General features: G+C 30.1%; 54 protein-coding genes and 1 riboswitch. Of the genes, 34 read left to right on the forward strand and 20 right to left on the reverse strand.

Translation table 11 applies throughout. The annotated features are described in order from the left end of the window. Positions 1–46: 46 nt before the first annotated feature. From pilM to AMN80_RS00350, 6 genes are read left to right on the forward strand one after another with little or no spacing between them, the layout of a single operon-like run. Positions 47–1,789, forward strand: a complete 1,743-nt coding sequence (gene pilM, locus AMN80_RS00325; protein ID WP_075520041.1) for a pilus assembly protein PilM — start codon at positions 47–49, stop codon at positions 1,787–1,789. Then, positions 1,789–2,442 carry a pilus assembly protein PilO gene (locus tag AMN80_RS00330; RefSeq protein WP_075520042.1) on the forward strand — a complete coding sequence of 218 codons (654 nt, stop codon included), beginning with the start codon at positions 1,789–1,791 and terminating at the stop codon, positions 2,440–2,442. The genes pilM and AMN80_RS00330 overlap by 1 nt, the downstream gene beginning before the upstream one ends. Next, the gene (locus tag AMN80_RS00335) at positions 2,429–2,920 is read left to right on the forward strand and encodes a hypothetical protein (RefSeq protein ID WP_075520043.1); all 492 of its coding nucleotides are present in this window, start codon (positions 2,429–2,431) and stop codon (positions 2,918–2,920) included. Before AMN80_RS00330 ends, AMN80_RS00335 begins: the two co-directional genes overlap by 14 nt. Then, the gene (gene pilQ / locus AMN80_RS00340) at positions 2,910–4,454 is read left to right on the forward strand and encodes a type IV pilus secretin PilQ (RefSeq protein ID WP_075520044.1); all 1,545 of its coding nucleotides are present in this window, start codon (positions 2,910–2,912) and stop codon (positions 4,452–4,454) included. Before AMN80_RS00335 ends, pilQ begins: the two co-directional genes overlap by 11 nt. A 1-nt stretch (position 4,455) precedes the next feature. After that, entirely contained in the window at positions 4,456–6,213 is a 1,758-nt protein-coding gene (locus tag AMN80_RS00345) for a GspE/PulE family protein (RefSeq protein WP_075520045.1), read from the forward strand. Then, the gene (locus tag AMN80_RS00350) at positions 6,213–7,451 is read left to right on the forward strand and encodes a type II secretion system F family protein (RefSeq protein WP_075520046.1); all 1,239 of its coding nucleotides are present in this window, start codon (positions 6,213–6,215) and stop codon (positions 7,449–7,451) included. Before AMN80_RS00345 ends, AMN80_RS00350 begins: the two co-directional genes overlap by 1 nt. Position 7,452: 1 nt before the next feature. Here AMN80_RS00350 and AMN80_RS00355 read toward each other — a convergent pair whose 3' ends face one another. Together AMN80_RS00355 and AMN80_RS00360 are read right to left on the reverse strand one after the other, a co-directional pair. After that, positions 7,453–7,893: an ATP-binding protein gene (locus tag AMN80_RS00355; RefSeq protein ID WP_075520047.1), complete on the reverse strand. Its 441-nt coding sequence runs from the start codon at positions 7,891–7,893 to the stop codon at positions 7,453–7,455. Positions 7,894–7,902: 9 nt separating this feature from the next. Continuing rightward, positions 7,903–8,202, reverse strand: a complete 300-nt coding sequence (locus AMN80_RS00360) for an STAS domain-containing protein (protein ID WP_075520048.1) — start codon at positions 8,200–8,202, stop codon at positions 7,903–7,905. Positions 8,203–8,384: 182 nt separating this feature from the next. On the opposite strand from AMN80_RS00360, the gene AMN80_RS05720 reads away from it, so the two are divergent. From AMN80_RS05720 to AMN80_RS00375, 3 genes are read left to right on the forward strand one after another with little or no spacing between them, the layout of a single operon-like run. After that, positions 8,385–8,852 (forward strand): pilin, encoded by a 468-nt coding sequence (locus tag AMN80_RS05720; RefSeq protein WP_075520049.1) that lies wholly within the window; start codon positions 8,385–8,387, stop codon positions 8,850–8,852. A gap of 15 nt (positions 8,853–8,867) precedes the next feature. Then, on the forward strand, positions 8,868–9,299 hold the full coding sequence (locus AMN80_RS00370; protein WP_075520050.1) for a type IV pilin protein: 432 nt from the start codon (positions 8,868–8,870) through the stop codon (positions 9,297–9,299). A 6-nt stretch (positions 9,300–9,305) separates the two neighbouring features. Beyond that, positions 9,306–9,557, forward strand: a complete 252-nt coding sequence (locus tag AMN80_RS00375; protein ID WP_075520051.1) for a hypothetical protein — start codon at positions 9,306–9,308, stop codon at positions 9,555–9,557. Here the strand turns inward: AMN80_RS00375 and AMN80_RS00380 are convergent, their stop codons facing one another. Continuing rightward, on the reverse strand, positions 9,558–10,772 hold the full coding sequence (locus tag AMN80_RS00380) for an NADP-dependent isocitrate dehydrogenase (RefSeq protein ID WP_075520052.1): 1,215 nt from the start codon (positions 10,770–10,772) through the stop codon (positions 9,558–9,560). Positions 10,773–10,847: 75 nt separating this feature from the next. Here AMN80_RS00380 and AMN80_RS00385 point away from each other — a divergent pair, with 75 nt between their 5' ends. From AMN80_RS00385 to AMN80_RS00460, 16 genes are all read left to right on the forward strand, one after another. Then, positions 10,848–11,495 (forward strand): phosphatidylserine decarboxylase, encoded by a 648-nt coding sequence (locus tag AMN80_RS00385; RefSeq protein WP_075520053.1) that lies wholly within the window; start codon positions 10,848–10,850, stop codon positions 11,493–11,495. Between the two features lie 2 nt (positions 11,496–11,497). Next, positions 11,498–12,295 carry a CDP-diacylglycerol--serine O-phosphatidyltransferase gene (gene pssA / locus AMN80_RS00390; protein WP_075520054.1) on the forward strand — a complete coding sequence of 266 codons (798 nt, stop codon included), beginning with the start codon at positions 11,498–11,500 and terminating at the stop codon, positions 12,293–12,295. After that, complete coding sequence (locus AMN80_RS00395; protein ID WP_075520055.1) at positions 12,295–13,209, forward strand: glycosyltransferase; 915 nt, start codon at positions 12,295–12,297, stop codon at positions 13,207–13,209. The genes pssA and AMN80_RS00395 overlap by 1 nt, the downstream gene beginning before the upstream one ends. Beyond that, positions 13,206–13,817, forward strand: coding sequence for an RlmE family RNA methyltransferase (locus tag AMN80_RS00400; RefSeq protein WP_075520056.1), 612 nt, complete (start codon positions 13,206–13,208; stop codon positions 13,815–13,817). The genes AMN80_RS00395 and AMN80_RS00400 overlap by 4 nt, the downstream gene beginning before the upstream one ends. Positions 13,818–13,854: 37 nt before the next feature. Then, a complete protein-coding gene (gene guaB, locus AMN80_RS00405) occupies positions 13,855–14,931 on the forward strand; it encodes an IMP dehydrogenase (RefSeq protein WP_075520057.1) in 1,077 nt (358 codons plus the stop codon). Further along, positions 14,928–15,371 carry a hypothetical protein gene (locus AMN80_RS00410; RefSeq protein WP_075520058.1) on the forward strand — a complete coding sequence of 148 codons (444 nt, stop codon included), beginning with the start codon at positions 14,928–14,930 and terminating at the stop codon, positions 15,369–15,371. Before guaB ends, AMN80_RS00410 begins: the two co-directional genes overlap by 4 nt. Next, positions 15,355–16,914 carry a glutamine-hydrolyzing GMP synthase gene (guaA, locus tag AMN80_RS00415; RefSeq protein ID WP_075520059.1) on the forward strand — a complete coding sequence of 520 codons (1,560 nt, stop codon included), beginning with the start codon at positions 15,355–15,357 and terminating at the stop codon, positions 16,912–16,914. The genes AMN80_RS00410 and guaA overlap by 17 nt, the downstream gene beginning before the upstream one ends. A 2-nt stretch (positions 16,915–16,916) precedes the next feature. Further along, positions 16,917–17,792, forward strand: a complete 876-nt coding sequence (locus tag AMN80_RS00420) for a DMT family transporter (protein WP_075520060.1) — start codon at positions 16,917–16,919, stop codon at positions 17,790–17,792. 37 nt (positions 17,793–17,829) lie between these two features. Beyond that, the gene (locus tag AMN80_RS00425) at positions 17,830–18,324 is read left to right on the forward strand and encodes a DUF6445 family protein (RefSeq protein WP_082256514.1); all 495 of its coding nucleotides are present in this window, start codon (positions 17,830–17,832) and stop codon (positions 18,322–18,324) included. A gap of 95 nt (positions 18,325–18,419) precedes the next feature. After that, positions 18,420–18,507, forward strand: a riboswitch (glycine riboswitch). Positions 18,508–18,586: 79 nt separating this feature from the next. Beyond that, a complete protein-coding gene (gene gcvT, locus AMN80_RS00430) occupies positions 18,587–19,690 on the forward strand; it encodes a glycine cleavage system aminomethyltransferase GcvT (protein ID WP_075520062.1) in 1,104 nt (367 codons plus the stop codon). Further along, the gene (gene gcvH / locus AMN80_RS00435; protein WP_075520063.1) at positions 19,683–20,063 is read left to right on the forward strand and encodes a glycine cleavage system protein GcvH; all 381 of its coding nucleotides are present in this window, start codon (positions 19,683–19,685) and stop codon (positions 20,061–20,063) included. The genes gcvT and gcvH overlap by 8 nt, the downstream gene beginning before the upstream one ends. Beyond that, complete coding sequence (gcvP, locus tag AMN80_RS00440; protein WP_075520064.1) at positions 20,063–22,933, forward strand: aminomethyl-transferring glycine dehydrogenase; 2,871 nt, start codon at positions 20,063–20,065, stop codon at positions 22,931–22,933. The genes gcvH and gcvP overlap by 1 nt, the downstream gene beginning before the upstream one ends. Before the next feature lie 5 nt (positions 22,934–22,938). Then, complete coding sequence (locus AMN80_RS00445) at positions 22,939–24,174, forward strand: NAD(P)/FAD-dependent oxidoreductase (protein ID WP_075520065.1); 1,236 nt, start codon at positions 22,939–22,941, stop codon at positions 24,172–24,174. Then, a complete protein-coding gene (locus tag AMN80_RS00450) occupies positions 24,167–24,934 on the forward strand; it encodes a DUF1365 domain-containing protein (RefSeq protein WP_075520066.1) in 768 nt (255 codons plus the stop codon). The genes AMN80_RS00445 and AMN80_RS00450 overlap by 8 nt, the downstream gene beginning before the upstream one ends. Continuing rightward, complete coding sequence (locus tag AMN80_RS00455; RefSeq protein ID WP_075520067.1) at positions 24,934–26,109, forward strand: SAM-dependent methyltransferase; 1,176 nt, start codon at positions 24,934–24,936, stop codon at positions 26,107–26,109. Before AMN80_RS00450 ends, AMN80_RS00455 begins: the two co-directional genes overlap by 1 nt. 1 nt (position 26,110) lies before the next feature. Then, positions 26,111–26,644 (forward strand): DUF3833 domain-containing protein, encoded by a 534-nt coding sequence (locus tag AMN80_RS00460; protein WP_256997966.1) that lies wholly within the window; start codon positions 26,111–26,113, stop codon positions 26,642–26,644. Here AMN80_RS00460 and AMN80_RS00465 read toward each other — a convergent pair. After that, complete coding sequence (locus tag AMN80_RS00465) at positions 26,641–27,399, reverse strand: SDR family NAD(P)-dependent oxidoreductase (protein WP_075520069.1); 759 nt, start codon at positions 27,397–27,399, stop codon at positions 26,641–26,643. The genes AMN80_RS00460 and AMN80_RS00465 overlap by 4 nt on opposite strands. Positions 27,400–27,423: 24 nt before the next feature. On the opposite strand from AMN80_RS00465, the gene AMN80_RS00470 reads away from it, so the two are divergent. Together AMN80_RS00470 and AMN80_RS00475 are read left to right on the forward strand one after the other, a co-directional pair. Continuing rightward, positions 27,424–27,888, forward strand: a complete 465-nt coding sequence (locus tag AMN80_RS00470) for a TspO/MBR family protein (protein WP_075520070.1) — start codon at positions 27,424–27,426, stop codon at positions 27,886–27,888. Position 27,889: 1 nt separating this feature from the next. Further along, positions 27,890–28,993 carry an NAD(P)/FAD-dependent oxidoreductase gene (locus tag AMN80_RS00475; RefSeq protein WP_075520071.1) on the forward strand — a complete coding sequence of 368 codons (1,104 nt, stop codon included), beginning with the start codon at positions 27,890–27,892 and terminating at the stop codon, positions 28,991–28,993. Positions 28,994–28,997: 4 nt separating this feature from the next. On the opposite strand, the gene AMN80_RS05505 is transcribed toward AMN80_RS00475, so the two are convergent. Then, a complete protein-coding gene (locus AMN80_RS05505; protein WP_179850258.1) occupies positions 28,998–29,171 on the reverse strand; it encodes a hypothetical protein in 174 nt (57 codons plus the stop codon). A gap of 2 nt (positions 29,172–29,173) precedes the next feature. Further along, positions 29,174–30,373: an NAD-dependent formate dehydrogenase gene (locus AMN80_RS00480; RefSeq protein ID WP_075520072.1), complete on the reverse strand. Its 1,200-nt coding sequence runs from the start codon at positions 30,371–30,373 to the stop codon at positions 29,174–29,176. A gap of 234 nt (positions 30,374–30,607) precedes the next feature. On the opposite strand from AMN80_RS00480, the gene AMN80_RS00485 reads away from it, so the two are divergent. The 5 genes from AMN80_RS00485 (at position 30,608) to AMN80_RS00505 (ending at position 35,647) form a co-directional block, all read left to right on the forward strand. Beyond that, positions 30,608–31,948: an ABC transporter substrate-binding protein gene (locus tag AMN80_RS00485; protein WP_075520073.1), complete on the forward strand. Its 1,341-nt coding sequence runs from the start codon at positions 30,608–30,610 to the stop codon at positions 31,946–31,948. Between the two features lie 97 nt (positions 31,949–32,045). Further along, positions 32,046–32,861, forward strand: a complete 816-nt coding sequence (locus AMN80_RS00490; protein ID WP_075520074.1) for an ABC transporter ATP-binding protein — start codon at positions 32,046–32,048, stop codon at positions 32,859–32,861. 2 nt (positions 32,862–32,863) lie between these two features. Then, positions 32,864–33,658 carry an ABC transporter ATP-binding protein gene (locus AMN80_RS00495; protein ID WP_075520075.1) on the forward strand — a complete coding sequence of 265 codons (795 nt, stop codon included), beginning with the start codon at positions 32,864–32,866 and terminating at the stop codon, positions 33,656–33,658. A 9-nt stretch (positions 33,659–33,667) separates the two neighbouring features. Next, complete coding sequence (locus AMN80_RS00500) at positions 33,668–34,576, forward strand: branched-chain amino acid ABC transporter permease (protein WP_075520076.1); 909 nt, start codon at positions 33,668–33,670, stop codon at positions 34,574–34,576. Between the two features lie 3 nt (positions 34,577–34,579). Next, a complete protein-coding gene (locus AMN80_RS00505) occupies positions 34,580–35,647 on the forward strand; it encodes a branched-chain amino acid ABC transporter permease (RefSeq protein ID WP_075520077.1) in 1,068 nt (355 codons plus the stop codon). A gap of 84 nt (positions 35,648–35,731) precedes the next feature. Here the strand turns inward: AMN80_RS00505 and AMN80_RS00510 are convergent, their stop codons facing one another. Together AMN80_RS00510 and AMN80_RS00515 are read right to left on the reverse strand one after the other, a co-directional pair. Continuing rightward, on the reverse strand, positions 35,732–36,196 hold the full coding sequence (locus AMN80_RS00510; protein WP_075520078.1) for an HPP family protein: 465 nt from the start codon (positions 36,194–36,196) through the stop codon (positions 35,732–35,734). Then, positions 36,183–36,596, reverse strand: coding sequence for an iron-sulfur cluster assembly scaffold protein (locus AMN80_RS00515; protein ID WP_075520079.1), 414 nt, complete (start codon positions 36,594–36,596; stop codon positions 36,183–36,185). The genes AMN80_RS00510 and AMN80_RS00515 overlap by 14 nt, the downstream gene beginning before the upstream one ends. A gap of 140 nt (positions 36,597–36,736) precedes the next feature. Between AMN80_RS00515 and AMN80_RS00520 the strand changes: the two genes are divergently transcribed. Next, on the forward strand, positions 36,737–37,642 hold the full coding sequence (locus tag AMN80_RS00520) for a DMT family transporter (protein WP_075520080.1): 906 nt from the start codon (positions 36,737–36,739) through the stop codon (positions 37,640–37,642). 6 nt (positions 37,643–37,648) lie between these two features. Next, a complete protein-coding gene (locus tag AMN80_RS00525) occupies positions 37,649–38,761 on the forward strand; it encodes a serine/threonine protein kinase (RefSeq protein WP_075520081.1) in 1,113 nt (370 codons plus the stop codon). 2 nt (positions 38,762–38,763) lie between these two features. Here AMN80_RS00525 and AMN80_RS00530 read toward each other — a convergent pair whose 3' ends face one another. From AMN80_RS00530 to rpsF, 12 genes are all read right to left on the reverse strand, one after another. Continuing rightward, positions 38,764–39,498: a hypothetical protein gene (locus AMN80_RS00530; RefSeq protein WP_075520082.1), complete on the reverse strand. Its 735-nt coding sequence runs from the start codon at positions 39,496–39,498 to the stop codon at positions 38,764–38,766. 86 nt (positions 39,499–39,584) lie between these two features. Next, a complete protein-coding gene (locus tag AMN80_RS00535) occupies positions 39,585–40,952 on the reverse strand; it encodes an MFS transporter (RefSeq protein WP_075520083.1) in 1,368 nt (455 codons plus the stop codon). A 59-nt stretch (positions 40,953–41,011) separates the two neighbouring features. Continuing rightward, positions 41,012–41,872, reverse strand: a complete 861-nt coding sequence (locus AMN80_RS00540) for a DMT family transporter (protein WP_075520084.1) — start codon at positions 41,870–41,872, stop codon at positions 41,012–41,014. After that, positions 41,856–43,805 carry a thioredoxin domain-containing protein gene (locus AMN80_RS00545; RefSeq protein ID WP_179850259.1) on the reverse strand — a complete coding sequence of 650 codons (1,950 nt, stop codon included), beginning with the start codon at positions 43,803–43,805 and terminating at the stop codon, positions 41,856–41,858. Before AMN80_RS00545 ends, AMN80_RS00540 begins: the two co-directional genes overlap by 17 nt. 1 nt (position 43,806) lies before the next feature. Continuing rightward, entirely contained in the window at positions 43,807–44,364 is a 558-nt protein-coding gene (locus tag AMN80_RS00550) for an HD domain-containing protein (protein ID WP_075520086.1), read from the reverse strand. A gap of 3 nt (positions 44,365–44,367) precedes the next feature. Further along, complete coding sequence (gene purF / locus AMN80_RS00555) at positions 44,368–45,849, reverse strand: amidophosphoribosyltransferase (RefSeq protein WP_075520087.1); 1,482 nt, start codon at positions 45,847–45,849, stop codon at positions 44,368–44,370. Further along, positions 45,803–46,348: a CvpA family protein gene (locus tag AMN80_RS00560; RefSeq protein ID WP_075520088.1), complete on the reverse strand. Its 546-nt coding sequence runs from the start codon at positions 46,346–46,348 to the stop codon at positions 45,803–45,805. Before AMN80_RS00560 ends, purF begins: the two co-directional genes overlap by 47 nt. Then, positions 46,341–48,746, reverse strand: a complete 2,406-nt coding sequence (locus AMN80_RS00565) for an efflux RND transporter permease subunit (RefSeq protein WP_075520089.1) — start codon at positions 48,744–48,746, stop codon at positions 46,341–46,343. Before AMN80_RS00565 ends, AMN80_RS00560 begins: the two co-directional genes overlap by 8 nt. Positions 48,747–48,772: 26 nt before the next feature. Beyond that, entirely contained in the window at positions 48,773–50,191 is a 1,419-nt protein-coding gene (locus tag AMN80_RS00570; protein ID WP_075520090.1) for a replicative DNA helicase, read from the reverse strand. 76 nt (positions 50,192–50,267) lie between these two features. Beyond that, positions 50,268–50,726: a 50S ribosomal protein L9 gene (gene rplI, locus AMN80_RS00575; protein WP_075520091.1), complete on the reverse strand. Its 459-nt coding sequence runs from the start codon at positions 50,724–50,726 to the stop codon at positions 50,268–50,270. A 2-nt stretch (positions 50,727–50,728) separates the two neighbouring features. Continuing rightward, entirely contained in the window at positions 50,729–51,001 is a 273-nt protein-coding gene (rpsR, locus tag AMN80_RS00580) for a 30S ribosomal protein S18 (RefSeq protein ID WP_075520092.1), read from the reverse strand. After that, positions 50,991–51,329, reverse strand: a complete 339-nt coding sequence (rpsF, locus tag AMN80_RS00585; protein ID WP_075520093.1) for a 30S ribosomal protein S6 — start codon at positions 51,327–51,329, stop codon at positions 50,991–50,993. Before rpsF ends, rpsR begins: the two co-directional genes overlap by 11 nt. Positions 51,330–51,530 lie beyond the last annotated feature (201 nt).

Consider the following 51,530-nt stretch of genomic DNA (forward strand, 5'->3'; position numbering starts at 1 on the left):
TGATTAATATAAACGAATAAGTTAAGTATACCAATAGACGTTAAATATGAAAAATTTCTTACAAAATATTTTAAAAAAAAAAGAAAATAGTTCAGATGCTACTCCAAAAAAAGATGAAGGGGAAAAAGGCAATAAAAAAATCAATTCTTTAATAGAAAAAATAAAATCTAAATTTAGTTCTGGTATAAAAAATAAATTAGGAAAACAAGCTATACAAGGTGAAGAAATCGTAGGTGTAGAATTAACGCCATACGAAATAAGACTAGCCCAATTAAATAATAATAAGAATAATGAGTGGGTTTTAGAAAAATTTTTTGTACATACCATTGAAGGATTACCAGAAAATGCATCAGTTTTAGAACATCCAGATAAAATTGGAGATGAGCTTAAAATAGCTCTTCAAAAATCTAAAATAGAAACAACAAATGCTGCAATTGCAATACCAGTGACTAGTGCAATCATAAGAGTTGTAACCGCTCCATTAATGACCGATGAAGAGTTGGGCAAGGCAATTGATACAGATTCTTTGTGGGAAAATCTTGTTCAATTAACTGATAATTTAAATGATTATTCTATATTTCACCAAGTAATAAATAGAGACAAAGAGAGGAATACGATGGATATTCTTTTCGTAGCCTCAAAATTATCAGATATAAATGGTTACACATCAATTATTAAAAAAGGTGGATTAAATGCAGTCATAATTGATGTTAAATGTTTTGCTTTAAAATCTGCTGTTGACCAAATGAATCAAATTAAGGGTTCAATTGAAGAAAGTAATTTAACTGCAGTTTTAGAATTTGGTTTAGATGAAAATTATGTAATGATTCTTTACGAAAACAATCCAATTATTACAGACATTTTCATAAGAAGTCAGGATAGAACCACTTTGCAGAAATCTGACAATCAAGAGGAAATGGATGGTTTGGTAAGAAGATATATGACCCAAGTAAAACAAGCTATCCAAGACTTTGAAACAAAATATGAAAAAAGAATAAGAAATTTAAAAGTAGTTTCAAATTTACCAAATGTAGATTCGTATTTAGGAAGTTTTAGAAAAAATTTAGCTAATACTGGTTTTAATTTATTTGATCCAATTTCTGAAGTTAAAGTTCCAGCTCAATTGTCAGAAGGTGTTAAACTTGCAAATAGATCTTATCTTTCGACAGTAATTGGGCTAGCTTTTAGAAAATTAGATGTGTTTGGTTATTATAAATTTGTAACAGCTGTAAAAAATATCAACTTGTTACCAAACAGAGACAGCATGATTGCTCAGAAAAAAGCAAAAATATTTTCAAATTTTGCTTTTAAGGGAGTAGTTGGTGTTGTTGGGGCAATATACATAATTCTTTTTGGATTATCGTTTTGGCAAATAAGTTCTCTCAACAAAAAATTAACTGACTATGATCAAATTGTTTCCGAACATCAGTTAAAGACTTTAGAAAAAGCTAAATTTGCAAAAGAATTAGGAATTATTAACAAATCTTTAGAATTAAGTGGATCAATAGAATCAAATAAAAAAATAAGTTTTAGAATTTTAGCTCAAATAGCATCCTCAGTTCCAAAAAGAGTTAAATTTAATTCAATAGACTTTGATGGACAAAACCAAGTTATTATAAACGGAGTTGCATCAACAGACCAAGATATATTAAAACTAATTGGTAACTTAAATGAAAAAAAACTTATATCTCAGGCATCTTTAGCTAGTATGACTTTACCAGAGAGTAATGACCCAACTAAACCTAAAATGAAAGGTTTCAAAGTTGCTTGTACCGTGGAGAGTATATAATGGATTTAAAAAATATTGATTTAAAAAATATAAACATAGAAGATCTTAAAGCAAAGTTACAAAATATTGATAAAAAAACTTTAATTAAGTTTGGTTCAGGTTTTGCAGCAATATTGATTTTTTTGATAGGTTATTACGCTATCTTAAGCCCAATAGTTAATGAAAAGAAAGAAAAGTATAACGATAAAGTCCTTAAACAAGATGAAATTATGCAAATGAGCAATGAAATCACTCAATTTAAAGCAGAGATTAAAAACAAAACTCCAGAATTCGAGCAAAGTTCATCACTCTTTCATACAAAAGCTGAAGTAGAAGGATTATACGATAGTTTGAGTAAATATGCTGGCGTAAACGGATTAGTAATTTCTAAAATAGAGAAACAGAAACCAAAACCTGTTCTTGTAGAGGGAGCAACCGAGCAGGCTGACCAAAATCTAGAAATACAAAGTGTTAAATATTTCAAAATTCCAGTAGCCTATGAAATAAAAGGAAACTTTCTTGGCTATATAAAATTTAAAAGAGCTTTAGCAAGATCAAATAAAATGTTGAACTTTGATAAAGAAATTATAAGTTTAGTGCAAAACGACCCAAACGGTGCAATAGTTGCAAAAGGAGAATTAACAATAGTAGGTTTACCTAATGAATTTTTTTAAAATATTTTTTATTACTCTGATCTTAATCTATTCCCAAGCATCATTTGCTGATCAACATGAAAGTGTTGAAGAGCAAACAACTGAACAAGTGACAGAACAAGAAACAGATCAAACAATTGAACAAACACCAACAGAACAAGCAACATTACCCGAAGATGAGGAAGATGAAGTTCCTTTGAATGATCCATTTGCAGGAAACGAGTCAGGCTCTAGCATTTCCAATATTCCAGACGGTGAAGAGGAAAATGAAATGAGTTTATATAATTTTAAATTGGTTGGTATAATTTCTGGTGAAGAAACTAGCTATATTTCTTTAGTAGATGCATCTGGAGAAGTTATCACACTATCATTATCACAGTATTTAGGAGAAATTAAATTAGTAGATATGAGAATAAACGAGGCAATATTTGAAAAAAATGATAAAACTTATATGATCATAGACTTTAATAATCAAATTCGGGAAGTAAATGAATATTAAAAAAATTTTATACCCAACTACTATTCTATTAATCTTACTAATAGTTTCAGGATGTGTAAAAAAGCCACAAAAAATAAAAACTTTTAAACACAACACCCCACTTATAAAAAAAGATATTAAAGCTGCAGGTAAAGCAGAGATAGAAAAAACTTTGGAGATGGGACCAAAACCGGTTGAAGGAGACATTATAAAACTAGAAAAAAGAAAAAAAATATCTTCTGAAGCGCAAAGAAACTATCTTTTAATTCCCGATGACTTTCCATTGCTTAAACAAAGAGTAACCCTAAACTTCAAAAACTTAGATTTTAAAGAGACCATGACTCTTATGGGCAAAATTGGAGAAATTAACGTGCTTGTTGGAGATGAAGTTGCAGGCGCTATAAGTGCAGAGTTGATTAACGTGCCATGGGATAAAGCATTCCAAGCACTTTTAGATATGAAAAATTATGCATCTGATATTGATGTAAACAGTAATTTGATAAGAGTTCACTCTCCAGAGACATTAACAGCACAAGAAACTTATAAATCTGAAAGAGCCTCTGCAGTTAGAAAAAAAGTTGAACTAGAAGATAGTGTTGAACCAATTTACTCAGAAATTTTCAGGCTGTATTACATTTCACCAGCTGAAGCAAAGGCAACATTAACTGAATTATTTTCTTCAGGTGAGGGCGAAAATTCTTTCTCAACCTTACAAATAACAGAGGAGCAAGTAACTCGATCAATTATTATTAGAGGTAAAGAGAAAGATTTAGATGTAGTTGATAAAGTAATTAAGGAGATTGATGTTAGAACGAAACAAGTATTAATTGAAGCGTATGTTGTGACAGCTAACTCTGAGTTTGAAAGACAACTTGGAGTAAGAATGGGAGCATATCGTACAAAAGCCGGTGAGCCAACAATTTCGGGATTAGGTACAGGTAGTGCCCCCACTGACTTTGGTGCAACTTCACAGGATGCTGGTGGATTTGGTGCTGCAGCAGGCGATATTCTTGATACAGGAGTTGTAGGCTCCAGTGGACTTGGAGTGCTAAAAAGAACAACGACTAGCGTTTTAAAAGCAGAAATTAATGCATTGGAGAATTTAGGTTTAGGACAAGTTATCTCAAATCCAAAAATTTTCACTTTAGATAATCAGACAGCTACAGTCTCACAAGGTTTAGAAATACCATATACAACCATATCAGACGGAGCTGCATCTACATCTTTTAAAGAAGCAGTATTGAAATTAGAAGTTACCCCAAGTATAGTAGGTGATGGAAATGTGCTTATGACTATTAAGGTAAATAATGACAGTGTTGAAGGAGATGGCACTGGTGAACCTCCAGTAAGAAAAATGGAGATAGACACAAGACTTTTAGTTGCAGATGGTGATATAGTAGTGATTGGTGGGATTAAAGAAAGTAAGTTGGAACAGAACACCAACAGAGTTCCTGGGCTTGGTGAAATGCCTGTAATTGGCAATCTATTTAAAGGCAATGTCAACCAAGATGACTTAAGTGAGCTACTAGTATTCATAGCACCAAGGGTATTATAAAATGATAAAAATCAGCAGAGAGTCTGAGGTTAACTTGATCAACGTTTTAATAGATCAAGATGTCATATCAGGAAAAGATTTACCAAACATTAAAAAACTATCCTCTGAGGGAGAGAAAACACAACTTGAAGCAGTGTTTGATTTAAATTTAACTGATGAGGACAAAATTTTAGATTTATTAGTAAAAGATCAAAATTTAGATGTTGTTGAATTAGATAATATGGAAATTACGGATGAAGTAAAAACTGTGCTTCCTGCAAATTATATCAATATGAATTTTATTGCACCCTTTAAGATTGAAGGCAAGGTTCTTCATATAGCTATTTCAGATATATCTAAACTAAGTTTAATGAGAAATTTAAAAACTATAACTAAAAAAGATATAGAATTACATGCAGCAAAAATTACTCAAATATCAAGACATATAGAAAAAATTCTAGAGGGCAATGAAACAACACTTAAAAGTATTAAAAAAGAAAACGCTAGAAAAGATAGAACTAAAACATTTGACTCTGATTTAGCTGAAGCAGGCGAAGTATTAGAAAATAAGCCCGAAGAAGATATTGAAGCTATAGAAAATGAATCAGAGGTTATTAAATTTTCAACTGCAGTTGTTGCAGAGGCAATTAAAATGGGTGTATCAGATATTCATATTGAGCCATATAGATTTTCATCAAGAGTAAGATATCGACTTGATGGAATTTTAGCTTCCCAAGACAAATTCGCGAAGTTTTTACATGATAATTACGGTGCTGTAGTAACTAGATTTAAAATTATGGGTAAACTAGACATTGCAGAGAGAAGACTTCCTCAAGACGGAGCAATTCCTTTTAAGATTGATGGTAAGGTTGTTGACTTACGTTTATCAATTTTACCTACTGCAAATAATGAGAGAATTGTAATGAGGATTTTGAATAAAGATGCAGGAGATATTAGTCTTGAGCAATTAAATTTTGAAGAAACAGATTTAAAAAATCTCAGAAAAGCAATTCATGGAACTCAAGGATTAGTTTTAGTTACAGGTCCAACAGGATCAGGAAAAACCACTACTCTTTATTCAATTTTAAAAGAAGTTTCAAAACCTCATCTAAATATTTTAACAGCAGAAGACCCTGTTGAGTATGAATTAGATGGAGTTGGACAAGTTCAAGTTAAAGAAGACATTGGTTTTAGTTTTGCGACAGCACTTAGATCCTTTTTAAGACAAGACCCTGAAATCATTTTAGTTGGAGAGATGAGAGATAAAGAAACAGTGGACATAGGTTTGAAAGCTGCTCTTACTGGTCACTTAGTTTTTAGCACACTTCACACAAATGATGCTCCAAGCACTATTACAAGGTTACAAAATATGGGGACACCAGATTATTTAATTAGTGCAGCAGTTACTCTTGTGTTAGCGCAAAGACTTGCAAGAAAAACTTGTATGGATTGTAGAGAAGCTGACCCTGACATTACTCCAAAAGCTTTAGCGGATTTTGGTTTTACAGTAGAGCAAGCCTCAAGAGCAAAAGTTCAAAGAGGAAAAGGGTGCCCGAAATGTAAAGACACAGGTTACAAAGGAAGAATGGGTATTTATGAAATTCTAAATGTCACTAAACCTATTAAAGAAGCTATTTTAAGAAAAGCAACAACACCAGAACTCAAAAAAATTGCTACAGACGAGGGTTTTAGAACTATGCAAGACATGGGAAGAGAATTAATTTTAACTGGTGATTTAAATTTTAGAGAATATGATAGAGTTATATCTGGAGATCAATAATGTCATCAGAAACATTTACATATAAAGGTATATCTGCAGGAAAATACGTCGAGGGAGATATTGAGGCTCTTAATCAAGAAGAAGCTTCGTTTAAGCTTAAAGAGCAGAAAATAATAATAACCAATTTAGTTAAAACTAAGAAGAAAAAAGCTGAAAAAGAGAAGAAAAAAGGCTCTGGATTTTCATTTGGTAAGAAAAAAATTACACCTGCAGACGTAGTAATCTTTTCAAAACAATTTGCAACAATGGTTAAAGCAGGACTTCCAATTTTGAACGTACTTACTATGTTAAGAGATCAAATTGAACATCCAACAATGAAAGAGATTATTGAAGACATAAGAAAAAGTCTTGAAGGTGGTATAACTCTTTCAAAATGCTTTGAAAAATATCCAAAAGTTTTTGATAATATCTATATCAACTTAATTAAAGCAGGAGAGGCCAGCGGTAAATTAGATATTTTCTTACTTAAATTGGTAGACTCATTAGAAAAAAGAGAAAAAGTTAAAAAGAAGATAAAAGGTGCTTTAACATATCCAACAGTTATGTTCACCGTAGCCATAACAGTTATGGTATTCATGTTAATCAAAGTTGTTCCAGTATTTGCTAAAATGTATGAGGGAATGGGAGTTGCCTTACCAACTCCTACAGCAGTAATTATGAATGCTAGTAATTTTATGAGAGGCGCTGGTGGTTTAACACTTTTTATCATATTAGTGATCGGTTTTGCTGTATTTAAATATACGACAACAAAAATTCCTGCAATAAGATATAAGTGGCATCAACAGGTTTTAAAAATGCCAGTATTTGGAGATATGATACTAAAATCTCTTATTGCAAGAATATCATTAATTATGGGAAATCTAAGTGCAGCAGGTGTTAACCTTTTAGAGAGTATAGAAATTGCAAAACAAGTTAGCAATAATGATGTTGTTACACAAGCTTTAGAAAATGTTAAAAAAGGAGTTTTCTCCGGAGACACTTTAACCAAACTATTTTTGAAAGAGCCAGTGTTTCCACCTACATTCAGTCAATTAATTTCTGTTGGTGAACAAACTGGTAATTTAGATGAAATGTTTACTTCTGTTTCAAGTTATTACGAGGAAGAATTTGATACCGCAGTAGATAATATGTCAAGTTTAATTGAACCGATTATGATTGTTTTTATGGGTACGATGATCGGCGGATTAATGATTGCGATGTACTCACCAATATTTAATGTTGGTTCTATAGTTGGATAATTTATAATTGTTTAGTAAGAATTAAATGGTTGATCCAAGGTTTTTCACCTTCTCTAAAAACAACTGCATCCATAATTTGTTGAATAAAAAAAGTTCCTAAACCACCTGGTTTAACATCATCAATATTTCTGTGTCTTACTTTTGCGCCATCCACTGGTTTTCCTTTATCAAAAAAACCAATTTCTAATTCATCATTTTTTCCTAATGAAATTTTAATTTCCATTTTATCATCATTAGTTTCAATATCTTTATAGGCATGTTTAACAATATTTTGAGCCGCTTCAGCAATAGCTAAAACTAGCTCATCTTTTAAGTCTTGATCAATTTTAATTTTTTCAAAAACCTCTCTTGAAAAAGATCTTACTTCTTTTAAACTTGCAGAATTAACGATGAATTCTCTTGTCTCGGAAATTTTATTTTCACTTTTGTTTGTCTCGTTCATCTAATTTGTTTAATCTAAATTTAAAATCTGCTCTAGCTTAGCCATCATAATTACTTTCAAAACTGATTTACTGATTTCTTTTAAGATAACCTTAGTTCCAACCTCTAATGCTTTTTGGTGACTTTCAATTAGAACAGATATTCCAGATGAGTCCATGTACTGAACGTCTTTTAAATTTATATGAACTTCTTTCTTAGCTTCGATCAAAGGCATAATTAACTCTTTAGCCTTATCAACAACGTCCATATCTATCTCTCCATTTAAAAAAACGGTAGATATGTTTCCTTCCTCTGAGACTTTATATGTCATAAAAAATTAATATTCCCTCATAGGTATATATGCCTTATAAATCTTAAATTAAGAAAAAAAAAGGTGTTTTGGCCTAATTTTAACACGAAATTTGTTGAAAATATCAATAAATTGATTAAAAAAAAGGCTTTGAAATACGTTTTAATGGAGATACAGTTAAACAATAATTGAGGAGTTATTAAATGAAAAAAAATTCAAAAGGTTTCACACTTATAGAACTACTTGTTGTTGTAGCTATCATCGGTATTTTAGCTGCAGTTGGCGTAGTTGCATATAATGGTTATACAGCTTCAGCAAAGAAAAATGCTGTTAAAACTATGCATGCACAAACACTAAAATATGTTTCAGCAGAGATACAAAAATGTACTCTTGAAGGAGCTAGTGGTAAAGCGTTTGGATCAAATAGCGCAAACTGTGGACAAATTAATGGTAACAATGGAGCGACAACAGCAGTTTCTGCTTTAGTTGCAAATGCTACTGATAAAAACCCATACGACTCATCTAAAAAAGCAATAGAGAATACAACTGGCTATGCAGAAGGTCGAATTAGTGTAAACGGAAGTGGTAAAGTTATAACTATTAAATCTTGCTATGTAACACCATGTTCTGGTGACAATATTACAGGCGAAACTAAAGTTACTATAGAATAATATTTCAATTTTTTAATGAATACTAATAAGCTCGGTTTTTCTTTAATCGAGCTTTTAGTAGTTGTTGCGATATTAGGCATTATAGCAACAATTGGTATAAATGCATATTCAGGATACATCTCTGGTACAAAAAAACAATCTGCGAGAAATGTAATGCAGCAAGTGTCACTAGGTCAGTCTGAATATATGTCCCAAAACGGACAATATTATTACACCAGTCAATCAACTGGAGAATGCAGCCCTAATACCAATTCTTCAAATTCTATAGAACAAAATCTTTTAGGAAGATCAGACTCTATAAATGAAGAAATGGGTTACGAGCTTTGTACTCACCAAGATAATACAAAGACAAAGTTTAAAGTTGTTGCAAAAGAAGTTGGTGGTAAATGCATATTATTGATGAATGAATTTGGAGCAATATCTGAAAAAAAAGCAAGTGATTGTTAAAACTTAATGCTTAAAGAAATTATTAAAGATTTTTTTATAAAAATTAAATCAGGTGATTTAGAGAAAAAACAAAAGATCTGCTTGTCTGCGAGTATTGGCTGGGTTTTATTAATAGGTTATTTAACTTGGTGGAATGGAATTAAAGCAGTAGGCTTAGATAAAAGCTTTAAGTGGGATGAGTGGTTTTGGTTTGGAATTATACCAGCAACCATGCCTTACGTTTTTTATTTAATTTGGCGAAAAAAAAAATCAGATTAATCAATTCAATTTCTTCTTAAGATTACCATCTATTGTATCTAAAAATTCATTAGTAGTTAGAAATTTTTGGTCTTTATCAATTAAGATTGCTAAATCTTTAGTCATGGAACCTGTTTCAACACACTCAATACAAACTAATTCAAGAGTTTTTGAAAATTTTATTAATTCTTCATTGTTATCTAATTTACCTCTGTGAGCTAATCCTCTAGTCCAAGCAAAAATAGATGCAATTGGATTGGTAGAGGTTTCTTTACCTTGCTGGTGCATTCTGTAATGACGTGTAACTGTTCCGTGAGCAGCCTCTGCTTCCATAGTTTTTCCATCAGGAGCAAGTAACACACTAGTCATTAATCCAAGCGAGCCATAACCTTGAGCAACCGTATCAGACTGCACATCACCATCATAATTTTTGCATGCCCAGATATACTTTCCGCTCCATTTCATTGCGCAAGCTACCATGTCATCAATTAGCCTGTGTTCATATGTTAAATTATGTTTGTCGAAATCAGATTTAAACTCTTTTTCAAAAACTGCTTGGAAAATATCTTTAAATCTGCCATCGTATGTTTTTAATATCGTATTTTTAGTGGATAAAAATACAGGCCATTTTTTTATTAATCCATAGTTGAAACACGATCTTGCAAAATCTTCGATAGATTTATCTAAATTATACATCGATAAAGCGACCCCAGATCCAGGAAAATTAAATACTTCATAATTTTTGCTGTCTTTCCCATCTTCTGATGTCCATTTAATTTCTAATTTTCCTTTTCCTGGTACTTTAAAGTCAGTAGCCCTGTACTGATCACCAAAAGCATGTCTACCAATAATGACTGGATCTGTCCAAGATGGCACAAGTCTTGGAACATTCTTACAAATAATTGGTTCTCTAAAAACAGTTCCTCCAATTATATTTCTTATTGTTCCATTAGGTGATCTCCACATTTTTTTTAAATTAAACTCTTTTACCCTTGCTTCATCTGGTGTGATTGTTGCACATTTTATTCCAACACCATTTTTTTTTATAGCGTTTGCACAGTCGATTGTAATTTGGTCTGAGGTATGATCCCTACTTTTCATTCCTAAGTCGTAATATTCTATTCCAAGGTCTAAATAAGGAAGAATTAATTTCTTTTTAATAAACTCCCATATAACTCTGGTCATTTCATCACCATCTAACTCAACTATTGGGTTTTTGACCTTAATTTTGCTCATATTTAATTATATTCTTATTAATTGAATTTTTGCTTTTTATATACATATTAATCAGAAATTAACAAAAAAATTATTATGTTTGATAAAATATTTCCTAAATTACATAACGAGGGGTATAAGTTTCTAGTTATATTTGGTTTAGCCACGCTAGTACTATATTTGATTGATGGATTTCTCGGACTTATCGGAATAATTCTTACAGTTTGGGTGTATTATTTTTTTAGAGATCCTGACAGAATATCAATTAATGATGAAGATTATTTAGTTAGCCCCGCAGATGGTGTAGTTTTACAAGTTATGGAAACGAATGGTCCAAAAGAATTAAATTTGGAAAACAAAAAATTTACTAAGGTAAGTATTTTTATGAATGTATTTGATTGCCATGTAAACAGAATTCCATGTGGTGGTGAAATTACAGATATTCTTTATGTTGCTGGAAAGTTTTTAAATGCATCATTAGATAAAGCTAGCGAGGATAACGAGAGAAATTATTACAAAATCAAAAATAATTTTGGTGAGGAAATTGTAGTAGTTCAGATAGCAGGATTGGTTGCAAGAAGAATAGTAACAGAGACATCACGTGGAGCAAAACATGATCAAGGTTCTAGAATTGGAATGATAAGATTTGGAAGTAGAGCTGAACTATATTTTGAAAACTACAAACCATTAGTAAAAGTTAACCAAAAGACTATAGCTGGAGAAACATTAATAGCTAAAAGATGACAATGCAACAAACTAGTAAAAAATTTAAATTAGTATCAAATAAAAAAACGCGAACTATTTTACCAAATATGTTTACACTTGTAGGTGTGTGTATTGGATTAACTTCAATAAAGTTTGCTTTTGATGAAAGATTTGGTTTAGCAATTATTTGCATCATCGTTGCGGGTCTAATAGATGGTTTAGATGGTAGAATTGCAAGATTAATCAAAGGTACTTCTCAGGTTGGAAAAGAATTAGATTCGCTAACAGACGTTATAAGTTTTGGTGTAGCTCCTGCTTTCATTATGTATTTATGGCAATTAAATACTCTAGGAAGAGTTGGGTGGTTAGTTTGTTTGATTTATATTATTTGTGTTGCCCTAAGACTCGCTAGATTTAATGTTAATTCTGAAAATCAAGTTTCGTGGAAAGAAAATTTTTTTGAGGGAGTGCCTTCACCTGCTGGTGGTATTTTGGTTTTAATGCCTTTAATTTACAGTCAAAGTGAATTACAATTTTTTAATATTGACTATGGATATTTTGTTCCTGTTTTATTTATTCTAATTTCGATATTGTTAATAAGCAAAATACCAACTTATTCCTTTAAAAAAATTGCAGTACCAAGAAGATTAACTATATTTTTATTATTTGGCGTAGTTTTATTTTTTGGATTACTTTTAATTTACACTTATAACGTTATTGTGTTATCAAGCCTATTATATCTTATTTTAATACCAATCAGTATTTATCATTTCCAAAATTTAAATAAAAAATTTAAAAATAATAATATTGAAAATGAGGAACACGAAGATATTCTTTAATGAAAGAAAATACTATTGTTTCTTTAGCAGATGAAAAATACTTTGATTTGTTAGAAGAACTCATTGACTCCATAAAAAGATTTCCAGAGAGCAAAGATATAGCAATTTGTGTTTTAGATGCAGGTCTTAATGAAAATCAATTAGATAAAATTAAGAATAAAGTTGATGAAATTAAAAAAGCAGAATGGGATATCGAAGTACCTGCAATTAAGGTAAGAGGTAAAGAGTGGTTAAAAAGTCAAGTATCAAGAGCATTTCTACCAAGGTATTTCCCTAATTATAAAAAATATTTATGGATAGATTGCGATGCTTGGGTAAATGATTGGAGTTCAGTGGAACTTTATCTCAAAGCATGTGCTGGTGGAAAACTAGGTATCACTCAATCAGTAGGGCCCGGGTATAAGATATTATCAAAAGTAAAATGGTTATTTGGCAAGTTAGCAATTGTAAAATCACAAAATTTTAAACATGCAATTTCTTCAAAAATTAATATTGATAAAGCGAGGAAAATAGCATTTGCTCCTCACATTAATATAGGAGTATTTTCTCTTGAGAAAAATTCTGATTGTTGGAATGTTTGGCAAAAAAATCTTGAACAAACAATTAAACATGGCAGATTGTTTGGCTCAGAAGGGTTGGCTATAAACTTGAGTGTTTATGTAGATAATGTAGATACAGAATTTTTGCCATTAGGATGCAATTGGATAACAAGCAACCTTTTGCCTAAATTTGATGAAGATAAAAAAGAATTTGTCGAACCATATTTGCCAAATAATAAAATCGGAATTATTCATTTAGCTGCTGGTTTATGGAAGAATGGTAAAGACATGAGATTAGATGATAGTATAAAAATTGAAATTAAATCACTAAACAATAACTCTCTCTCCAAAAGCTTAAGGTTCGGAAAAAATTGAAAAAAAACAAAATTTCTAAAGATTGGGTAAATAAACAAAGGAGAGATATATATGTACGAAAATCAAAGTTAGAGGGATATAGGTCTAGGGCAGTTTATAAACTTAAAGAAATCGATAATAAATTTAAGATCATCAAAAATGGAATTAAGATAGTCGATTTAGGATCTGCGCCAGGTAGCTGGTCACAATATTTGTCTGAAAAATCAAAAAACTCAATGATAATGTCCATAGATTTAAAAAAGGTCGATGTAATTAAAAATGTAAATCATCTTATCGGAGATTTTTTAGATGAGCAAAACCAAGTTAAAATTAACAATTTTTTTTGCGACAAATTAGATTTAGTTGTATCTGACATGGCGGTTAACACTACAGGAAATAAAAATTTAGACGCAATTTCAACTGGAGAATTGACAATTAACGCAATGAGATATTCTGTAAAAAACCTCAAAAAAACAGGATGTTTTGTCTCTAAAATATTTATGGGGTCAACTTTCAACGAAATAGTTAAAAATTGTAAAAAAAACTTTAAAGAAGTTAAAATTTTCAAACCTCCATCCAGTAGAAAAGATTCAAAAGAAAGCTTTATTATTTGCAAAATAATTAGATAGGCTCTTTAAAAAATTTAAGAATCATATATAAATTATTATGGATCCTATAAAAGAAGCACTTACCTTCGATGACGTTACTTTAGCACCGCAATACTCTAAAGTCTTGCCATCCGATGTATCAACAAGAACCATATTATCAAATCAATTAAAATTAGATATTCCAATCCTTTCATCTGCAATGGATACTGTTACAGAGTCAAAGATGGCTATAGCTTTAGCTAAACAAGGAGGAATAGGTGTTATTCATAGAAATTTAACTATATCTCAACAAATTAATGAAATTAAAAAAGTAAAGTCAAAACGTTTTAAAGTAGGAGCTGCTGTAGGAACAAATGAAAGTGAATTAAATAGAATAAAGAATATTCTAAAACTTAATATCGATCTAATAGTTGTAGATACAGCTCATGGACATAGTCAAAAAGTTGCAGATACAATTTTGAAAATAAAAAAAATTAAACCAAAAAAAACTACTTTATGTGCAGGCAATATAGCTACCGCAGAAGCAGCAAGATTTTTGTGTAAGTTAGGAGTTGATGTTATAAAAGTTGGTATTGGACCTGGTTCAATATGCACAACAAGACTAGTTGCAGGTATTGGCGTTCCACAATTGAGTGCTTTATTAGACGTTAAAAAGGGTCTCAATAAAAAAGTAAAAATCATTTCAGATGGAGGTATTAAATTTTCTGGAGACATTGCAAAAGCTTTAGCAGCAGGGGCTGATGCTGTAATGGTTGGCTCAATGCTTGCAGGTACTTCTGAGGCACCAGGAAAAATTATAAAAAAAAAAGGCAAATTATTTAAAGTTTTTAGAGGAATGGGCTCGGTCGGAGCTATGAATAAAGGTTCTGCCGATAGATATTTTCAAAAAAAACAAAAAGACAAATCTAAGTATGTACCAGAAGGAGTTGAAGGTTTGATTAAATATAAAGGAGATGTAAGTAAAACTATTAACAAACTAGTAGGAGGCCTTAGATCTTCGATGGGATATTTGGGTGCTGAACAAATAAAATATCTAAATAAAAAAGCTAAATTTGTTAAAATTACAAAAGCTGGTTTTTATGAAAGTATGGTACATAGTATAGACGAAGTAAAAAAAAATAGTGAATATTTATGAAATTAATTAATAAATTTATTTTAATAATTTTTATCAGCATAAATTATTGTATTTCAGCAAGTGCGGCTGACAATTTATTTGAAAATGCAAAAAAAAAATTTGAAAAAAAAGATTATAAAAAGTCGAAGTTTTTATTTCAAAGGAACATTGTGTTTAATCCAAAAAATGCTGAATCATACCTTTATTTAGCAAAAATATTTAATTCAGAGGAAAATCAAGAAGAGGAAGAAAAAAATTTAGATACCACTCTTCTTTTAGAACCAAATAATGAAGAAGCAATTTATATGTTGATAAATATTCAATTAGATAGATCTAATTTTGAAAAAGCAAATACATTGATGAACAGATTCACAAGCGTTTGCAAAAAAATGTGTGATAAAAAAACAGAAATAAGCAAGTCTCTTCAAGATTTTGAAGCAAATAATGAAAAGACCAACTAAGCTTAAAAAAATTCTGATAATTGATTTTGGTTCACAATTTACTCAATTAATTGCAAGAAGGATAAGAGAACTTGGAGTATTTTCAGAAATTGTAAGTCATAAGAATTTAAAAAATATAGATCAAAATGAATTATTTGGGCTGATTCTTTCTGGTGGTCCATTAAATGTTTACCAAAATAAGAAAATAAAATTAAATAAAAATATTTTTACATTTGATTGTCCAATATTGGGTATTTGTTTTGGTCATCAAATGATTTCAAAATTTTATGGAGGTCACGTAAAAAGTTCTAAAACAAGAGAATTTGGTTTAGCAAAAATTAAAAAAACAAAAAATTCTATTTTAACAAACAATTTTTTTGACAAAAAAAATCTAAATAATGTTTGGATGAGTCATGCTGATCATGTAACAAAAATACCAAAAAATTTTAAAAAAATTGCTTCAACAAAAGATTCCAAATATACAATTATTGAAAACTCTAAATTAAAAAGATTTGGTGTTCAGTTTCATCCAGAAGTTACTCATACAATGAAGGGAATGATTTTACTTAAAAATTTTGTTTTTAAAATTTGTAAAGCAAAAAAAAATTGGTCTTCAAAGCACCAAAAAAATAATCTAATTAAAAAAGCTAAAAATCAGATTGGAAAAGACAAAGTTATATGCGCTTTGTCCGGAGGAGTTGATAGTAGCGTTGTAGCACAACTACTAAATAAGTCTGTTGGCAAACAATTAAAATGTATTTTTGTTAATACTGGCCTTTTAAGAAAAAATGAGGAAAAACAAGTAGTTAATACTTTTAAGAAAAAACTAAAAATTGATTTAATATATGTTAATGCAGAAAAACTATTTTTAAGCAAACTAAGAAATGTTGAGGATCCAGAAAAGAAAAGAAAAATTATTGGTAATTTATTTATTAAAATATTTGAAAAATATGCAAAAAAAATAAAAAATGTTAAATTTTTAGCTCAGGGAACTTTATATCCAGATCTTATTGAGAGCAAATCTGTAACTGGTTCACAAACATCAAAAATTAAGTCACATCATAATGTTGGGGGTTTGCCAAAAAAAATGAAATTAAAGTTAGTCGAACCTTTAAGACTTTTGTTTAAAGATGAAGTTAGAAAATTAGGATTAGAACTTAAACTTTCTAAACAAATAATTTCACGCCATCCTTTTCCTGGACCAGGTCTAGCAATCCGGATGCCAGGACAGATAACTAAAGAAAAAATTAAGATTTTAAAAGAAGCTGATCATTATTTCATAAATGAGTTAAAAAAAGAAAATTTATACAATAAAATTTGGCAGGCCTACGCTGCATTATTGCCAGTAAAAACTGTTGGTGTTATGGGGGATAATAGAACTTACGATTATATTTGTCTTTTAAGAGCTATAACCTCATCAGATGGTATGACAGCAGACTACTTTGATTTTTCAAAAAAATTTATGCAAAATGTGTCTAATAAAATAATCAATAATATTAAGGGTATAAATAGGGTTGTTTACGATGTAACCTCAAAACCTCCAAGCACAATTGAGTTAGAGTAATAGTGAATTTCATAAATAAAATACCTGGTCCTTTTTTAGTATTTTTAGGTGCATGTAGCCTGAGTTTTGGAGGACTTATTGTAAAATCATTTGAAGGCGCAACACTTTGGCAAATTTTATTTTGGAGATCCTTATTTTTTATATTAATTGTAACTATATTTTTATTTTTAACTTACAAAACAAAAGTTTTACATGCTTTTAAAAAATCAGGCTTACCTGGGTTAATTGGTGGAATTGTTTTATCGTCTGGATTTTGTGGTTATGTGTTTGCTATGTATAATACAACTGTAGCGAATACTAATTTCATAATTCAAACTCAAATTTTATTTTTAGCAATATTTGGTTATATTTTTCTCAAAGAGAAAATTTCTAAGATAACTCTAATTTCAATATTTTTAGCAATTGCAGGTGTAATATTAATGATTGGTTCTTCATTATCCCCAGGCCAGATGATAGGAAATCTTGCTGCTTTTATAATGCCAATATCTTTTGCAGTTTTAATTTTAATTATCCGTAAGTATCCACATGTAGATATGATACCATTACAAATGACAGCAGGCGTCATTGCAATGATTGTTGGATATTTAATAGCTGGTAAAATTAATATTTCATATCATGATATTTTCTTAGGCTTTTTAGCAGGTTTTTTTCAATTAGGTTTTGGTTTTATATTTATCACGATTGGTGCAAGAAACACCCCTTCCGCAGTAGTAGGAATAATCATGATCACTGAGGCTGTTTTAGGTCCATTATGGGCATGGATGTTTGTTAACGAAAATCCTCCAATGACTGTTCTAATAGGAGGAAGTGTAATTATTTTTGCAGTTTTGTTGCAATTCTTATTAGTAAAAAAAAAAAACAGTTCTCAAGTAGTATAAAATTGACTTACTAAAATATAAAATCTAAACTTGTATCATGGTAAAAGTCTTTGATAATCTTTTAAGTCCGGAGGAGTTTAAAAAATTAAACGATGTATTAATGGGTCCTGAATTCCCTTGGTATTTCTTGCCCAATAAAGTTAAGCCTGGAGACGGAAATTTTCAGTTTTGCCACAATTTTATATTATCAGGTAAAATTGTGTCTAAATTTGTAACTATTTTGGATCCTTTTTTAAGCAAACTAAACATGAAAAAAGTTATAAGAATTAAAGCTAATAAAACATTTAAAAAAAACGAAAATATTGAATCTGAAATGCATATAGATGTTACGAGGAAAGATGAAGAAAAATTTAAGACTGCAGTTTTTTATTGTAATACTAATAATGGCTCCACTATGTTTGAAAACGGTAAAAAAGTTGAAAGCAAGGCAAATAGAGCAGTTGTATTTGATGGAAGAACTTTGCACTGTGGAGTAGATTGTACAGATTCGCTAAGAAGAGTTGTAATAAACTTTAATTACATAGACGAATAAGATTTATCACAACTAGTTTTGCCTTTATTAACCTTAATTAATCAGATTTTATTATATATTTATTTATGTATCTTTTAATAAATTATTATGTTATAAATATTTATACGGGAGAGACTACATATTTGTAGCGCCGAAGGAGCAACCACCCCGGAAACTCTCAGGCAGAAGGACCGTACGTATTAACTCTGGAAAGAGATAAATTCTCGCCGAAGGAGCTAAAATCTCTCAGGCACACCGACAGAGGGGGTTTTGAAGAGTTAATATGAATGTAAAAAAAACTGCACTGTACCAATTACACAAAAATCACAACGCTAGATTCGTTGAATTCGCTGGTTATAGTATGCCAATTCAATACTCTGAGGGAATTGTAAAAGAACATAATATTACAAGAAATAAGTCTGGAATTTTTGATGTTTCGCATATGGGGCAGTTATTCATTAAATATAATGATGACATAACAGATAAGCTCCAAGAAATTTTACCGACTGATCTTAAAAATTTAAAAATTAATCAAAGTAAGTATTCGTTTTTAATGAAAGAGAACGGGGGAATATATGATGATCTTATTATCACCAAGATGAAAGATCAGTACATGATTATTTTAAATGCCGCATGTAAACAAAACGATCTTCAGATTATTAAAAATAAATTAAATAATCAAAATTTGGATATGAACAATGATTTATCTCTCATAGCTATACAAGGCCCAGAGTCCAAAACAATTCTTGAAAATGTAGTTTCAAATATATCAAAATTAAAATTCATGAATGGAGAAAAATTTTCTTTTAAAAATAATGAAATCTATATAACAAGATCAGGATATACAGGTGAAGATGGCTTTGAAATATCATTACCTAATAAAGTTGCAATCTCTTTTGCAGAAGAATTAATTTTAAAAGGGTCAACTTTAATCGGTTTAGGTGCAAGAGATACTCTAAGATTAGAAGCAGGTTTGTGCTTGTACGGTCATGACATAAATGAAAATACCAGTCCAGTTGAAGCAAATTTAAAGTGGGCTATTTCAAAAAACAGAATCAATGATAATTTTATAGGGTCAAAAAAAATAAAAAAACAAATTGAAGAAGGTGTGTCAAAATTAAGAGTTGGTATCAAACCAGAGACTAGAGTTATAGCAAGAGAGTCAACGAAAATTTTTGATGAAAAAGACAATGAAATTGGAAAAGTTACTAGCGGCACATTTGGACCAAGTGTTAATGCATCTATTGCGATGGGATATATTTCAAATTCTCATTCTAAAACAGATACAAAAATTTTCTTAGAAGTAAGAGGGAAAAAAGTACCTGCCAATGTTTGTGATTTACCGTTTTATAAAAAAAGTTATGTGAAGGGAGAAGCTAATGTCTGATACAAAATTTTCAAAAGAACACGAATGGATTACATTAGATGGGGAAGTTGGAACTATTGGAATTACAAAACATGCAACTGAAATGTTAGGTGACATAGTTTTTGCTGAATTACCTGAAAAAGGATCTAATGTTGAAAAAGATGGAACTGCAGGGGTGGTAGAGTCAACAAAAGCTGCTAGCGATGTATATACTCCAGTAAGTGGTGAGGTTGTAGAAATTAATCAATCAATTGTTGATGATCCATCAAAAATCAATGCTGACCCAGAGGGCGGAGCTTGGTTTTTTAAACTAAAGTTAAAAAATAAATCAGAACTCGATACTCTTATGAATAAAGAAGAGTACGATAAATTTGCAAAGGAGACATCAACATAATGTTACCAAATTCAGAAAAAGATTTTTTAAAGAGACACATTGGACCTTCTAAAGACGATCAATCAAAAATGTTAAAAGAATTAAATTATCAATCACTAGATGATTTAATTAACAGCACAGTACCAGAAAAAATAAAATTTAATGGTGAACTTAACATTGGTGAGTCAAATTCAGAATATGAAGCTTTGAGAAAATTAAGAACAATTTCAAAAAAAAATCAAGTTTACTCAAATTTTATAGGTATGGGTTATTACGGAACGTATACACCTTATGTAATTTTAAGAAATATATTAGAAAATCCAGGTTGGTATACTTCATATACGCCTTATCAGCCAGAAGTAGCTCAAGGAAGACTTGAGATGTTATTAAATTTTCAACAAATGATCGTTGACTTTACAGGAATGGATATCGCTAATGCCTCTTTATTAGATGAAGGTACAGCAGCAGCGGAGGCTATGGGCCTAAGTCACAGATTGAACAAAAAAGATAGTAATATAGTTTTTGTATCTGAGGATTGTCATCCTCAAACAATAAATGTAATTCAAACTAGAGCTGAACCAATGGGTTTAAAAGTATTGGTTGGTAAAGAAGATGAGGTTTTAGACCAGTTAAAAGAGGATTTAGTTTGTGGAATTTTACAATATCCTGGAACTTTAGGAAATATTAAGGACCCAAGTGAAGCAATTAGCAAAATCCGTAAAAAAAATGGTAAGGCTGTATTAGCATGTGATTTGTTGGCATTAGCAAAATTAAAAACACCAAGAGAACTTGGTGCTGATATAGCAGTTGGAAGCTCACAAAGATTTGGTATTCCGATGGGGTATGGAGGTCCACACGCAGCTTTTTTTGCAACAAAAGATGAATACAAAAGATCAATGCCGGGAAGAATTGTTGGTGTGTCAGTGGATAGACATGGCAATAAAGCATATAGATTGTCCTTACAAACTAGAGAGCAACATATCAGAAGAGACAAGGCTACAAGTAACATTTGTACTGCCCAAGCTCTATTAGCAATTGTATCAGCAGCATATTCTATTTATCACGGCCCAGATGGAATTAAGAACATTTCTGAAAGAGTGTCACAATTAGCAAAAAGTTTTGCTGACAAAATAAAACAGTCTGGATATGAACTTTATTCCAATTATTTTTTTGATACTGTTACAATTATTACTAAAGAAAAAACTGATCAAATTTATAAAAATGCTTTAAATCAAAAAGTTAATATACGTAAAGTAAATTCTGAAATGCTTGCAGTTTCTTTTGATGAAAGAAAAAACGTTTATAGAGTAAATCAACTATTAAAAATCTTTAACGCAGCAGAATCAATCAAAAAAGAGGATCCTTCAGTAAGTTTACCTAATCTCCCAAAAAACTTATTGAGAACCTCAAAATATTTAGAACATCCAGTTTTCAACTCATATCATTCTGAAACTGAAATGCTGAGATACTTAAAAAGATTAGAAGATAAGGATATAGCATTGAATAGAACAATGATTGCACTTGGTTCATGTACGATGAAGCTAAATGCTGCCGCAGAGATGATCCCAATTTCATGGAAAGAGTTTGCAGAACCTCATCCATTTGTTCCAATTGAACAAATGGAAGGATTTAGAGATCTATTTACTGATCTAAAAAATTGGTTGCGTTCCATAACTGGTTTTTCGGGCGTTTCTCTTCAACCTAATGCAGGTGCTCAAGGTGAATACGCGGGATTGATGGTTATCCGAAAGTATCATTTATTTAGAGATGAGGCCAATCGAAACATATGTTTGATTCCAAGTTCAGCACACGGCACTAATCCAGCAAGCGCACAAATGGCTGGAATGAAAGTTGTTGTTGTTAATTGTGATAAAGAAGGAAATGTTGATTTTGATGACTTAAAGAAAAAAGTAGAGCAACATTCTGAAAACCTTGGGGCATTAATGGTGACTTATCCATCCACTCATGGAGTGTTCGAAGAAAAAATATCAGATATTTGTGAGTTAGTTCATAAACATGGTGGTCAGGTTTATATGGATGGTGCAAATCTAAACGCATTAGTGGGAATTGCTAAACCTGGAAATTTTGGTCCAGACGTTTGTCACATTAACTTACATAAAACGTTTTGTATTCCTCATGGTGGGGGAGGACCTGGAATGGGTCCAATTGCTTGTAAAAGACATTTACAAGTTTACCTGCCCAACCACCCAGTAATAAAAGATTGTGGACCAACATCTGGAATTGGAGCAGTTTCCGCAGCGCCTTGGGGAAGTTCAAGCATTTTATCAATTTCTTGGATGTATATTAAAATGATGGGATCAGCAGGGTTAAAGCTTGCTACTCAAGTTGCGATACTTAATGCAAATTATATAGCTCACAGATTAAAAGATCACTTTCCAATTTTGTATAAAGGGTCAAATAGCAATGTGGCCCACGAATGTATAATTGATATTAGAAATATTAAATCAGAAACAGGAATAACAGAGGAAGATATTGCGAAAAGATTAATTGATTATGGTTTTCATGCACCAACTATGTCCTGGCCTGTCGCCGGCACTATGATGATAGAACCAACCGAGAGTGAAAATCTGAGAGAGATAAATAGATTCTGTGATGCGCTCATTAAGATCAAATCTGAAATTGACAATATAAAATCTGGTAAATTTGATAAAATAGACAATCCTATAAAGAATGCACCTCACACAGATTTAGAGCTCTCATCTGATGAATGGAGGCATAAATACACACGTGAAGAAGCAGCTTATCCATCTAAATATTTGAAAAGCAATAAATTTTGGCCACCAGTTGCTAGAGTAGATAACGTATATGGAGATAAAAATATATTCTGTACTTGTCCAAGTATGGATGAATTTAAAGAAGACGCAGCTTAAAATTAATGAAAGTTGCAGTCATTGGCTCAGGTATCTCAGGACTTAGTGCTGCATACTTTCTATCAAAAAAATATAAAGTTGATTTATTTGAAAAAGAAGATCGTTTTGGAGGGCACTCTCACACAATTGATATTAAATTAAATGAAGATACAAATAAAATTCATGCAGATATTGGTTTTATTGTTTTTAATAAAAAAACTTATCCAAATTTAATTAATTTTTTTAAAGAAATAGACGTAGACATAGAAAAAAGCAATATGAGCTTATCATTTATGTCTAAAGACATAGATTTAGAATATTGTGGAAAAGGATTAAAAGGTATTTTCTCCCATAAAAAAAACTTATTTAATTTTGATTTTTTTAAAATGTTTTTAGAAATATTAAAATTTTATAAAAAAAGTTCTAAATTAAATGAATTTAATGAAGATATGAGCCTAGGCGAATATCTAGTTAATGAAAAACATTCTGAGTATTTTACTAATTATCATTTAATCCCTATGGTATCCGCAATTTGGTCAATGCCACCCTATGATGCAAAAAAAATGCCAATTAAATTTTTTATGAAGTTTTTTCAAAATCATGGTTTATTTAATTTAAGTAAAAGACCACAGTGGTACACAGTAAAAAACAGAAGCAGACAATATGTAAATAAAGTAATAGAAAAAATTAGCGGTAAACATTTTAAAAATTACAAAATTGATAAAATAAAGAGAATTTCAAATTTCGTGAGAATTTTTTATGGGTCAGAAAATGAATATTTCGATTACGATAAAGTTATTATTGCTACTCATGCTGATGAAGCAAAACAAATGATAGAGGACAAATCTGAAGAAGAAACTAAAATTTTGGGAAGTTTTCAATATAAAAAAAATTTAGCCATAATTCACTCAGATGAAGTAGTTATGCCTCAAAAAAGATTTAATTGGTCTGCGTGGAACACATCAATTTCAAAAAAAAATAGTTCTGTAACTTATTGGTTAAATTTACTCCAAAATTTTAAAATAAATAAAAATATCTTTTTAACTCTCAATCCTTTTGAGCAGATAAACACAGATAAAATAATAAAGAAAGTTGAATTTACTCACCCTTATTATGATCATAAAACACTAAAAAACCAGAAAAATTTACATTTGATACAAAATAAAAAAAATATATTATTTTGTGGTAGTTACTTTGGTTATGGATTTCACGAAGATGGCATTAAATCTACATTAGAAATGATTAAATTTTTGAATGATTAATAATTCTTGTATTTATGTTGGAAGCGTAATTCATAAAAGGTTTAAACCTAAAAAACATTTTTTTAAATATGACGTTTTTTCTCTTTTCTTAGATCTCGATGAAATAAATGAACTTGATAAGAAAATTCCTTTTTTTTCGTATAATAAATTTAATATTTTAAGTTTTTTTGATAAAGACCATGGTTATAGAGATGGCTCATCAATTAAAGATTGGTTAATTCATGTTTTGAAAAAAAAGAATATTTCCACAATAAGTATTAAAATTAAAATATTATGCTATCCAAGAATATTTGGGTATGTTTTTAATCCATTAAGTATTTTTTTTATCTACGATATAGACTCAAATCCAATAGCAATATTATACGAGGTTAAAAATACTTTTGGAGAACAACATACTTATGTCTTTAAAATTGATATAAAAAATAAACAGATCTTTAATAATTGCAAAAAAAAATTTTATGTATCACCTTTTATGGATTTAGAATCAAAATATTTTTTTAAGGTGCTGATTCCTAGCGAAAGACTTTCAGTAATTATCGATCAGAGAGACAAAGAGGGAAAACTATTATTTGCTTCACAAGATGGCGTAAGAGTAAAATTAAGCTCAAAAAATCTGCTTAAATCATATTTAAAACATCCTTTAATGACCCTCAAAATAATTTCAGCAATACATTATGAGGCATTAAAACTTTGGATGAAAGGCATTAAATTAGTTAAAAAGAACTTAAAAATTAAAAATAATACTAGTTACGAAAATTAATGATTAATAATTTTTCAAAAAAAATAGCTTTTTCGGCGTTAAAAATGATTAAGTATGGGAAGATCATAGTAACAGATTATGATCAAAGCAAACATACATTCGGTAAAGATGAAAATTTAATTGTTTTTGTAAAAATTAATAGATCAGATTTTTTTAAGAAAATAATTTCAAAAGGTAGCATTGGTATGGCAGAGGCCTACATGAATAACGAATTTGAAACTGATAACTTATCAAAATTGATAGAGTTAACTGCTAAAAACATTGAAATTGTCCACAAGTTTTCAGGTATTTTAGATCTATCTTTTATTAATTATTTAAAAAATATTTTTAATAAAAATACGAAATCAAATTGTAAAAAAAATATCTCAAAACATTATGATTTAGGAAATGAATTTTTTTCACTTTGGTTAGACGATACTTTGACATACTCTAGTGCTATTTTTGAAAATGATAAATTAGATTTGGAAAAAGCACAAATAAATAAATATAAAAAGTTAACTTCACTTATTAAGCCTAAAATTGGTGACAAAGTTTTAGAGATAGGTTGTGGATGGGGCGGTTTTGCAGAATTTATAGGAAAAAATTATGATGTTAAACTAGATTGTATAACAATTTCAAAAAAACAATTCGATTACGCTAAAAATAGAATTTATAAAATAGGTCTTAACGAAAAAATTAATATTAAAATGCAGGATTATAGAGACGTAAGAAATAAATATAATTCGATTGCTTCAATTGAAATGATTGAAGCAGTAGGACAAGGTTATCTTAAAAATTATTTTCAAAGCATTAAAAAATATTTAAAAGATGATGGTAAAGCAGCAATTCAGGCAATCACGATCGATGATAAATTATTTAATAGATATAAAAAAAAGGAAGATTTTATTCAAAAATATATTTTTCCAGGTGGATTTCTTCCGTCTAAAAACTCCTTAGTTGAACACGCAAAAAAAACTGGACTAGAGTTTACACAATGTAATTCTTATGGAGTGCATTACAGCAATACTCTTAAAATTTGGAGAGAAAAATTTTCTAAAAGTTGGGAACATATATCTAAGCAAGGTTTTGATAACACATTTAAGAGAATGTGGAATTTCTATTTATCTTATTGTGAAGCTGGCTTTAGATCAAAAAATATTGATTTAATACAGTTCTCTTTACTTAAAAATAAATAATATGAAATTAATAAAATCAATTCTATTGATTATTGTCTTGTCCTTAGTTACAAGCTGTTCAAATAATATGAAGCCAGAAGACTTTAAAAATACCGAGCCTACATTACTAATCGAAGAATATTTTAATGGCAAAGTGAAGGCATGGGGCATCCTACAAGACAGAAGTGGAAAGGTTACACGTCAATTCAAAGCAGATCTAATCGGTTCCTTTGATGACAATATTATTACTCTAGATGAAGACTTTTATTGGACAGATGGTGAAAAACAAAAAAGAACTTGGAAAATAAAAAAAATAGATAATAATAATTATATAGGAACCGCACCAGACGTAGTTGGAGAAGCAACTGGTGTGCAATATGGATCAGCATTTAAATTCAAATATGATTTGTTAGTTCCATTCAAAAATAAAAATATCAAAGTTTCATTTGATGATTGGATATTTAAACAAGATGAAAAAGTAGCAATCAATAGAGCGACCTTAACTAAATTTGGTTTTAAAGTTGGTGAGTTGACTGTCTTTTTTATGAGAGACTAATCAACAATCTTTTTCATACCTTTCTCAATTATTTTGAAATACAACCCATTTGGCATTATTTTTAGAAACTTCATTATGGATGTAAAAGATTTTGGAAAATGAATTTCAAATCCCTTATTTTTTGTTAGACCTTTAAACATTTGATCTGCAGCGAACTCTGGAGATTTAATCATTGGCATTGGAAATTCATTTTTATCAGTCATAGGTGTTTTTATGAAACCAGGACTTACAAGAGAAACACGAACATTAAATCTTTTTAGATCAAAGTATAGACTTTCTGCAAAACTACTTAGGGCAGATTTAGACGCACAATATGCACCTGCTGCAGGCAAACCTCTGTAACCTGCTACCGAAGATACTATAGATATATGTCCTGATTTTCTACTTTTATAATACTCGTATACAGAATTTATTGAATGTACGGTGCCAAAAAAATTAACTTCCATAATTTTTTTAACCTTTTCAAGATTTAAACTCTTCTCAGATTTTGGATCATGAATTCCTGTGCAGAATACGGATATATCAATCTCCCCAATTTTATTTCTAATATTTTCGAACACATTTTTACACTTTTCACTATCCGTTACGTCTAAAGGAAATGGCATTATATTCTCATTACTTTGAGATATTTCATTTAACAAATTTTCTCTTCTCGCTGAAATTGCTACCTTCCAACCTTCTTTTGCAAATTTTAATGCTAGTGCTTTACCAATCCCACTACTAGCTCCAGTTATCCATATTGATTTATTATTCATATAAAAATGATGTATAATATGAATATGTTGAAAAATAAATTTATATCTTTTACAATATTTGCAATAATCACCTATTCTGCGTCATTTATTGGAAGTTTAGCTACATTCTCTTATAAAGAGCCTTGGTATTCGACACTAAATAAATCTTTTTTGACACCTCCTGACTGGGTATTTGCTCCTGTTTGGACAACTTTATATCTTTTTATGGCTATAGCAATTTGGTCAGCTTGGCATAAGAATTATAATATAAATTTAGTTTTAATTTATTTGATTCACTTATGTTTTAATACAACTTGGAGTGTAGTTTTTTTTGTTTTCCACAACATTGAATTAGCATTATTAAATTTGATAGTAATAATAATATTTATAGCAATATTAACTTTCAAATATAAAAAAATAAATAATTTAAGTTTTTATCTGATGATTCCTTATTTACTTTGGAGCTGTTATGCATTAATTCTTAATTTTACTTTAGTTTTATTAAATTAATATGGATGATATTGTAGTAGTTGGCGGTGGAATAATTGGAGCATCTACAGCTTATTTTCTTTCAAAGGAAGGTAGAAAAGTAAAAGTAATTGAAAAAGATCCAACTTACAAAAAAGCTTCATTTCCATTATCTTTAGGTGGTTTTAGAAGACAATTTTTTCAAAAAGAGAACATCATGTTAGGAAAGTTTTCGAGAGAATTTTTGTTAAATGTTCCTAGTGATCTAAAAACTAAAAATAACCCAAGCCCAACAGTCAGTATGGTCCCAAATGGCTACCTTTTACTTTTTGGACCAGAACACGCTCAAGAACAGTATTTAGCTTTAGAAAATCATAAAGCTTGTGAGGCTGGTACAAAAAATATTAAAGGTTCAGAATTAAAACAAGTATTTCCATATATAAGTGAAGAGGGTATTGAAACAGCAACTTATTCGGATACAAAAATTGAAGGCTGGATAGACCCATATTTATTTCATAATGCTTTAAAAAATAAAGCCATAGAATTGGGCGCAGAATTTATTAAAGGAGATGTTAAAAGTTTAAAAGAAATTAAAGCAAATGCAATAGTATCAGCCGCAGGTTGTTGGACTAATGAACTTTTAAATGATATACCAGTTTTTCCTCAAAAGCATACTGTTTTTAGATTTAAATGCCCTAAACATATTCCTGAAATGCCATTAACGGGTGATTTAACAACAGGAGTATATTGGAGACCTGAAGGTAAAGAATATTTAGCTGGATCACCGAAGCCTGTATGGGGTGCTGAAGATTTGGAACCAGAATGGAATGATTTTGAAGAATTAGTTTGGCCAGGTTTAGCAAAAAGAATTTCAGTTTTTGAAGAAATTAAAATGACTGGTGCTTGGGCTGGTTACTACGATTGCAATAAACTAGATAATAATGCAGTAGTTGGAAAACACCCAGGATACAAGAATGTGTATATGGCATCTGGATTTACTGGAAGAGGTTTAATGCAGGCACCTGGTATTGGTAGAGCTTTGACAGAATTGATTACAACAGGGTCTTATCAAACAATCGATTTAGGTTGTTTTTCTGTTGAGAGAGTATTAAAGCAAGAGGAAAGAGTAGAACCTTACGTTTTATAATTATTCATTCTCCAATTTTTTTTACAAATAATCCTAATGTCCCATTAAATAATGATACCAATAAAATAATAAATTGACCTTTAAAAGAATAAAAATCAAAAGATGGATAAAAACTTATAGCAACACTAAAAAATAAATAAGTTAAAATAAATGGTTTTAAAAATTTTTTTATTTTCAATTTTATTTTTTCTTATATTTAGCAGCCTCCTCTGAACCACTTGTTGCTGAGCCTTTACTGTATGAGTGGGCACCCATTCCAGCTAACTGTCCATCTTTTACAATTAAATATTGATCTCTGATAGGTTTTTTATCAAAAAAACATTCTAGAATTTCTCTGACACCATCTGCATATCTTGCTTGAGCTGATAGTGACGTACCAGATGTATGTGGAGTCATTCCATGATTAGGCATACTTCTCCAAACGTGATCATTTGGAGCTGGTTGTGGAAACCAAACATCGCCAGCATAACCACTTAGCTGGCCCGATTTTAGAGCGTCTGCAATATCGTCTTTATTACAAATCTTTCCTCTTGCAGTATTCACAATATACGCGCCTTTTTTCATTTTGTTGATCATATCTTTATTAAAAAGATTTTCAGTTTCAGGGTGTAGTGGACAATTAATTGTTACTACATCGCAAACTTTAACCATTGACTCAACTGAGTCATGAAACGTTAAATTTAATTCTTTTTCAACGCTGTCTGGTAGTTTGTGTCTATCGAAATAGTGCAAATGAACATCGAACGGCTTCATTTTTCTTAATGCATCAAGTCCAATTCTTCCAGCTGCAACTGTACCTATATGCATTCCTTCAACATCATAACTTCTGTGGACAGCATCAGCTATATTCCAACCACCCTCGTTAACTATTCTGTGTTGGTTATGATAATCTCTAACCATTGAAACAATCATCATTACTATATGTTCTGCAACAGATCTTGAATTACAAAAAGTAACTTCAACCACATCAATTTTATTATCCATAGCAGCTTGTAAATCAACGTGATCTGATCCTATACCTGCGGTTATTGCCATCTTTAAATTCTTTGCTTTTTTAATTCTCTCTGCGGTTAAGTAATAAGGAAAAAACGGCTGTGAAATAACTATATCTGCATCAACTATATGTTTGTCTGCTTCACATCCATCACCATCTTTGCTATTTGTGACAATAAATTCGTGACCATTGCTCTCTAAAAATTTTCTAAGTCCTAATTCTCCTGACACACATCCTAGTAATTGACCAGGAGTAAAATCTCTACCTTTTGGAGTAGGTAAACTCATTCCATCAGGATATTTTTCTAATTTTGGTAAATCTGATAAAGGGTAAGACTTTGGCATTCCTCCTTTTGGATCGTCATATAAAACGCATAATATTTTCATTTTTTCTCCTGCATATATTTAAATTTAATTAAGGCATCTAACATTATTTAAAGACAATAAAAAATAAAAAATTAATATTTTTCAATCTTAGGTTTTATTTCATCCAAGAGTTGAATAAAAAAGATTAAAAGTTCACACAAAATTAATCAAATGCGAATCGGAATGATTAAAATTTGCACAAACTTAAAGCATATGGTTAAATTAATTTTTAAACTTTAATTAAAAGGGGTAGAAATGTTAACAAAAACGTTAAAAAGGCTAGCTTCTACTTTTACAGTAGTAATAGCTTTATTTTCTTCACTCGCTTTACCTCAAAAAGTATTTGGAGCGGAAACTCAATACTTTCCTGTAGCTAGTAGCCGTGTTGGACCTTATTCAGCAATGGGGACTGGTTATTATGGGGCTCAGATTGACTACATGAATTATGTGAATATGACAGGCGGAGTGAATGGAGTTATGCTTACGTGGCAAGAATGTGAAACTGAGTACAACGCCGTGAAAACAGTTGAGTGTTACCAGAGACTACTTGAAAAAGATGGTCAAAGAATAGTTGTTTTTGATACTTTAGGAACACCAGGAGCATATGCAGTAATTAATCGTATGGCAAAAGACAATGTTGTTTTAGCTCAATATGGTTATGGAAGAACTGACGGTGCTGATGGAAGAGTATGGCCTTGGGTATTTAACGCTGCAAGTCACTACTGGTCACAAATAGCTGTTAAATTAAAATTTATGGCTGAGATCGAGGGCGGAATTGATAAGATGAAAGGTAAAAAAATCGTTCACTTACACATCGACTCTGCTTACGGGAGAGAGCCATTACCAGCGATGAGAAAAATTACTTCTGACTGGGGAATGAAATTAGTTGAAATTTCAATTCCACCTCCAGGCCTGGAACAACAATCTCAGTGGCTGCAAATCAGACGAGAAAATCCAGATTGGGTAACTTTCTGGGGGGCAGGTTCTGGAATGAATTCAACAGCAATGACTAATGCTGCTAGAATTAATTTCCCAAGAGATAGAATGATGTACGTAACATTCGGTGCTGCCGAAGAGGATATGTATCCAGCAGGCGATGCAGCTAAGGGAACTTACGCTGTTGCAAATGCTTTACCAGGCGAATATCCGTTAGTTAAAGCCATCAAAGACAAAGTATATGGTTCTGGAAAAGGTAACTTAGCCGATCCAAATAGAATTGGTTCAGTTTACTGGAATAGAGGACTAGGTGCAGCAGTTATGTGGATTGAGGCTTTGAAAAATGCTCAAGAGATGCATAATAAAGTTGGTAAAGCAGTAACTGGTGCTGAGTTTAGAGATGGTTATGAAGCTTTAAATATGACTGAAGCTAGACTTGAAGAACTTGGAGTCGGAGGAATGTTAGCTCCATTTGCTATTTCATGTGCAAACCATGAAGGTGCCGGTAAATTTGCTGTAATGCAATGGGATGGAACAAAATTCAATCAGGTAACTGGTTGGGAAGCTCCATTAGACCCTAAATTTATTAGAGGTTTAGTTGAAGACTCTGCAGCAAAATTTGCTAAAGAAAACAACATTACACCAAAAAAATGTGGATAATTAATTTAATTAATTAATGTTCACAAGAATGGGAAGTTTAAACAATCTCAATTGTTTCAAACTTCCCATTTAAACAAAATTTAAAGTAAAAAAATAAATGAGTGATAATTCTGTAAATATTCTTGATATAAAAAATATTGAGGTAATGTATGACAACGTTATTTTAGCTTTACATGATGTTTCTTTAAAAGTTCCCAAAGGAAAAGTAGTTGCATTATTAGGAGCAAACGGTGCAGGTAAAAGCACAACATTAAAAGCTGTCTCGACTATGTTGGCTTCTGAAAGAGGTAAAGTTACCAAAGGATCAATCGATTATGATGGAAATTCAATAGAAAAACAGAACCCATCTCAAATGGTTGGACTTGGAATGGTTCAAGTATTAGAGGGTAGAAGATGTTTTGGTCATTTAACTGTTGAGGAAAATATTATTTCTGGAGCTTACTCTAGAAAATTATCTAAAGGAGATATTGCTCAAGAATTAGAGAAAATTTATACTTATTTTTTAAGATTAAAAGAGAGAAGAAAAAGTCAAGCAGCATTCACATCAGGTGGAGAACAGCAAATGATTGCAGTTGCAAGAGCAATGATGGCGAAACCTAAAATGTTGTTACTGGACGAGCCAACAATGGGTTTAGCGCCTCAATTAGTTGCTGAGATTTTTAATATTGTGAAAGAGTTAAATCAAAAAGAAGGAGTTAGCATTTTGCTTGCTGAACAGAACACTAATATTGCATTAAAAAATTCTGACTATGGCTACATCATTGAAACTGGCAAAGTCATGTTAGAGGGGACCGCTCAAAGTTTATTAAATAATGATAAAGTAAAAGAATTATACTTAGGTATATCAAAAAAAGGTAGAAAAAACTTTAGAGATGTTCTTAAAGAGGAAAATTTAAACAAAAAAAGCAATTAAAGATGGCATACGAAAGAAAGTTTAAAATAGGAAAGCCAATTTTAGAAGTGAATAATATTTCACTCGCTTTTGGTGGTGTTAAGGCTATTACTGATACTTCATTTAACGTTCTTGAGCACGAGGTTAGAGCAATAATTGGACCTAATGGCGCAGGAAAAAGCTCAATGTTAAATTGTATTAATGGGATTTATAAACCTCAAAAAGGAACTGTATCTTTTAGAGGACAAGTAGTACCAAATATAACCCCAAATATTATGGCTCAAATGGGTCTATCTAGAACATTTCAAAACTTAGCTCTATTTAAAAGAATGTCAGTACTGGATAATATTCTAGTTGGCAGAAAACTGCATACAAAAACAAATTTTCTTGAGGTGGCTTTACAACTTCCTAAAGTAAAAAAAGAGGAAAAATTAAATAGAGAGAGATCAGAAGAAATAATAAGTTTTTTAGAGATAGAAGACATTAAAGATACTCCTGTTGGAAAACTTCCTTATGGATTACAAAAAAAAGTTGAGTTAGGCCGAGCTCTTGCGACTGACTCATCAATAATTCTATTAGATGAGCCAATGGCTGGAATGAATGTCGAGGAAAAAAGAGATATGTGTAGATTTATTTTAAAGGTAAATGATGAACTTGGTACAACGATGGTTTTAATCGAACATGATATGGGAGTGGTAATGGATATATCTGATAGAGTTGTTGTACTTGATTACGGCAAAGTTATTGGTGATGGAACACCAGATGAAATTATGGCAAACCAAAAAGTAATAGATGCTTATTTAGGAGTGGAACACTAGGATTATAATATGGCAAATGAATTATTATTTTTTATGGAAGTTCTGGTTGGTGGTTTACTTGCTGGCACAATGTACTCTTTAGTTGCTTTAGGATTTGTCCTCATTTTTAAAGCTTCAGCAACATTTAACTTTTCACAAGGAGCTATGGTTTTTTTCTCAGTACTTGCTTTCTGTGGTTTCATGCAAGATTTTAATATACCTTTTGTACTCGCATTTATTCTTGCTGCTTTTTTGATGGTTGTTGTTGGTCTTTGCACCGAAAGATTGGTCTTAAGGCCTTTGATGAATGCTAGTGAAGATACAGTGTTAATGGCCACAATTGGCTTAGGATATGTTTTAGAGGGACTTGCTCAAGCAGCATGGGGAGTAGAAGTAAGAAGATTAGATTTGGGCATAGGAGATTTTCCAGTGCCATGGATCGCAGATAATTTAAAATTATTTATTAGTGCACTTGATATCACGGCTGGATTAGTTGCAGCAATAATGATAATCGGTCTATTTTTATTATTCAAATACACAAAAATTGGACTAGGCTTGAGAGCTGTTGCAGATGATGCAGGAGCAGCGAGCTCAATAGGAATTCCCTTAAAACATATAATGTTATTAGTTTGGTCTGCTGCAGGTATAGTAGCTTTAGTAGCGGGTATGATGTGGGGAGCAAGAGCTGGTGTTCAATTTGCTCTTGTTGATCTTGCCCTAAAAGCTTTGCCAGTTTTGATTATTGGTGGATTTTCCTCAATTCCAGGGGCAATTATTGGAGGTTTAATAATTGGTGCAGTAGAAAAAATATTAGAGGTTTATATCGGACCATTTTTTGGAGGTGCCATCGAAGGCTGGGCTCCTTATGTATTAGCAATATTCTTTTTATTATATAGACCGGAAGGTTTATTTGGAGAAAAAATTATAAGGAGAGTTTAATTTATGAAACCAGTTTTTATGACTTACACTAAGAAAGACTTGATCAACTTAGCTGTTTGTATGCTTTTAAGTGTATTAATAATACCGACATTTATTAAAACAGAATATTGGTACACCTCCATATTAATTCCTTGGCTTTGCTTGGCTTTAGCTACTATTGGACAACAAATTGTAATGGGGTATACGGGACAATTAGCTTTGGGTGCAGCTGGTTTTATGGCTGCAGGTGCTTTTGCAATGTTTAATCTCATTTTACGAGTGCCTGACCTTGGTTTTGTAGGCTCACTAATAGTTTCAGGTTTAATTGCTGCAGCTTTTGGAATTCTGTTTGGTTTACCAAGTTTAAAAGTAAGAGGAATTTATCTTATGGTAGCAACATTAGCCTCACAGTTTTTTATTATATGGATGATAGATAAATTTGGATGGTTTAAAAACTATGACTCATCAGGGATTATAACTGCACAAGACATAGTTATCTTAGGAAAACCATTTACGACACCATTAGCTATGTATTTTGTATGTTTAGCTGTAACCACGATTTTAACTTTATTAGCTATGAATATGGCAAGAGGAAGTACAGGCAGAAATTGGATGGCAGTTAGAGACATGGATATTGCTGCTGAGTCCATGGGAGTTTCTTTATTAAGAACTAAAGTTCAAGCGTTTGCTATCAGCGCATTCTATTGTGGTGTGGCTGGTGCTCTTTTTGCATTTTGTTATCTCAAATCTTTAGAGCCTGTTGCTTTTGATATTAAATTATCTTTTAAAATCTTATTTATGTGCATTCTTGGGGGACTTGGGACTATTAATGGTGCTTTTATAGGAGCAGCATTTATTTTGCTTTTTCCGGTTCTTTTAAATGCTATAGGAAACAATGTATTTCATGGAGCTATTGATGCTACAATTATTTCATCAATTGAACAGGTAATATTTGGTCTGTTGATGATAATATTTATGATATATGAACCTTTAGGAATGGCTAAACTCTGGGAAAATCTAAAGCAAAGTATGAAATCAAAATTATCTTCGTCAGGCGTTAAAGGTGTAAAAACTCCACTGCTAAAAAAATGAATAAGAAAAAATTAATTTTTGCACTAGTTATAGGAATATTAATAGGTCTGCTTATTGAAAATAATTTTATTATTTCATAAAGATTTATTTTTGGATTGGATATTTTTTCTTAAGAATAAATCTGTTTAAAACAATTCCAAACACAATGATGATAATTGAACCAACCATAATGGGGTTTAAAAGATAATCAAAAGAAACAGACCCGAGAATTACTATTATTGGATTTCCACCCGCAGGCGGATGAGGAACATTAAAAAGTATCATGAGACCAACTCCAAATCCTACAGCCAAGGGTAAAATTATGAATAATGGTAATTGAATGAAAGAAACAAACATTACTCCTACAAAAGAAGTTAACAAGTGGCCAAAAAAAATATTTTTTGGTTGTGCAAAAGGGCTATCCGGATAACCATAGAGTATAACCATAGTTGAACCAAATGATGCTATTAAAAAGACACCATAATCAGTCTTATAAGTTAACGCAGACAAAACCCCAATTGTAAAAAAAGAAAATAGTCCCGCTAAAAATGATAGTTTAATTTTTTCCATAATCAGATTTTAAACTTTTTTTTAAGGTTTCAAAAGGTAATAATAAGCACTCTTTTCTAGAATAATTGTTTTCTGTTAAAATTTTTTTAAAAAAACTCAAACTTTTAATCATTTTATTTTCTTTTGATTTATAAAAGTTAATTGCATCATTGCATAAATCGAATGCTTTATCAGAATTCATATTAACTATTTTCTTACTTAATAAATTTACAGAAGCCTGACAAAATACACACGATTTACAATCGTAACCAACATCTTTAATTATTTTATTATTGATTAACAGCTTTATAGTTATCTCATCACCGCAGATTGAATTTTTATTTTTAATCTCATGAGTATATTTTTTAAGTATTTTTTGGTTTTTATTGTCTGAGGCTATTTTTATAATTTGTAAATCCATCTGATGCTTTAAATTTTTCAATTATCATTAGACTATTTTAATAAAAAAGCGAATTAAATTAACCCAAAATGACTTAGATATGGGCTAATAACCATTAAAAATTAGTTGTTTAAAATATTAATTAATACTAAGAATCTGAAATGCTGGAATTAAAAAATGAGAAAATAGCAATACCAGTAGTTTTATTTGCTGGAATTCTTTGGTCTTTTGGACCCCTAGTAGTAAGATACATCGACCAACCGGAGCTTGTTCCATGGCAGTATTTATTGGGCAGGGGAGTAACAATATTTTTATTACTTAATCTCTATCTATTTTTCGAAGAAGGTATTGATTTTTATAAAAATTATAAAAGAATTGGTTGGTCTGGTTTGATTGGAGGCACAGGTTTAGGCATAGCAATGATCAGTTTTATTTGGTCAATTACAAATACCTCAGCAGCAGTTACTTTGTTGTGTCTTGCGGCAATGCCATTTATGACAGCTTTTTTAGGCTTTTTGTTCTTGCATGAAAAAATTTCCTTTAATGTATGGGTAGCAATTATATTAGCATCAATAGGAATTATTATAATAGCAATCGGTAATTTTTCTGCAGGTACACTATTTGGATTATTGTTTGGTCTTGCCTCGGCATTAGGTTTCTCAGTTTTTTCAGTATCATTAAGATGGAGAAAGGAGACACCAAAATTCACAACAGTTGCAATCGCTGGCTTGATATGCGCAATTGTATCAATTGTTATTTTAGTAGAGACAGATAGTAATCTTTTATCATCTAGCAGAAACCAAGGGCTTTTTTCAGTACACGGAACTCTAGTATGCATGGGATTAATTTTATATTCAATTGGATCAAAGTCTATTCAAGCTGCTGAGTTAACTCTTCTCTCATTAACTGAAGTCATTGGAGGAATTTTCTGGGTATGGCTACCTATTCTGGGAGTAAACGAAGTACCATCTAATAATACTATTATAGGTGGTTTCTTAATTTTTATTGCGATAATTTATTATAGTTTAGTAATTAAAAACAATAGAAGATTTATTGCTTTAAATTAAAATAAGATGTCAAACAAAACTATCGTTAACAGCTGGAATGAATGGGATCCATTAAAACATGTTATCGTAGGTAGAGCAGACGGTTGCTGTATTCCAGCACCTGAACCTGCATTAGATGCAAAAGTACCTGAGGATTCTGATATGAAAGGAACTCATGGACCTAGATTAAAAGATACAGTTGATAAAGCTAACCAATTGTTAGACAACTTTTCAGAAATTTTAAAAAAAAGGGGAATAAAAGTAGATAGACCCACACCTTTAAACCATAATCAAAAAATCTCGACTCCTGACTGGGAAGTTGAAAGCATGTTTGGTTGTATGCCAGCAAGAGATATTTTATTAACTGTTGGAAATGAAATACTTGAGGCTACAATGAGCTATAGATGTAGATGGTTTGAATATTTAAACTATAGACCACTTTTACAAAAATATTTTAATGAAGATAATAACATGAAGCATGAAACTGCTCCAAAACCAAGACTAACTGATCTAGATTATAGAAAAGACTATTTATCTGATAAAATAGGAAATAAAAAAAGATTAGAGTGGACAGAAAAAAAATTTTTTGTCACCACAGAAGAAGAACCTTTGTTTGATGCTGCAGACATATTAAGATTTGGAAAAGATTTAATAGTGCAACACGGTTTTACTACAAATTTAAAAGGTATTGATTGGTTAAGAAGACATTTTAAAAGTCACAGAGTGCACGCAGTTAATTTTCCAGGAGATCCATACCCAATACATATTGATGCAACTTTTACACCTATTAGAGAAGGGTTAATTATAAATAATCCTCAGAGAAAACTTCCAAGAGATCAGAGAAAAATCTTTGAAGATAATGGTTGGGAAATTGTAGACTCTGCTCAACCAGCACATAATACCCCCCCACCTCTTTGTTACTCATCTGTTTGGTTATCTATGAATGTTTTAGTATTAGACCCAAAAACAGTTTGCGTTGAAAAAAGTGAAATTTATCAAGCTGAACAGTTAGATAAACTTGGTATGGAAGTAATTCCTATAGAATTAAGAGATGCATACGCATTTGGTGGAGGTTTACATTGTTGTACAGCAGATGTTTATAGAGAAGGGGATTTAAAAGACTACTTTCCTAATCAATAGTCTTAGTTTTTAGTAGTACTTTTTACATCAAGCTCTTTTAGTTGACTCGAGATTTCATCACTTAAATTTTGATAACCTTCCTCTCTAAGTCTCCTTTTTTCTAATTCTACTTGCTTTAATCTTTCTTCTTTTTTCCTTTCATATTCTTCTTGAATTTTTTGCTGTTTATCAAAATTTTCCTCCCATTGTCTCAGTTTTTCTTCTTCTAACATTTTCTGTTCATTAATTTTTGCTTGTAAATGTTTTTGTTCTCGTCTTTTCCTTTTCTTATCTCTTAATTCTTTTTGATTTTGCTCTTCTTCTCTAACTTGTAAATCAATATCTTTTCTTTTTTGTTCCTCTAGTTTCAAATGAATGTTTTTTTCATATTTTCTAAGCTCGACTCTCTTGAGCTCTTGATTATGCTCTTTCTCTGAAATATTGATCTCTTTTTGCTTAATATTTTCTTCCTTGGATTTTAAATCAACCTCTTTAAGTTCTAATTCTTTTTCTTTTAATCTTAATTCCTCAAATTTAATTGAAATTTTTTCCTCTTGTTTTTTAAGTTGATCAATTTTTTTATTAATCTCTTTTTTTTCAGTATTTAATTTACTAAGCTCTTCTTTTTTTCTTTTAAGTGCTAACTCCTTTTTCTTTTGTTTTTGTTTTTCTTGGAATGTTGTTATAGCACTTGAAGTTAGAGATGCTAATTTTGCAATAGCGCCATTGTCTAAGTTATTTTTAAATTTTTTTTTCATAAAAACTTATTTAAGCAAAATAAACGTTTTTTAACAAGAATTTTATAAATTATGGTTCAAAATGAGGTGCAACTTCAAAGTGAAAATTAATTTTTTGATAAATTAATTTCGTCTTCTTTTATATTTTCCTCAACTTTTTTTTTAATCACAATACCCTTTCTTTTCAACATTTTTTCCACTTTTTCAGAGTAGGGTTCATCAATATGCTCAGTTGATGGATTTAATTCCATTCCCACTGGAGTTATAGTCTGAGGCAAAGGCACAAATTGAGAGTCTGGATTGTCTAAGGAAGGTCTTACTTTCATTCGGTGTATACCAAAAAACCCAATCATAGAATGAAATATTATAATGAATATAAAAAAACCGTTATTTCCTATAAAATTCATAAAGATTGAACATAGGAACGGACCGCTCATTGCACCAAAACCAAAAGCAAATTGTAAACTGGCTCCGGCTGCTACAAATTTATCTTTAGTAATATAATCGTTGGTGTGGGCTAAAATTAAAGAAAACAAAGGCAAACTACAAAATGAAAATAAAACTACAAAAAAATAAAAGTAAATTTTGGATGAGCCCAGCCCTTGTGGTAAATACATTGTGCCACTAGAAAAAATAAGCAGCAATGCAAAAAAAGCTGCACCAAATGTTGTAAAAACAATTACTTTTCTTCTATCAAACTTATCTGAAATATAACCAACAGGATATTGAGCAATAGCTCCTGAAATTGTTAAAAGAAAAGTAACAATTGAAATTTCAAGAATTGAAAAATTCATTTCAGCTGCATATACAGCAAAAAATAAAAAAACTGCTGAGTGAACAGTTCCTAATAATAATGCACCCACTGTCCCAAGTGGTGATGAATTATATAAATCTTTAATAGACATAGTGCTAATTTTTTTAAAAGTAGGTGCCTTTCTTTTGGTTAACAAAATTGGTATCAGCGCTAAAGACATGATTGCAGATATTAAAATAAATGGCTCGAAATTCTCTGGTTTACTAAAATTAAGTAAAAACATTCCTAGCCCCATACTTCCGTATAGAATGATCATATATATTGATAGGACTTTTCCTCTATTTTTATTACTTGCTCTATCGTTTAACCAACTTTCTGCAATTGTATAAATTAAAACCATTGAATACCCTGTTACAACTCTTAATAAAAACCACGAGAATGGATTTATAAAAATAGAGTGTAATAATATCGATAAGGATGCAATTGATGCAAAAGCAGCAAAAACTCTAATATGCCCAACACTTGAAATTACTGGCGTAGCAGTTCTAGCACCAATAAAATAGCCAACAAAGTAGCCAGACATCATAAAGCCTGTCGAGGCTAAACTAAAATTTTCTATAACAGCCCTTACCCCAAGAAGAGAACTTTGGTATCCATATGACAACATAATCATACTCATACCTAAAAATAGTGCCCAAGAATTTTTTATAATTTTGTTCATAAAACGGTCAGCTTATTATTTGTGATTTTAGACTAAATCAAGAAGTTATTTTATATAACTTATGATTTTTTTAATTTCAAAAAGGAGTGAATAGCAATTGTTACAATTATAACTATACCACCAAGGATTGTTTCAGTTGTTGGCTGTTCTTTAATTATCAACCACACCCAAATTGGACCAATGATAGTTTCTAGTAAAAAGAAAAGATTTACCTCTGCTGCAGTTATAAATCTTGGAGCGATAGTGACTAAAACAAATGGTATTGCAACACACAATAAACACATTAAAGGAACAATTATTAAATCGTTTCCAATAAGAGAATAATCTTCAATAAAAATTATAGCAAAGCATGCAACAAACAATTTTCCAATTACTGCAGACGGAACTAAATTTAATTTTTTTGCAGACCTTATTATTACAGCCCCAACAGCTAATCCTAGCGCTGCAATAAAACCAAGTATATCTCCATAGAAATTACCAATTTTAATTGAATCATAAAAAATATATATTACTGAAACAAAAGTGATGATTATAGCTGTCCAAGTTTTTTTGTCAGGATTTTCTTTTAAAAAAATATTACTCAAAATTGCAGATAACATCGGTGCTGTTGCAATCATGACTAAAGTATTTGCTACATTTGTATTTTGAATTGAAACAACAAACGCTATATTTGTTATTGAAAAAGTTATTATATAAGCGATCCCTTTGTAGCCATTTGAAAATAAAATTTTAAAAAATCTAATTTGATAAATTATGATCATACCTACAAAAACGACACCAAAAGGGATAATCCCCCTATAAAAAACTAAACCCCATGTATCAATTGATGATAATCGTATAAATAAAGAGTCAGGCGTGATTAACATCACAGCCACAAAAGCCATCAATGACCCTTTTTTTTGGCTAGATAGATCTTTCATTTAAATAATTACTAATTTCTGAAATATTTTTTAATTTTTGTGAACAAGTTTGATTTTTACAAATTAAAATATATTGCTCATCATTTGATTTTTTGTAAATAAATGTAGACTTTTCGAAGTAATTTAATAATAAAAAATCTCTAATTTTTTGAAATTCATCACTAAAGCCACAAAATGTAAAAGTAATATTATTTTCACAAATATCTAAAGTTTTATAATAACTAAACATTTGTGAATAATTTCTGTCAATTAAGGAATAAAAGGACTTTGTAAGATTTTCTATTTTATTTTTATAAATATTATTTTCAGTTATGTTAAAAATTTTGTTTAAAGTTAGCAGAAAAATGCTATTTCCATTAGGAATATTATTATCAATTATATCTATTGGTTTTACGAATAGATCATTTGTCTTTTGAGAATTTTTTTGTAAAGTTTTTGTCTCTTCATCATAGAAAAGATTCCATGTCTCTTTTAATATTTCCTCACCCTTACTTAGATACTTTATATCACCTGTCACCTCGTAAAAACTTACTAAAACTAACGCAAAATATGCGTAGTCCTCCAAAAATACATCTATTTCTTCTTCCTTATTATAACAATGATAAATCTTATTTTTAAGAGTTTTTTGTAAAATTTCAAAAAGTTCAAATGATTTATCTCTAAGCATATTATTCTTAAGCACAAAAGATGAATGTAATAAAGTATATATCCAGAAACTATTTAAATCAGTTTGACTTTTATCGTCAAAAAAAGGCTTTACTCTTTTTTTCCTTTCATCAAGAAGTTTTTTTTCGCTTTTATTTAAAATTTCTAACTCATTTTCGTTTAATTCATAATTATCTTTTTCAATTAAAATATTTGATCCTTCAAAGTTTCCTTCTTTTGTAATTAAATATTTTTTTTTAAATATATCTATATCGTTACCTAGTAATCCTTTGATTTCTTCATTACTCCAAACGTAATATTTACCTTCAACACCTTCGCTATCAGCATCATAAGCAGAGCCTAATAAGTTTTTGTCATTAAGGAATTCATTATTTATAAAATTGATTGTTTGGATTAGTTTATCGTTTAATTTTTTATCTTGTTTATTGACTAAATAATTATTTACAGTTCTTACGAATAAAATATTATCATAAAGCATTTTTTCAAAATGAGGAACTATCCATTTTTCATCGACAGTATACCTAGAAATACCACCACCTAGGTGATCATAAATACCTTTGGATGAAATATTATTTAGTAATTTTCTAACTACATCTAAGAAAGTATTCTTTTTATTCTTGTTATAAAAATAAAATATCGTATCAAAAATATATAATTGTGGAAACTTTGGCGCCCCTTTAAAGCCACCATTTTTTTCATCCATGTATTGTAAAATTTTTTCAACTAGTGGTTCAACATCTTGCTTTATAACAGCAGTTTTTAAATTAAACTCTTTAAAAACTAGTTTCATTTGCTCTACCTGATTTATAATTTTTTCCCTATTCTCTTTATAAACCTTTGAAACATTATTTAGAACTTGAGTAAAACTTGGTCTGCCCTGCATTTCTTTTGGTGGAAAGTATGTTCCTCCAGTGAAAGGTACACCATTTTCGTCTAAAAACATTGATAACGGCCAACCTCCTTGGGCACCGGTTAATATCCCTAGACTTCTTTGAAATATAAAATCTAAATCTGGTCTCTCTTCTCTATCAACTTTTATATTTATAAAATTATCATTCATTACTTTTGCTATTTCTATGTTTTCGAAACTTTCATGGGCCATTACATGACACCAATGGCAACTAGCATATCCAATACTTAAAAAAATTGGTTTTTTTTCAACTTGTGCTTTTTTTAAACTATCTTTATTCCATGCCAACCAATTAACAGGATTATTTTCATGTTGTTTAAGGTAAGGACTTTTTTCAGATTTTAATTTATTAGACAATTTAATAGTGAGAATATGGTTTTCTTGAAAATATATTTCTAACCATAGGTTCAAAATCCTTAAGACTCATAGACTTATAATTTGGATCAAAAGAACATTGATCATATTTTTCACAAAAATCTACTGTTGCTTGGTAGTATTTGTGTTCTTTGTATTTTTCTCTCATAAATCGATCAGCGCCCAAATGGTGAGCATAATAATACATTTGAAATTCACCATGTTTTTCTATTATCCAATGAGTTTTTTCAGAAACATATGGTTTCAATACTGTTGCTGCGTATTCTGAATGATTTAACGGAGCAAGTTCGTCTCCAATATCATGCAACAAACATGCAACTACCATTTCTTCACTTTCTTTATTTTTATAAGCTCTAGTAGCACTTTGCAAAGAATGTTCTAATCTTGAAATTTTGTAACCTTCTAAAGTTGAGGTCATTCTTGATAAAAAACCTAAGATTCTATCTGCAGTTTCACCCACATATTCTTTTTCAAGTTTATCTAAAAACATGTAGTCTTCTTTAGTACCATTTTTCATTTCTGTAAAATTTACTTTCTTCATAATTTAATTATTAGATGCAGTGCTTAATAATGACAACTGCGTCACTTTATTATCTCCAAGTTTGTCAATTAGTTTCACTGGATAATCACCTGTAAAATAATGATCTGTTAGTTGAGGATAAGTCTTGTTTCTATTTTCAAATCCCATTGCTTTATACAATCCCTCAATACTCAAAAAATTAAGTGATTTAGCGTTGATGTATTCACATATTTGGTTGTTGTTCATATTTGCTGCAAGCAACTCTTTTTTTGTTGGTGTATCAACACCATAAAAATCAGGATATTTAATTTCAGGGCATGCTATCCTAACATGTACTTCTTTGGCGCCGGCGTCGTACAACATTTTAACAATTTTATGGGATGTTGTTCCTCTAACAAGAGAGTCATCGACTAGGACAATTATTTTATTTTTAATAGTAGATTTATTTGCATTAAGTTTTAATTTAACACCTAAACTTCTAATTTTTTGAGCTGGCTCTATAAAAGTTCTACCAACATAATGATTTCTGATTAAACCAAGATCAAATGGTATTTTAGTTAGTTGACTAAAACCTATAGCTGCGGCATTACCCGAGTCTGGAACTGGTACTACTAAATCTGCTTTTAATGAGTTTTCTTTTGCAAGTTCTGCTCCAAAATTTTTTCTATATTCATAAGCACATTTACCATTTAATAAACTATCTGGCCTTGAAAAATATATATATTCAAAAACACAAGGTCTAATTTTTTTAACAGGAAAAGGTTTTATGCTTACTAACTTATCATCTTGAACAGATACAATCTCACCATTTTCAACATCCCTAATATATTTAGCACCAATGATATCTAATGCACATGTTTCTGAAGCAAATACATAAGAGTTATTTAATTTTCCAATAACAAGTGGCCTTATTCCAAAAGGATCTCTAACTCCAATCAAAGTATTTTGGGTTAGCATTACTAATGCGTATCCACCTTGAATTTGAAATAATGCATCTATGATTTTATCAATAGTTTTTACTCTTTTAGATCTTGCAATTAGTTGCACAATTGTTTCTGTATCAGATGTCGTATAAAAAATAGCGCCATCCTCAACTAATTTTCTTCTGAGTGTTATTGCATTTGTTAAATTACCATTATGAGAAACCCCAATTCCTCCAGTGTTAGTATCTGCAAAAAAAGGCTGTATGTTTCTTAAAGTTGTACCTCCTGTAGTGCTATATCTATTGTGACCGATTGCATAGTTACCAGGTAGTGACTTTAAAACCTTCTCTTTATTAAAATTATCTCCAACTAAACCAAACCTTTTTTCTGAATGATATTTTTTGCCATCAAATGAAACTATTCCACAACCTTCTTGGCCCCTATGTTGTAAAGCATGCAAACCAAGTGCGGTTAAAGTTGATGCATCTTCATTATTACTAATCCCAAATACTCCACACTCTTCTTTAATTTTTGGGTTATAATTCTTGAACTTTTTCTTTAGTATCTTGATAGTCTTCTTCATTTGGAAATTCTTTAATTAAATAATTACTACCTTTTAGAACATATGGAAAGCTATAAGAATGGTCAAGATTTATTGGCCATTTTTTATGATTATAAATAATGTCTATTGTAGCAAAAATACATACAGAAATTACATACGCTCTTAGGAAACCAAAGAAAAAACCGAATATTTTATCTAACCTTCCTATTCCAGAATAACTCACCGCTCTACCGATTCCCTTGTTTATCATCAAAATTGTAAAAAGTATAATCACAAAAATTGATATTCCTAAAGCAATATCTAAAACGTATTCATTATCAATTATACCATCTACAAAGGGTTTAGTTTTTGGAAAAAGAAATAATGTTAAAACATATGCTAACAACCACTTGCTTGCAGACAATAAACTAAATACAAAACCTTTTGATGTACACTTAATTAAAGATAAAATTATTAATATTATAAAGATTAAATCAAAAATTAATATTTTATATAATATTTCTAAAATTTGCTCAGTCATTTATTTTAATGCCAAAGGGCTTTATTAAAATAATTAGACTTGGTAGCAAAGTTAAAACAAGTATCATTGCAAGCAACATTGCTATACCCGTGAAAATTCCAAAATAAATAGTTGGAATAAAGTTTGACAAAATGAGTATTGAAAAACCAAAAACTATAGTAATTGAAGTATTCAATATAGCTATACCGACTGTTGAGTGGCAAGTATTTATAACTTCGTTGTAATTATTGTTTTTTTTATATTCCTCAATAAATCTGTAAATATAGTGAATACTATTATCAACAGCAATACCGATTGTTATAGCTGCAATTGTTATTGTCATCATATCTAATGGAATATTTAATAATCCAATTAAACCCAAAATAGCGAAAGCAGCTATAAAATTTGGAATTACTCCAATTAAGGATATTTTTATATTCCTAAATAAAATTAAAAACATTAAAAAAATCCCAAGCATTACTAATCCAAGTGTTAAAATTTGAGATTTAAATAAACTTTGTAATAAATTATTGAATAGAATTAACACTCCACCAAGTTTAAAACTTTCTTCTTTTAGACCAATTTCACTTTTAAGTTCTGAGTTAATCTTATTTATTAACTGGTTTCTTCTTAAATTTTCAGACGAGTCTTTAATTCTTAAATTTATTCTAGCCTCATTATTATTCACTGAAATATATGGATCAACAATTTCTTTTTTAATTGTTTCAGGAAGTTTACTATATAGGACTCCCATTTCTAAAGTACCAAGTTCCTTATCATTGTTTAGTTTAGTTGCTATTTCTATAATTGAATAGAAAGATAAAACTTTACCTACATAATCCAATTTTTCTAAGTATAAATGAACGTTCTTTATTCTCTCGATTTTATCTTTAGTAAACCAATATTTGCTTTGGTCGTCTTCATTGCTTTCCTCATCCCAATCTTCAAATTGATCCTCTTCTTCACTTATTACCTCTATCTCTTCACTATCAAATTTTAGAATTATATTTAGTGGCGTTGTTCCTCCTAATTTTTCGTCGATTAGTTTCATACCTTTATAAATTTCTGTATCTTTGCTAAAATAATTAATGAAACTATTTTCAACTTTTAATTTTGAGATTCCAAATATGCTTAAGATAATTAAAATTATAGATATAGATAAAATTAATTTTATATTATTTATAGAATATTTTGAGAGCGTGTTTGTAAATAATGAAAATGACTTTTCCTCAACCTCAACTTTCTGATAGTCGAATATATTTAGTAATGTTGGAAGAAGAGAAAATGTAACTATAAAAGAAGTTAACAATCCAAATGACATCATAAGACCAAAGTCAATAATTGGTTTAATTTCACTAAAAATTAAAGAAAGAAATGCACACATTGTGGTGAGGACAGTATAAATAATTGGCCAAACCATTTTTTCTGTAGTTAATATAATAATTTCAAATAAAGATAAATTTGGAAATTCTTTTCTCAATTGTAGAAACCTTGTACTCATATGAATATTCATTGCCATAGTTAATATCAACATTAATGCAATAAAGTTTGAGGAGATCACTGTTACTTTCCAATTCATGATACCTAAAAAACCAGACATAATTAAAACTGAAAAAAAACAACTACTAATAGGAATAAAAATCCAAATTAATTTCCTAAAAACATACCATAAAGTAAATACGATAAATAAAAATACTCCAAAACCGAAGACGATTATATCATTCTTTATAAATGTCATCATATCATCAGCAATCATAGGAATCCCGCCTAAATGAATCTTACCAACATCCTCAAATGATTTTATAATTTCTCTTATTTCAATTATATTTTGGTGTCTCTCTTTTTTTAAAGAGTCTTTATAATTCTCAATTTCTTTTTTATTATCTAATGCACTGAACTGAGGTTTTTCTTTCTCCTTTAAGTTTACGATTATTCCGGTTGTTTTTGCGTCCTCGCTTATAACAAAGTTTCTAAAGACAGGGCTATTCAAAATTTCTTGAAAACCTCTATCTCTATCAATGTTTTCATCTTTTAAGGTTCTAAAATTTTTAATTCTATCCATTAAAGGCTCGTCGGAACTATCAAGTAGAGGAATATCTACAATTGTGATTACGTTATGAACCCAGTCTAAACTTTGAATTTTATACTTAAGACTTAGAATATTATTAATAGTATTTTCAGAAGTTATTTTTTCTTTGGGTGTTAGCGTTAAAACTAAAAATTCCTTTGCCCCAAATTTTTCGTTGATTTCATTTAAATATTTGAGATCAGGATCTCCCTCAATTAATAAAGTATCCGAAGAAGCATCTAATCTAAAATCTTTAGATTGATAACCAAAAAATATAGCTATCAATATTAACAATGATAAAATGATTTTGGGTTTACTTAGTATAAAATTTTGATAAATTTTAGAGATCATTTTGACTGCAAATATACTATTTTATATTAATTATTTACAGCATCTTTAAATTTAGTAAACATTTCTTCAAATTCTAGCATTACATTACCTGTTGGACCATGTCTTTGTTTACCAATTATTAATTCTGCTAAATGAGACACTTCATTCATTTTAGCCTGCCATTCAGCATGTTCAACTGTTGCAGGCCTTGGCTCTTTCGCTTTTAAATAGTATGACTCTCTATAAACAAACATAACAACATCAGCGTCTTGTTCAATTGAACCAGATTCTCTTAAGTCTGAAAGGAGAGGTTTTTTATCATCTCTTTGCTCCACTGCTCTAGATAGCTGAGATAACGCCAAAACAGGCACTGAAAGCTCTTTAGCTAGCGCTTTAAGTCCTTGAGTAATTTCAGATATTTCTTGAACCCTGCCTTCTTTTACAGCAAAAGTGGCTCTCATCAACTGTATGTAATCAATTACAACCATGTCTAATCCATAAAGTCTTTTTATACGCCTTGCTCTATTTGATAAAGCTGCAACACTTATTGCTGGTGTTTCGTCTATATATAAAGGAAGTTCTGAAATATTTTTTGATGTTTCTATAAATTGTTCAAACTGTTCTTCTGAAATTTTTCCACGTCTAATATCATTTGATTTAATTTTTGATTGTTCAGCGAGTATTCTAGTCGATAATTGTTCAGAAGACATCTCAAGAGAGAAGAAAGCAATTGAACCTTTATTACCAGTCTCTTGAATTTTTTTTGCTGCATGAAATGCTATGTTAGTAGCTAAAGCAGTTTTACCCATCGATGGTCTGCCAGCAATTATTATTAAATCTGATTTATGTAAACCACCTAATCTATCATCTAAATCTTTTAAACCAGTTGGTACACCAACCACTCCCTCCTCATTTTTATATGCACTAGATGCCATTTCTATAGTTTGCTTAATTGCTTCATCAAATTTTATTAATGAAGAGTTAAAAGATCCTTTTTCAGCTAGGTCGTAAAGAATTTTCTCAGAGTTTTCAATTATTGACTGTCCGCTCACATTAAGATCACTTATTTTTGCGCTATCAATAATATTTTCAGAGATCTTAATTAACTCCCTTCTTACATACATATCATAAATTATTTTAGAATATTCTATAGATTGACGTGACGATGTAGAAAATTTAGTAATCTTAATTAAGTACTCTGGAACGTTTAGATCATCTTTTTCATTCTCAAAATAACTTTTTAAAGTAATAGGGTTTGCCAACATTCCTTTATAAATTAGATTGTTTATTGAAGCATAAATTTTTTGGTGCAGTGGGTCATAAAAATTATTTTCAGATATAATAGAACTTATATCATCAAATATCTCATTCGATGTTAGTAGAGAACCTATTACCGCTTGTTCTGCCTCAATATTATTAGGTAGCTGTTTAATATCGCTTGATACGAGAGATAAATTTTTGGTCACAATTAAATATACATCTATTGTTAAATTATAAAACAAATTTATAATAATTTAACTCCTGGGGAAAAAAATGTATAATTTATTTACCTTGACCCAACGTATCAACTTTAATTTTTATCTCAGCTTGAACTTCTGAGTGTAAATCTATTTTTACTTTGAATGTTCCTAAAGACTTTATTTCTTTTAAAGGTTGTATTAATGAAGGCTTTATTTCAATTTTTTCATTTTCATGAATAAGTCTTGAAATTTCAGTAGGTTTTATTGAACCATAAAGATCATTATTTTCAGTTGCTAATTTTTTAACCACAAACAATTTGTTATTAATTTTGTCTAATAGCTGTTTTGCAATTTTTTTCTTCTCCATATCTTTTTTACCAAGCTCTATTTTTATTTTTTCAACTTGATCGATATTTTCTTTAGAAGCATATAGAGCTTTTTGATTTGCTAATAAGTAATTTCTTGCAAAACCCCTTTTAACGTCAATAATATCTCCAATTGTTCCAATTTTTTTTAAATTTTCTAATAATATTACTTTCATATCTAAACTAATGCTAGATTTCTCGCTCTTTTAATCGAGAGAGAAAGTTCCCTTTGTTTTTTTTGTGAAATATTTGTAATTCTTGAGGGTAAAATTTTACCATTTTCAGAAATATATCTTTTTAACAACTTAACATTTTTATAATCAACAGTTGGTGACCCCTTTGATGATAAAGGGCAAGCTTTTTTAAATTTATACTTATTGGGTTGGAATATGCTCAGCTTAGAGAAATTACTTGACCTGTTCTTTTTTGAATTATTTTTTTTATTTTTCATTTATTTTTTCTTCTTTAATAAAATAATTAGTTTCAAGATCAAATTTCTTAACTTTAACTGTTAAAAACCTTAACAAATTTTTGTCTAATCTTTCATTTTTTTCTAGCTCTTTAATTAAAGATCCTTCACATTCTATTTTAAAATGAATATAATTTCCTTTTTTATTTTTTTTTATTAAATAAGATAAATTCATCAATCCCCAGTCTTGGGTTTGCACTATATTACCTTTATTTTTAAGTATAAAATCTGAATACTTTTCTTTAATTTGTTTAATTTGAGATATTGAAGTATCTTGTCTAGTGATAATTGTATGTTCGTAATTGTTCATTATATATATAAAAAAAATTGATATACTATTATAATAGTTTTAATACAATAGTTAATATTATAAGAGAAATTAAATGTTTTCTGTAGTTTTTCCAGGTCAAGGATCGCAAAAAATAGGCATGGCCAAGGAATTTTTTGATAAATTTGAACTTGTTAAAAAGATATATAAAGATGCTGACAATTTACTGGAGTTACCAATTTC

Origin of the sequence: Candidatus Pelagibacter communis (assembly GCF_001179985.1) — a bacterium.
GTDB classification, from domain to species: Bacteria; Pseudomonadota; Alphaproteobacteria; order Pelagibacterales; family Pelagibacteraceae; genus Pelagibacter; species Pelagibacter ubique_J.

Coding starts and splice junctions, on each gene's coding strand:
- gcvP (WP_075520064.1), top strand. CDS start 20,063: ATGTTACCAAATTCAGAAAAAGATTTTTTAAAGAGACACATTGGACCT.
- pilQ (WP_075520044.1), top strand. CDS start 2,910: ATGAATATTAAAAAAATTTTATACCCAACTACTATTCTATTAATCTTA.
- AMN80_RS00530 (WP_075520082.1), bottom strand. CDS start 39,498: ATGAAAAAAAAATTTAAAAATAACTTAGACAATGGCGCTATTGCAAAA.
- AMN80_RS00535 (WP_075520083.1), bottom strand. CDS start 40,952: ATGAACAAAATTATAAAAAATTCTTGGGCACTATTTTTAGGTATGAGT.
- AMN80_RS00560 (WP_075520088.1), bottom strand. CDS start 46,348: ATGACTGAGCAAATTTTAGAAATATTATATAAAATATTAATTTTTGAT.
- AMN80_RS00525 (WP_075520081.1), top strand. CDS start 37,649: ATGTCAAACAAAACTATCGTTAACAGCTGGAATGAATGGGATCCATTA.
- AMN80_RS00350 (WP_075520046.1), top strand. CDS start 6,213: ATGTCATCAGAAACATTTACATATAAAGGTATATCTGCAGGAAAATAC.
- guaB (WP_075520057.1), top strand. CDS start 13,855: ATGGATCCTATAAAAGAAGCACTTACCTTCGATGACGTTACTTTAGCA.
- AMN80_RS00455 (WP_075520067.1), top strand. CDS start 24,934: ATGATTAATAATTTTTCAAAAAAAATAGCTTTTTCGGCGTTAAAAATG.
- AMN80_RS00540 (WP_075520084.1), bottom strand. CDS start 41,872: ATGAAAGATCTATCTAGCCAAAAAAAAGGGTCATTGATGGCTTTTGTG.
- AMN80_RS00510 (WP_075520078.1), bottom strand. CDS start 36,196: ATGGAAAAAATTAAACTATCATTTTTAGCGGGACTATTTTCTTTTTTT.
- AMN80_RS00465 (WP_075520069.1), bottom strand. CDS start 27,399: ATGAATAATAAATCAATATGGATAACTGGAGCTAGTAGTGGGATTGGT.
- pssA (WP_075520054.1), top strand. CDS start 11,498: ATGCAACAAACTAGTAAAAAATTTAAATTAGTATCAAATAAAAAAACG.
- AMN80_RS00410 (WP_075520058.1), top strand. CDS start 14,928: ATGAAATTAATTAATAAATTTATTTTAATAATTTTTATCAGCATAAAT.
- AMN80_RS00485 (WP_075520073.1), top strand. CDS start 30,608: ATGTTAACAAAAACGTTAAAAAGGCTAGCTTCTACTTTTACAGTAGTA.
- AMN80_RS00565 (WP_075520089.1), bottom strand. CDS start 48,746: ATGATCTCTAAAATTTATCAAAATTTTATACTAAGTAAACCCAAAATC.
- AMN80_RS00370 (WP_075520050.1), top strand. CDS start 8,868: ATGAATACTAATAAGCTCGGTTTTTCTTTAATCGAGCTTTTAGTAGTT.
- AMN80_RS00395 (WP_075520055.1), top strand. CDS start 12,295: ATGAAAGAAAATACTATTGTTTCTTTAGCAGATGAAAAATACTTTGAT.
- AMN80_RS00505 (WP_075520077.1), top strand. CDS start 34,580: ATGAAACCAGTTTTTATGACTTACACTAAGAAAGACTTGATCAACTTA.
- pilM (WP_075520041.1), top strand. CDS start 47: ATGAAAAATTTCTTACAAAATATTTTAAAAAAAAAAGAAAATAGTTCA.
- AMN80_RS00470 (WP_075520070.1), top strand. CDS start 27,424: ATGTTGAAAAATAAATTTATATCTTTTACAATATTTGCAATAATCACC.
- AMN80_RS00500 (WP_075520076.1), top strand. CDS start 33,668: ATGGCAAATGAATTATTATTTTTTATGGAAGTTCTGGTTGGTGGTTTA.
- AMN80_RS00380 (WP_075520052.1), bottom strand. CDS start 10,772: ATGAGCAAAATTAAGGTCAAAAACCCAATAGTTGAGTTAGATGGTGAT.
- AMN80_RS00445 (WP_075520065.1), top strand. CDS start 22,939: ATGAAAGTTGCAGTCATTGGCTCAGGTATCTCAGGACTTAGTGCTGCA.
- AMN80_RS00550 (WP_075520086.1), bottom strand. CDS start 44,364: ATGAAGAAAGTAAATTTTACAGAAATGAAAAATGGTACTAAAGAAGAC.
- AMN80_RS00480 (WP_075520072.1), bottom strand. CDS start 30,373: ATGAAAATATTATGCGTTTTATATGACGATCCAAAAGGAGGAATGCCA.
- AMN80_RS00335 (WP_075520043.1), top strand. CDS start 2,429: ATGAATTTTTTTAAAATATTTTTTATTACTCTGATCTTAATCTATTCC.
- AMN80_RS00495 (WP_075520075.1), top strand. CDS start 32,864: ATGGCATACGAAAGAAAGTTTAAAATAGGAAAGCCAATTTTAGAAGTG.
- AMN80_RS00475 (WP_075520071.1), top strand. CDS start 27,890: ATGGATGATATTGTAGTAGTTGGCGGTGGAATAATTGGAGCATCTACA.
- AMN80_RS00490 (WP_075520074.1), top strand. CDS start 32,046: ATGAGTGATAATTCTGTAAATATTCTTGATATAAAAAATATTGAGGTA.
- guaA (WP_075520059.1), top strand. CDS start 15,355: ATGAAAAGACCAACTAAGCTTAAAAAAATTCTGATAATTGATTTTGGT.
- rplI (WP_075520091.1), bottom strand. CDS start 50,726: ATGAAAGTAATATTATTAGAAAATTTAAAAAAAATTGGAACAATTGGA.
- rpsF (WP_075520093.1), bottom strand. CDS start 51,329: ATGAACAATTACGAACATACAATTATCACTAGACAAGATACTTCAATA.
- AMN80_RS00345 (WP_075520045.1), top strand. CDS start 4,456: ATGATAAAAATCAGCAGAGAGTCTGAGGTTAACTTGATCAACGTTTTA.
- AMN80_RS00385 (WP_075520053.1), top strand. CDS start 10,848: ATGTTTGATAAAATATTTCCTAAATTACATAACGAGGGGTATAAGTTT.
- gcvT (WP_075520062.1), top strand. CDS start 18,587: ATGAATGTAAAAAAAACTGCACTGTACCAATTACACAAAAATCACAAC.
- purF (WP_075520087.1), bottom strand. CDS start 45,849: ATGAAGAAGACTATCAAGATACTAAAGAAAAAGTTCAAGAATTATAAC.
- rpsR (WP_075520092.1), bottom strand. CDS start 51,001: ATGAAAAATAAAAAAAATAATTCAAAAAAGAACAGGTCAAGTAATTTC.
- AMN80_RS00375 (WP_075520051.1), top strand. CDS start 9,306: ATGCTTAAAGAAATTATTAAAGATTTTTTTATAAAAATTAAATCAGGT.
- AMN80_RS00425 (WP_082256514.1), top strand. CDS start 17,830: ATGGTAAAAGTCTTTGATAATCTTTTAAGTCCGGAGGAGTTTAAAAAA.
- AMN80_RS00450 (WP_075520066.1), top strand. CDS start 24,167: ATGATTAATAATTCTTGTATTTATGTTGGAAGCGTAATTCATAAAAGG.
- AMN80_RS00360 (WP_075520048.1), bottom strand. CDS start 8,202: ATGACATATAAAGTCTCAGAGGAAGGAAACATATCTACCGTTTTTTTA.
- gcvH (WP_075520063.1), top strand. CDS start 19,683: ATGTCTGATACAAAATTTTCAAAAGAACACGAATGGATTACATTAGAT.
- AMN80_RS00515 (WP_075520079.1), bottom strand. CDS start 36,596: ATGGATTTACAAATTATAAAAATAGCCTCAGACAATAAAAACCAAAAA.
- AMN80_RS00460 (WP_256997966.1), top strand. CDS start 26,111: ATGAAATTAATAAAATCAATTCTATTGATTATTGTCTTGTCCTTAGTT.
- AMN80_RS00330 (WP_075520042.1), top strand. CDS start 1,789: ATGGATTTAAAAAATATTGATTTAAAAAATATAAACATAGAAGATCTT.
- AMN80_RS00355 (WP_075520047.1), bottom strand. CDS start 7,893: ATGAACGAGACAAACAAAAGTGAAAATAAAATTTCCGAGACAAGAGAA.
- AMN80_RS05720 (WP_075520049.1), top strand. CDS start 8,385: ATGAAAAAAAATTCAAAAGGTTTCACACTTATAGAACTACTTGTTGTT.
- AMN80_RS00520 (WP_075520080.1), top strand. CDS start 36,737: ATGCTGGAATTAAAAAATGAGAAAATAGCAATACCAGTAGTTTTATTT.